This is a genomic window from Hyphomicrobium sp. (genome assembly GCF_047600905.1).
Lineage (GTDB): Bacteria > Pseudomonadota > Alphaproteobacteria > Rhizobiales > Hyphomicrobiaceae > Hyphomicrobium_B.
Genome location: NZ_JASGKD010000001.1, coordinates 3079361 through 3135180 on the forward strand (window position 1 = coordinate 3079361; position 55820 = coordinate 3135180).

At 61.0% G+C, this 55820-nt stretch carries 61 protein-coding genes (2 of these 61 running past the window's edge); 22 read left to right on the forward strand and 39 right to left on the reverse strand.

Features of this window, described 5'->3' with window-relative positions:
• The 3 genes from QM780_RS14770 to QM780_RS14780 form a co-directional block, all read left to right on the forward strand.
• On the forward strand, positions 1–113 hold the 3' portion of the coding sequence (locus tag QM780_RS14770; protein WP_415071203.1) for an aminotransferase class I/II-fold pyridoxal phosphate-dependent enzyme. 1102 nt of this gene lie to the left of the window's left edge; 113 of the gene's 1215 nt are visible here — the last part of the coding sequence; its start codon lies beyond the left edge, outside the window; its stop codon occupies positions 111–113.
• Positions 114–130: 17 nt separating this feature from the next.
• Entirely contained in the window at positions 131–2830 is a 2700-nt protein-coding gene (locus QM780_RS14775; protein ID WP_415071204.1) for a DNA translocase FtsK, read from the forward strand.
• Positions 2831–3047: 217 nt separating this feature from the next.
• Complete coding sequence (locus QM780_RS14780) at positions 3048–3782, forward strand: LolA family protein (protein WP_415071205.1); 735 nt, start codon at positions 3048–3050, stop codon at positions 3780–3782.
• A 436-nt stretch (positions 3783–4218) separates the two neighbouring features.
• Here QM780_RS14780 and QM780_RS14785 read toward each other — a convergent pair whose 3' ends face one another.
• Together QM780_RS14785 and QM780_RS14790 are read right to left on the reverse strand one after the other, a co-directional pair.
• The gene (locus QM780_RS14785) at positions 4219–4743 is read right to left on the reverse strand and encodes a cyclic nucleotide-binding domain-containing protein (RefSeq protein WP_415071206.1); all 525 of its coding nucleotides are present in this window, start codon (positions 4741–4743) and stop codon (positions 4219–4221) included.
• 222 nt (positions 4744–4965) lie between these two features.
• A complete protein-coding gene (locus tag QM780_RS14790; protein WP_415071207.1) occupies positions 4966–5652 on the reverse strand; it encodes a response regulator transcription factor in 687 nt (228 codons plus the stop codon).
• 93 nt (positions 5653–5745) lie between these two features.
• On the opposite strand from QM780_RS14790, the gene QM780_RS14795 reads away from it, so the two are divergent.
• Positions 5746–6309 carry a L,D-transpeptidase family protein gene (locus QM780_RS14795; protein ID WP_415071208.1) on the forward strand — a complete coding sequence of 188 codons (564 nt, stop codon included), beginning with the start codon at positions 5746–5748 and terminating at the stop codon, positions 6307–6309.
• A 129-nt stretch (positions 6310–6438) separates the two neighbouring features.
• Here QM780_RS14795 and QM780_RS14800 read toward each other — a convergent pair whose 3' ends face one another.
• The 3 genes from QM780_RS14800 to tesB all read right to left on the reverse strand — a co-directional run bounded on the left by QM780_RS14800 (position 6439) and on the right by tesB (position 9442).
• A complete protein-coding gene (locus QM780_RS14800) occupies positions 6439–7929 on the reverse strand; it encodes an ammonium transporter (protein WP_415071209.1) in 1491 nt (496 codons plus the stop codon).
• Positions 7930–7975: 46 nt separating this feature from the next.
• On the reverse strand, positions 7976–8314 hold the full coding sequence (locus QM780_RS14805) for a P-II family nitrogen regulator (RefSeq protein ID WP_013950212.1): 339 nt from the start codon (positions 8312–8314) through the stop codon (positions 7976–7978).
• A 231-nt stretch (positions 8315–8545) separates the two neighbouring features.
• Positions 8546–9442 carry an acyl-CoA thioesterase II gene (gene tesB, locus QM780_RS14810; protein WP_415071210.1) on the reverse strand — a complete coding sequence of 299 codons (897 nt, stop codon included), beginning with the start codon at positions 9440–9442 and terminating at the stop codon, positions 8546–8548.
• Between the two features lie 116 nt (positions 9443–9558).
• Here tesB and QM780_RS14815 point away from each other — a divergent pair, with 116 nt between their 5' ends.
• Positions 9559–10791 carry an FAD-dependent monooxygenase gene (locus QM780_RS14815; protein ID WP_415071211.1) on the forward strand — a complete coding sequence of 411 codons (1233 nt, stop codon included), beginning with the start codon at positions 9559–9561 and terminating at the stop codon, positions 10789–10791.
• On the opposite strand, the gene rimM is transcribed toward QM780_RS14815, so the two are convergent.
• The 4 genes from rimM to ffh form a co-directional block, all read right to left on the reverse strand.
• Entirely contained in the window at positions 10788–11375 is a 588-nt protein-coding gene (rimM, locus tag QM780_RS14820; protein ID WP_415071212.1) for a ribosome maturation factor RimM, read from the reverse strand. The two genes, QM780_RS14815 and rimM, sit on opposite strands and share 4 nt — an antisense overlap.
• Positions 11376–11399: 24 nt before the next feature.
• Entirely contained in the window at positions 11400–11759 is a 360-nt protein-coding gene (locus tag QM780_RS14825; protein ID WP_415071213.1) for a hypothetical protein, read from the reverse strand.
• Positions 11760–11906: 147 nt separating this feature from the next.
• The gene (gene rpsP / locus QM780_RS14830) at positions 11907–12278 is read right to left on the reverse strand and encodes a 30S ribosomal protein S16 (protein WP_415071214.1); all 372 of its coding nucleotides are present in this window, start codon (positions 12276–12278) and stop codon (positions 11907–11909) included.
• A gap of 43 nt (positions 12279–12321) precedes the next feature.
• Positions 12322–13920, reverse strand: a complete 1599-nt coding sequence (gene ffh / locus QM780_RS14835) for a signal recognition particle protein (RefSeq protein ID WP_415071215.1) — start codon at positions 13918–13920, stop codon at positions 12322–12324.
• Positions 13921–14528: 608 nt separating this feature from the next.
• On the opposite strand from ffh, the gene QM780_RS14840 reads away from it, so the two are divergent.
• Positions 14529–15824, forward strand: a complete 1296-nt coding sequence (locus QM780_RS14840; RefSeq protein ID WP_415071216.1) for a DUF2130 domain-containing protein — start codon at positions 14529–14531, stop codon at positions 15822–15824.
• Positions 15825–15851: 27 nt separating this feature from the next.
• Here the strand turns inward: QM780_RS14840 and QM780_RS14845 are convergent, their stop codons facing one another.
• Positions 15852–16415 carry an acyloxyacyl hydrolase gene (locus QM780_RS14845; protein WP_415071217.1) on the reverse strand — a complete coding sequence of 188 codons (564 nt, stop codon included), beginning with the start codon at positions 16413–16415 and terminating at the stop codon, positions 15852–15854.
• Positions 16416–16909: 494 nt separating this feature from the next.
• Here QM780_RS14845 and dapF point away from each other — a divergent pair, with 494 nt between their 5' ends.
• From dapF to QM780_RS14875, 6 genes are all read left to right on the forward strand, one after another.
• The gene (dapF, locus tag QM780_RS14850; protein WP_415071218.1) at positions 16910–17779 is read left to right on the forward strand and encodes a diaminopimelate epimerase; all 870 of its coding nucleotides are present in this window, start codon (positions 16910–16912) and stop codon (positions 17777–17779) included.
• A 54-nt stretch (positions 17780–17833) separates the two neighbouring features.
• A complete protein-coding gene (gene mtaB / locus QM780_RS14855; protein ID WP_415071219.1) occupies positions 17834–19099 on the forward strand; it encodes a tRNA (N(6)-L-threonylcarbamoyladenosine(37)-C(2))-methylthiotransferase MtaB in 1266 nt (421 codons plus the stop codon).
• The gene (gene ftsY / locus QM780_RS14860) at positions 19096–20181 is read left to right on the forward strand and encodes a signal recognition particle-docking protein FtsY (protein WP_415071220.1); all 1086 of its coding nucleotides are present in this window, start codon (positions 19096–19098) and stop codon (positions 20179–20181) included. Before mtaB ends, ftsY begins: the two co-directional genes overlap by 4 nt.
• 23 nt (positions 20182–20204) lie before the next feature.
• The gene (locus tag QM780_RS14865; RefSeq protein WP_415071221.1) at positions 20205–20867 is read left to right on the forward strand and encodes an inner membrane-spanning protein YciB; all 663 of its coding nucleotides are present in this window, start codon (positions 20205–20207) and stop codon (positions 20865–20867) included.
• A gap of 11 nt (positions 20868–20878) precedes the next feature.
• Positions 20879–21502: a septation protein A gene (locus tag QM780_RS14870; RefSeq protein ID WP_415071222.1), complete on the forward strand. Its 624-nt coding sequence runs from the start codon at positions 20879–20881 to the stop codon at positions 21500–21502.
• Between the two features lie 191 nt (positions 21503–21693).
• A complete protein-coding gene (locus QM780_RS14875) occupies positions 21694–22158 on the forward strand; it encodes a MarR family winged helix-turn-helix transcriptional regulator (RefSeq protein ID WP_415071223.1) in 465 nt (154 codons plus the stop codon).
• Positions 22159–22200: 42 nt separating this feature from the next.
• Here the strand turns inward: QM780_RS14875 and QM780_RS14880 are convergent, their stop codons facing one another.
• The gene (locus tag QM780_RS14880) at positions 22201–23232 is read right to left on the reverse strand and encodes an aspartate-semialdehyde dehydrogenase (RefSeq protein ID WP_415071224.1); all 1032 of its coding nucleotides are present in this window, start codon (positions 23230–23232) and stop codon (positions 22201–22203) included.
• 283 nt (positions 23233–23515) lie between these two features.
• On the opposite strand from QM780_RS14880, the gene QM780_RS14885 reads away from it, so the two are divergent.
• Positions 23516–23968 carry a hypothetical protein gene (locus QM780_RS14885; protein ID WP_415071225.1) on the forward strand — a complete coding sequence of 151 codons (453 nt, stop codon included), beginning with the start codon at positions 23516–23518 and terminating at the stop codon, positions 23966–23968.
• Positions 23969–24111: 143 nt separating this feature from the next.
• On the opposite strand, the gene leuB is transcribed toward QM780_RS14885, so the two are convergent.
• Positions 24112–25227 carry a 3-isopropylmalate dehydrogenase gene (gene leuB, locus QM780_RS14890; RefSeq protein ID WP_415071226.1) on the reverse strand — a complete coding sequence of 372 codons (1116 nt, stop codon included), beginning with the start codon at positions 25225–25227 and terminating at the stop codon, positions 24112–24114.
• Positions 25228–25343: 116 nt separating this feature from the next.
• On the opposite strand from leuB, the gene QM780_RS14895 reads away from it, so the two are divergent.
• Complete coding sequence (locus QM780_RS14895) at positions 25344–26360, forward strand: M23 family metallopeptidase (RefSeq protein WP_415071227.1); 1017 nt, start codon at positions 25344–25346, stop codon at positions 26358–26360.
• A 3-nt stretch (positions 26361–26363) separates the two neighbouring features.
• Here the strand turns inward: QM780_RS14895 and QM780_RS14900 are convergent, their stop codons facing one another.
• The 18 genes from QM780_RS14900 to QM780_RS14985 all read right to left on the reverse strand — a co-directional run bounded on the left by QM780_RS14900 (position 26364) and on the right by QM780_RS14985 (position 43125).
• Positions 26364–26957, reverse strand: a complete 594-nt coding sequence (locus QM780_RS14900; RefSeq protein ID WP_415071228.1) for a DUF4337 domain-containing protein — start codon at positions 26955–26957, stop codon at positions 26364–26366.
• 32 nt (positions 26958–26989) lie between these two features.
• Positions 26990–27652 (reverse strand): 2,3-bisphosphoglycerate-dependent phosphoglycerate mutase, encoded by a 663-nt coding sequence (locus tag QM780_RS14905; protein WP_415072058.1) that lies wholly within the window; start codon positions 27650–27652, stop codon positions 26990–26992.
• Positions 27653–27705: 53 nt separating this feature from the next.
• A complete protein-coding gene (dapB, locus tag QM780_RS14910) occupies positions 27706–28509 on the reverse strand; it encodes a 4-hydroxy-tetrahydrodipicolinate reductase (RefSeq protein WP_415071229.1) in 804 nt (267 codons plus the stop codon).
• A 148-nt stretch (positions 28510–28657) separates the two neighbouring features.
• Positions 28658–29191 (reverse strand): inorganic diphosphatase, encoded by a 534-nt coding sequence (gene ppa / locus QM780_RS14915; protein ID WP_415071230.1) that lies wholly within the window; start codon positions 29189–29191, stop codon positions 28658–28660.
• Between the two features lie 147 nt (positions 29192–29338).
• Positions 29339–29845 carry a GNAT family N-acetyltransferase gene (locus tag QM780_RS14920; RefSeq protein WP_415071231.1) on the reverse strand — a complete coding sequence of 169 codons (507 nt, stop codon included), beginning with the start codon at positions 29843–29845 and terminating at the stop codon, positions 29339–29341.
• 156 nt (positions 29846–30001) lie between these two features.
• Positions 30002–30478 (reverse strand): phasin family protein, encoded by a 477-nt coding sequence (locus QM780_RS14925; RefSeq protein WP_415071232.1) that lies wholly within the window; start codon positions 30476–30478, stop codon positions 30002–30004.
• Between the two features lie 270 nt (positions 30479–30748).
• Positions 30749–32044 (reverse strand): ATP-dependent DNA helicase, encoded by a 1296-nt coding sequence (locus QM780_RS14930; RefSeq protein ID WP_415071233.1) that lies wholly within the window; start codon positions 32042–32044, stop codon positions 30749–30751.
• Positions 32045–32335: 291 nt separating this feature from the next.
• The gene (locus QM780_RS14935) at positions 32336–32590 is read right to left on the reverse strand and encodes a hypothetical protein (RefSeq protein WP_415071234.1); all 255 of its coding nucleotides are present in this window, start codon (positions 32588–32590) and stop codon (positions 32336–32338) included.
• 116 nt (positions 32591–32706) lie between these two features.
• The gene (gene typA, locus QM780_RS14940) at positions 32707–34545 is read right to left on the reverse strand and encodes a translational GTPase TypA (protein ID WP_415071235.1); all 1839 of its coding nucleotides are present in this window, start codon (positions 34543–34545) and stop codon (positions 32707–32709) included.
• A 161-nt stretch (positions 34546–34706) separates the two neighbouring features.
• Positions 34707–35498: a hypothetical protein gene (locus QM780_RS14945; RefSeq protein WP_415071236.1), complete on the reverse strand. Its 792-nt coding sequence runs from the start codon at positions 35496–35498 to the stop codon at positions 34707–34709.
• Between the two features lie 75 nt (positions 35499–35573).
• Positions 35574–36302, reverse strand: a complete 729-nt coding sequence (locus QM780_RS14950; protein WP_415071237.1) for a site-2 protease family protein — start codon at positions 36300–36302, stop codon at positions 35574–35576.
• A gap of 37 nt (positions 36303–36339) precedes the next feature.
• The gene (locus tag QM780_RS14955) at positions 36340–36867 is read right to left on the reverse strand and encodes a hypothetical protein (RefSeq protein ID WP_415071238.1); all 528 of its coding nucleotides are present in this window, start codon (positions 36865–36867) and stop codon (positions 36340–36342) included.
• A gap of 1 nt (position 36868) precedes the next feature.
• Positions 36869–37075 (reverse strand): TOBE domain-containing protein, encoded by a 207-nt coding sequence (locus QM780_RS14960; protein ID WP_415071239.1) that lies wholly within the window; start codon positions 37073–37075, stop codon positions 36869–36871.
• Between the two features lie 15 nt (positions 37076–37090).
• Entirely contained in the window at positions 37091–39526 is a 2436-nt protein-coding gene (locus tag QM780_RS14965) for a TonB-dependent receptor plug domain-containing protein (protein ID WP_415071240.1), read from the reverse strand.
• A 197-nt stretch (positions 39527–39723) separates the two neighbouring features.
• The gene (gene aguB / locus QM780_RS14970; RefSeq protein ID WP_415071241.1) at positions 39724–40584 is read right to left on the reverse strand and encodes an N-carbamoylputrescine amidase; all 861 of its coding nucleotides are present in this window, start codon (positions 40582–40584) and stop codon (positions 39724–39726) included.
• Positions 40585–41610, reverse strand: a complete 1026-nt coding sequence (locus QM780_RS14975) for an agmatine deiminase family protein (protein ID WP_415071242.1) — start codon at positions 41608–41610, stop codon at positions 40585–40587.
• Between the two features lie 33 nt (positions 41611–41643).
• The gene (locus QM780_RS14980; protein WP_415071243.1) at positions 41644–41862 is read right to left on the reverse strand and encodes a hypothetical protein; all 219 of its coding nucleotides are present in this window, start codon (positions 41860–41862) and stop codon (positions 41644–41646) included.
• A gap of 27 nt (positions 41863–41889) precedes the next feature.
• Positions 41890–43125 carry an argininosuccinate synthase gene (locus QM780_RS14985; protein ID WP_415071244.1) on the reverse strand — a complete coding sequence of 412 codons (1236 nt, stop codon included), beginning with the start codon at positions 43123–43125 and terminating at the stop codon, positions 41890–41892.
• A gap of 152 nt (positions 43126–43277) precedes the next feature.
• Between QM780_RS14985 and QM780_RS14990 the strand changes: the two genes are divergently transcribed.
• A complete protein-coding gene (locus tag QM780_RS14990) occupies positions 43278–43892 on the forward strand; it encodes a 2-hydroxychromene-2-carboxylate isomerase (RefSeq protein ID WP_415071245.1) in 615 nt (204 codons plus the stop codon).
• Between the two features lie 186 nt (positions 43893–44078).
• Positions 44079–44942 carry a hypothetical protein gene (locus QM780_RS14995; RefSeq protein WP_415071246.1) on the forward strand — a complete coding sequence of 288 codons (864 nt, stop codon included), beginning with the start codon at positions 44079–44081 and terminating at the stop codon, positions 44940–44942.
• Between the two features lie 35 nt (positions 44943–44977).
• Here the strand turns inward: QM780_RS14995 and QM780_RS15000 are convergent, their stop codons facing one another.
• The 6 genes from QM780_RS15000 to hslV all read right to left on the reverse strand — a co-directional run bounded on the left by QM780_RS15000 (position 44978) and on the right by hslV (position 50721).
• A complete protein-coding gene (locus QM780_RS15000; protein ID WP_415071247.1) occupies positions 44978–45550 on the reverse strand; it encodes a hypothetical protein in 573 nt (190 codons plus the stop codon).
• A 119-nt stretch (positions 45551–45669) separates the two neighbouring features.
• A complete protein-coding gene (locus tag QM780_RS15005; protein WP_415071248.1) occupies positions 45670–46341 on the reverse strand; it encodes a hypothetical protein in 672 nt (223 codons plus the stop codon).
• Between the two features lie 78 nt (positions 46342–46419).
• Entirely contained in the window at positions 46420–47613 is a 1194-nt protein-coding gene (gene rlmN, locus QM780_RS15010; protein WP_415071249.1) for a 23S rRNA (adenine(2503)-C(2))-methyltransferase RlmN, read from the reverse strand.
• A gap of 123 nt (positions 47614–47736) precedes the next feature.
• Positions 47737–49041, reverse strand: a complete 1305-nt coding sequence (hslU, locus tag QM780_RS15015) for an ATP-dependent protease ATPase subunit HslU (RefSeq protein ID WP_415071250.1) — start codon at positions 49039–49041, stop codon at positions 47737–47739.
• Positions 49038–50129: a hypothetical protein gene (locus QM780_RS15020; RefSeq protein WP_415071251.1), complete on the reverse strand. Its 1092-nt coding sequence runs from the start codon at positions 50127–50129 to the stop codon at positions 49038–49040. The genes hslU and QM780_RS15020 overlap by 4 nt, the downstream gene beginning before the upstream one ends.
• Before the next feature lie 19 nt (positions 50130–50148).
• A complete protein-coding gene (gene hslV / locus QM780_RS15025) occupies positions 50149–50721 on the reverse strand; it encodes an ATP-dependent protease subunit HslV (protein ID WP_415071252.1) in 573 nt (190 codons plus the stop codon).
• Between the two features lie 135 nt (positions 50722–50856).
• Here hslV and hisB point away from each other — a divergent pair, with 135 nt between their 5' ends.
• The 3 genes from hisB to hisH all read left to right on the forward strand — a co-directional run bounded on the left by hisB (position 50857) and on the right by hisH (position 52656).
• The gene (hisB, locus tag QM780_RS15030) at positions 50857–51447 is read left to right on the forward strand and encodes an imidazoleglycerol-phosphate dehydratase HisB (protein WP_415071253.1); all 591 of its coding nucleotides are present in this window, start codon (positions 50857–50859) and stop codon (positions 51445–51447) included.
• Positions 51448–51510: 63 nt separating this feature from the next.
• A complete protein-coding gene (locus QM780_RS15035; RefSeq protein ID WP_415071254.1) occupies positions 51511–51990 on the forward strand; it encodes a DUF2628 domain-containing protein in 480 nt (159 codons plus the stop codon).
• Positions 51991–52002: 12 nt separating this feature from the next.
• Positions 52003–52656: an imidazole glycerol phosphate synthase subunit HisH gene (gene hisH / locus QM780_RS15040; RefSeq protein WP_415071255.1), complete on the forward strand. Its 654-nt coding sequence runs from the start codon at positions 52003–52005 to the stop codon at positions 52654–52656.
• Positions 52657–52768: 112 nt separating this feature from the next.
• On the opposite strand, the gene QM780_RS15045 is transcribed toward hisH, so the two are convergent.
• The 3 genes from QM780_RS15045 to QM780_RS15055 all read right to left on the reverse strand — a co-directional run bounded on the left by QM780_RS15045 (position 52769) and on the right by QM780_RS15055 (position 54236).
• Complete coding sequence (locus tag QM780_RS15045) at positions 52769–53116, reverse strand: hypothetical protein (RefSeq protein ID WP_415071256.1); 348 nt, start codon at positions 53114–53116, stop codon at positions 52769–52771.
• Between the two features lie 201 nt (positions 53117–53317).
• Complete coding sequence (locus QM780_RS15050) at positions 53318–53686, reverse strand: hypothetical protein (RefSeq protein WP_415071257.1); 369 nt, start codon at positions 53684–53686, stop codon at positions 53318–53320.
• A 235-nt stretch (positions 53687–53921) separates the two neighbouring features.
• The gene (locus QM780_RS15055) at positions 53922–54236 is read right to left on the reverse strand and encodes a hypothetical protein (protein WP_415071258.1); all 315 of its coding nucleotides are present in this window, start codon (positions 54234–54236) and stop codon (positions 53922–53924) included.
• A gap of 238 nt (positions 54237–54474) precedes the next feature.
• Between QM780_RS15055 and hisA the strand changes: the two genes are divergently transcribed.
• The 3 genes in view from hisA to QM780_RS15070 are tightly spaced (at most 3 nt apart) and all read left to right on the forward strand, a layout consistent with a single transcriptional unit that may run on beyond the window.
• On the forward strand, positions 54475–55203 hold the full coding sequence (hisA, locus tag QM780_RS15060) for a 1-(5-phosphoribosyl)-5-[(5-phosphoribosylamino)methylideneamino]imidazole-4-carboxamide isomerase (RefSeq protein WP_415071259.1): 729 nt from the start codon (positions 54475–54477) through the stop codon (positions 55201–55203).
• A complete protein-coding gene (locus QM780_RS15065) occupies positions 55200–55424 on the forward strand; it encodes a hypothetical protein (protein ID WP_415071260.1) in 225 nt (74 codons plus the stop codon). The genes hisA and QM780_RS15065 overlap by 4 nt, the downstream gene beginning before the upstream one ends.
• Positions 55425–55427: 3 nt before the next feature.
• Positions 55428–55820: the beginning of a peptide chain release factor 3 gene (locus tag QM780_RS15070; protein WP_415071261.1), read on the forward strand. The gene runs 1227 nt beyond the window's last position; 393 of the gene's 1620 nt are visible here — the first part of the coding sequence; it begins with the start codon at positions 55428–55430; the stop codon falls past the right edge of the window.

Consider the following 55820-nt stretch of genomic DNA (forward strand, 5'->3'; position numbering starts at 1 on the left):
AGACGGGAAGGGACGGGACCAATCCCGGCGCGGACTATGTTCGCGTCGCCATGGTGCAGGACTCCGCGACGATCCAGGAAGCGCTCGAACGCACGATTTCCGTGCTGCGTTAAAGAGTACGTTCGCGCCGATGTCACTGGATACGCGAGGAATCGATCCTCAGCGGCTATTGCCGCAGTCCATGGAGGACCGTCTGCTGAGCTGGCTAGGCCGTTTGAGCGGCATGGTTCTGCTCGGCCTGGCGCTGCTCATCTGGACGAGCCTCGTGTCCTGGTCGGCGCTAGACCCAAGCCTGACGCACACGACGACGACGCCCGCCCATAATTTCGGCGGTCCGGTCGGTGCGATCATTTCGGATCTTCTGTTTCAGATGTTCGGCTTCGGTGCGGCGCTTGGGCTGATCGCACCGGTGGTCTGGGGCATCGAGATGCTGAGGTCGGAGCGCGTCGCCGACGGCCGCGTCAAGCTCGGCTTCTATCCGCTTTCCATTCTGGCGCTGACGGGTGCGATCTCGGCGCTTCCGGTTTTGAGCGGATGGCCGCTGCGTCACGGATACGGCGGACTGCTCGGCGACGGCGTCTACCACCTGATTCTCAAGCTGTTCTCGATGCTCAACGAAGAGCGGGCGCCGCTGGCGGCGGGGATCGTACTGCTTGCCGCGGCCGTTCATACGAGCGGCAAAGCGATTGGCTTCGAATTCGAGACCGTGATGAAAGCGTTCCTGCGCTCGCTCGGCTCGGGCATGCGTTATGCGTCGAGCAAACGACGGCTCGACGACATGGCGGCGGTCGGATCGTCGTTTGCGGCCGGGGCGCAGCGCGTACGCAAGGGCTGGTTTGGGCGGACGCCGGAACCTGCTGAAGCGCAAACCGGATATCGTTCGCTCGATGCATTTGCCGGTGCGGAGCCAACGCCCACCCTCGATCTCAATCCAGAGCGCACCGCTCGTCCACGTCACGTCGAAGCTGACAGGCCGTCGGCGGCCATCCGGCACACGGAGATGCACGACGATCGGCCGATGGCGCAAGATTACGTGACGCAGGTGCCGCACACTGCACATGACGACGCTATCGATGGCGGCGCGGTCGATGCCGCCGATCGCGGATTCGATTTCGACGATACGACCGAGGATTCGAGCCGGGCGATCGCCAAGCGCTTTGCGCCGGCATCCGCGGCTGCGGGCGCTGCGCGTGAGGCGGAGCCCGATCTCATGATGCCGCCACCGCCACCGGTGTCGCGGGACGTCCTTCCGAAAACCTCAACCACGAAGCCGAGTGCGGCCGCCAACGCGCTGCTCTCCGGCATCGCGAGAACCCGCACGCAGCCGATCTGGAAGCGTCCGTCGCTCAACATGCTGAAGCGGCCGGGCGCGCAGAAGCCGCGGCCGGAACTTTCACAAACCGTGATGCGCGGCAATGCTCGGCTGCTTGAAGACGTGCTCGCCGATTTCGGGGTCAAGGGCGAAGTGAAGGATATTCGGCCCGGCCCGGTCGTGACGCTCTACGAACTCGAACCCTCGCGTGGAACCAAGTCGTCGCGCGTGATCGGCCTTGCAGAAGATATTGCGCGCTCGATGAGCGTTGCGAGCGTCCGCGCCGCCGTCGTGCCGGGCCGCAACGCCATTGGCCTTGAATTGCCGAACGCGCGGCGCGAAACGGTGCTGCTGCGTGAAATTCTCGAAGCCGACACTTTCAAATCGGATGCGGCGACGCTGCCGCTCGGGCTCGGCAAATCGATCAGCGGTGATCCGGTTGTCGCCGATCTCGCGCGCATGCCGCATCTTCTGGTCGCCGGTACCACCGGATCGGGCAAGTCGGTCGGCATCAACGCCATGGTGCTGTCGCTGCTCTACCGGCATTCGCCGGACGATTGCCGCGTGCTGATGATCGATCCGAAGATGCTCGAGCTGTCGGTCTATAACGATATTCCGCACCTGCTGACGCCGGTTATCACCGATCCGCACAAAGCGGTCGCCGCGCTCGATTGGGCCGTGCGCGAGATGGAAGAGCGCTATAAGCGGATGGCGGCGCTGTCGGTTCGCAATATCGACGTCTTCAACAACCGCGTGCGCAATGCCAAGAAGCGCGGCGAGATGCTGTCGCGCACGGTGCAGACGGGCTTCGACAAGACAGGAGCGGCGCGCTTCGAGACGCAGACGATGGATCTCGAGCCGCTGCCGCGCATCGTCATCATCGTCGATGAATTCGCGGACCTGATGATCGTCGCCGGGCGCGAGGTCGAAGCCTCGGTGCAGCGCCTTGCGCAAATGGCGCGCGCCGCGGGCATCCACCTGATCATGGCGACGCAGCGCCCATCGGTCGACATCATCACCGGCACGATCAAGGCGAATTTCCCGACGCGCATCTCATTCAAGGTGACGTCGAAGATCGACAGCCGAACCATTCTGAATGAACAAGGCGCGGAGCAGCTGCTCGGCCAGGGCGACATGCTTTATTCGACAGGCGCGGGGCAGCTGGTGCGCGTCCACGGTGCGTTCGTGTCTGATGAAGAAGTCGTGGCGTTCGCCGACGCGCTGAGGCGCGAAGCATCACCGAAGTATGTCGACGGCATCACAGACGCGCCCGAGTCATTGGAGGTCGCGACGGGGCTTCGCGAGGCGAGCGATGATGATCTTTATGATCGCGCCGTAGCTATCGTCCTCAGAGACGGCAAAGCCTCGACGAGCTACCTGCAACGCAGGCTTTCGATCGGTTACAATAGAGCCGCGGATCTGATCGAGCGTATGGAACGGGAAGGTCTGATTTCCGCTGCCAACTCGGTCGGAAAGCGGGAAATTCTGATGTCCCGCCGTGGCGCGGATGCCGCCTGACTGTCGTGATCGACTGACGATCCGGGTCAAACTGAGGATAAGTGGCGAGGTGTCGCCGCCGGTTGCTTGCCTCTTGTAATCAATTGGCTTTACCCAAAAGCGAGGCAATGTCCGGTCCGCCTAGTTCTGGACGCATTCTTCGTTGAAACGATAGCTCGTGCGATTGGCCCGCAAATTCGGGCTTCGGGGCTGTGGGGGGCCGCGAATGGGACAAATCATGAGGCAATTTCTGCGCGGAGCCGCCGTTGCGACGGCGATGACTTTCGCGTTTGCAGGCGTTGCGACGGCGCAAGATCCGGATGGGCCGACGAACACCATCGTCAATGCGCCTGCGAAGAAGCCGGCGGTCAACGGATGGACCGGGGAAGTCGCGCCCGCCAACAGCGATGAAGGCATCACGCTCGACGCCCACCAAAAGACCTTGGTCGACAAGGTCAGCGCCTATTTCCAATCTCTGCAGAGCCTCAAGGGCTCGTTCACGCAGGTCGATGCCGACAACAAGAAGATGAAGGGCAAGTTCTTCGTCAAACGCCCCGGCCGCTTCCGCTTCGATTACGCGCTGCCGTCGCGCCAGATCATCGTTTCCGATGGCCAGAACCTCGCGATCCAGGATCTCGATCTCAACAACGAGGATCGCGTTTCTCTCGATCAAACGCCGTTCAGGCTGCTGCTGCGCGAGGACGTCAATCTTCAGCGTGATGCCAAGATCCTGGAAGTGCAGGAATCGGAAGACCTCATCGTGCTTACGCTCGAGGACAAGGATCCCAATTCTCCGGGTCGCATAAAGCTGTTCCTGGCAGCGAAGCCGGTGATGGAGCTGAAAGAATGGGTAACAACGGACGCCCAGGGTCAGGACACCAGAATCCAGCTTTCTCAATTGGTTAAGACCGACGATCTGGACGGAAATTTATTTAAAATTCAATCGCTTTGGCCGAAAAGCGCAACGCCGTAGGGAGTTTTCGAAGCAAATCAGTCTGTTGCGCAATTGACGCGATGCAATACCCATCCTGTGGATAAGTTTGGGTAACTGATCACATTTTCGTGATGCGCCCGTTCGGGGCCTATTGAATTTTCCTGGCTTGGGCTTAACTCAGAGACATGCAGGCGGCGTCACCCTGTATTCGGTAGTGCCCCCCGTCTAGCCGAAGACGCTGCCTCTGGTACCGGCTTCCCTCCCGGTGCCGAGCGCGACAAGCGCATAGCGCCCAGTTCCTCCCCCCGGAACTGGGCGCCCTCGTTTTCAGGCCCCTCAATTCCAAAAGTTTCTGGTCCCACAGTTTCCGGTCGCAAAGCTTCCGTTTCTAAAGCTTCTGCTTGCGCATCTAAAATTCTGTTCTCCAGAATTCGTGGCTGGCCTCAGGAGCGACAGCTATCGAGCGAATTCTACGTCAGGTGGCTTGCGAAACGACCGTCTGTTCAACCTTCGGACGTTGCAATCGCGGCGAGATCGTAGCGTCATCGCCGCCGGTAGCAATAGCTTTCAGATCATTCGCCAACAGTTTTAGACGAGCGGTGATTATCGCGCAAAAGTGTTCGGCGAGGTCGGGTTCCTCTTGCATAAATTCGAGCGTTTTCTCTCTCGTGAGACGAAGCGCTTTCACTGCGCCTTGCGCAATGATCGTCGATGTGTGGGGAAAGTCGATCAGCATCGCGAGCTCGGCGATCATTGCGCCTTCGGGCACGATTTCACCGCGCGATTTCTGCGAAGGATCGCCGCTATCATCAACGCGAAGGCAGCTTCCCGAAATGATGATGATGGCGGCATCGCTCATTTCGTTCTCGGTCGTCAGCGCGTCGCCGGGCCGATAGATGATGCGTTCGGCGCGGCGGACGATTTCCGTCAATTGCAGCGGCGTCAGGCCGCGAAAAATCGGCAGCGCCAGCAGTGGTTGTACGAGGGCATCAATCGCCATCGTTGAGAGGACTCCAGCTTGTTCAAAACACGGCGACACGCGAACCTGCGCAATGGCAGGCAACGCGACGCGACTATGATTTTCGTATCTGAATCGGCGTTGCCGACGAAACGCTGTTAGTACGCGCAGCGGCGCCAGGCTGTGGAAGCCGGTTGAACAACGCTCAAAAGCAAAAGATTCACGTGAAAACGACCGCGAATTCGTCAGCGCATGCTTTGCCGGTCACGGTGCGAGCTTGTAGCCGCCACTTTCGGTGATCAGGAGCTCGGCGTTCGAGGGATCTTTTTCAATCTTCTGGCGCAGGCGGTAGATGTGGGTTTCGAGCGTGTGGGTGGTGACGCCGGCGTTGTAGCCCCAGACCTCATGCAAGAGAACGTCGCGGGAGACGACCTTGTCGCCGGAACGATAGAGATACTTGAGAATGGATGTTTCTTTTTCCGTCAGGCGGATCTTGCTTCCTGCCTCGTCGATCAGAAGTTTCGAAGCCGGTTTGAAGGTGTAGTTGCCGATAGCAAATACGGCATCCTCGCTTTGTTCGTGCTGGCGGAGCTGCGCCCGGATGCGCGCGAGAAGAACGGCGAACTTGAACGGCTTCAGCACATAATCGTTGGCGCCCGCATCGAGGCCCAAGATCTGATCGGCATCGGAGGTATTGCCCGTCAACATGACGATCGGCGTCTTGAAACCCGATTTGCGAAGCAGCTTCACGGCCTCGCGGCCATCCATGTCGGGCAAGCCGACGTCGAAAACGACCAAGTCGAAACGACCGGTTTTGGCGGCTTCGATGCCCTTGCTCGCGGTCCCGGCTTCGGAAACCTCGAATTCGTCGTGCAGGACGAGTTGGTCTTTCAACGACGTACGCAAATCTTCATCGTCGTCGACGAGGAGGACCTTACGGGCCGTGCTCATGGACGGGGGCTCCAGTTTCTTGCCTTCTTTTCAAGGAACACTAGCATCGTGTGCGCGGGCAACATAGGGTCTCGCAGCAAACACGCAAGGGGAATGGCGGTTCCTTGGATGAAGCGGTCGACGAACCGGCGCCGAAAGCCCGCAGCGCTTATCTTCGTCAGGGCTCTCTCTCAGTCGGCACGGCGCGGATACCTGGAATTCGGTGCGCTGAAGGTGCCTTGCGCACTGGGGCGCGCGGGCGTCAAAGCGCTGAAGCGCGAAGGCGACAGCGCGACGCCGCGCGGTGAATTCAAGCTCAGTTATCTGCTTTACCGGCAGGGGCGGCCACGGCCAAGGTCGGCCATTCGGCTAAAGCCGATCCGGCGAGATGATGGATGGTGCGATTGCCCGGGCGATCGCAACTACAATCGGCCCGTCAGCCTGCCTTATCCCGCCAGCGCGGAGCACCTGTGGCGACGCGATGGTCTTTACGACGTCGTGGTCGTGCTCGATTACAATATCGTTCCGCGCGTGCGCAATCGCGGCAGCGCCATCTTCATGCATATCGCGCGCAAGAATTTCGAGCCGACCGAAGGGTGCGTGGCGCTGCGCGACAATGATTTGCGCCGGCTCGTTTCACGGCTGCCGCGAAACAGCAAAATCGCCATTCGTCTCTGACGAAATAAAAAGGGCCCAACGCTTAAACGCGCTAGGCCCAAGTGGAGCACGTCTAGGTGGAGACGCGTGCTCGGGAGAGGATAAGAGGTCCGTGGCCCCGATTACGTTGAGGCCACGGAAAATCGAGTCTTAGTAGTGGTAGGCGCTCTCGCCGTGATCGGTGATGTCGAGGCCTTCGCGCTCTTTCTCTTCCGACGGGCGGAGACCGATGATGATGTCCACCAGTTTGAAGAGGATGGCCGAACCGATGCCGCTCCAGAGGAGCGTCGTGCCGACCATCTTCGCTTGCGACGTGATCTGGGCGACCATGTCGTAGGTGCCAGCGACCATCTCGCCCGGCTTGGAGGTGTAGTCGGCGATGCCGGCTCCGCCCCATTCCGGATTGACGAGAAGACCGGTGCCGAGTGCGCCGATGATGCCGCCGACGCAGTGGACGCCGAAGACGTCGAGGCTGTCGTCGTAGCCCAGGGCGCTCTTGATCGCCGAGCAGAAGAAGAAGCAGATCGGGCTGACGACGAGGCCAAGCACGATCGAGCCCATAACACCTGCGAAACCGCAAGCCGGCGTGATAGCGACAAGGCCGGCAACAACACCCGACGCGAGGCCGAGAGCCGACGGCTTGCCCTTCACGATCCACTCAACGATCATCCACGACAGGGCCGCAGCGCAGGTCGCGATGAAGGTGTTGATGAAGACCTGACCAGAGAACTGGTTGGCTTCGAGGCCGGAGCCGACGTTGAAGCCGAACCAGCCCACCCACAGAAGGGCAGCGCCGATCATGCAGTTGACGAGCGAGTGCGGCGGCATCGCTTCTTTGCCATAGCCGATGCGCGGTCCGAGGATCAGCGCGCCGACGAGGCCAGCGATACCGGCGTTGATGTGAACGACGGTGCCGCCAGCGAAGTCGAGTGCACCCCATTTGAAGCCGATGCCGGCATCAGCCATGACAGCATCGTATGCAGCCTGGGCCTGAGCCTTGGCGTCGCCGGTTGCAGCAGCGAGAGCCTTCGCAGCGCTTGCGAATGCATCGGGGCCGCCCCAGTACCACACCATGTGCGCGATCGGGAAGTAGATGAACGTGACCCACAGGGCCATGAACACCAGCATCGCCGAGAACTTCAGTCGCTCGGCAACGGCGCCGAGAATGAGGCCTGGCGTGATGCAGGCGAACGTCATCTGGAAGACGATGTACACGTACTCAGGAATGTACACGCCGTTTGAGAACGTGGCCGCAAGGGTCGTGGAGTCGACGCCCTTGAGGAACGCCTTCGAGAAGCCGCCGACGAAGTCGTTCAGCGCGCCGCCGTTGGTGAAGGCCATCGAGTAGCCGTAGAGAACCCAGATGATGCCGACGAGGCAGAGGGTTGCGAAAACCTGCATGAACATCGACAGCATGTTCTTGGTGCGGACAAGACCGCCGTAGAACAGTGCGAGGCCCGGAACCGTCATCAGAAGGACGAGAACCGCGGCGATGTACATAAATGCGGTGTCGGCCTTGTTCGGGACCGGCGGCGGAGGTGCAGCGGCCGCTTCCTGGGCGAACGCAGGCTCCACCAAGAGCGCAATGGCGCCGAGGGCCCCCAAGACCCCTGCGTACCGCGCTATCTTTCGAAACTCCATGTTGAGTGCTCCCTGATTGACTTATGAAACAGTGAAAATTGCGAGCTTAGAGGGCGTCGTCGTCCGACTCGCCGGTGCGGATGCGGACGGTGTGCTCGATCGGCGAAACGAAGATCTTTCCGTCGCCGATCTGGCCGGTCTTTGCGGCGCGCTGGATCGCGGCGAGGGCTTTGTCGACCTGGGCGCCGGGAACGACGACTTCGATCTTGATCTTGGGGAGAAAGCTCACGGCGTATTCGGCGCCGCGGTAGATCTCCGTATGGCCCTTCTGACGGCCATAGCCTTTGACTTCCGTAACGGTCATGCCTTGAAGGCCGAGGTCAGTCAGCGCTGAGCGGACCTCCTCGAGCTTGAAAGGCTTGATTACCGCAGTAATGAGCTTCATAGGGCCCCCTTTTCTCTTTGTGTCCGGTGTGACCGGGTGCTCAATCAAAACAGTCTCCATCCCCACGCTGGGACGCAGACTTCCCGTAGAGGGAGTCAAGACGCGTGCCAGTTCGTGACGGATGGCTCAACGCATTGATGGGACAATAAAAAATTTACAAGTGAACGAAATTCGTTTGGTCGTAGCCTACAAAATAAGCACGAAAAATGGGCAATTTAATGAATTTGCTTATTATTTGAGCAGGAATGCGGTTTCTCTGGGGCGCATCAGACCTTCCTGAACGGTCGAGGCGACCAGCCGGCCCTGTCGATCGAAGACGGCGCCGCGGCAGTAGGCGCGGGCTCCAAAGGCGCTGGGGCTATCCTGGACGTAGAGAAGCCAGTCGTCGGCGCGGAATGGCCGGTGAAACCACATGGCGTGGTCGAGGCTCGCCAGCTGGATGTCATGGTCGAATAGAAGCTTGCCGTGCGCCACCAAGGCGGTGTCGAGCAGGGTAAAGTCCGAAGCATAGGCCAGCACGGCCTGGTGGATGTAGGAATTGTCATGCAACCGGCCGTTGGCCTTCAGCCAGATTGCCTGCTTGGCGGGTCTCGGCTCGCGGCTCATGTAGCGGGATGCGTCGACGATACGGACGTCGATTGGGCGTTCGCGGCGCCAGTAGTCGTGCATGCCGCCCGGAAGATCGGCCGCGGCGGCGCTGAGGAGCTCCGTGACGCTCGGCAATGCCTCGGGCGGTGGAACCTCCGGCATCGACGACTGGTGCTCATAGCCCGCCTCCGGCTTATGGAACGAGGCGCTCATGGCGAAGATCGTGTTGCCGTGTTGGACGGCGCGGACACGGCGCGTGGTGAAGCTGCCGCCGTCGCGAATGCGCTCAACCTCGTAGATGATCTCGTGCTCGGGATCGCCAGCGAGCAGGAAATAGGCGTGCAGGGAATGGATCGCGCGGGTGGCGTCGACCGTTAACGCAGCAGCAACCACGGCCTGACTGAGAACAAGTCCGCCATAAACACGTTGCCAGCCTTCTCTTGCGCGCGGACCGCGAAAGAGGTTGTCCTCGATGGGCTCCAGCGTCAGGGTCTGCAGAAGCTCGGCGAGGGCCACGTGCGACTGGGGCGGAGATGTCATGGCGGACTTTCGGGTCTATAGTCGGGTGGGTCTTCGAGACGGTGAAATTCTGCACCTTTTAGGCTGCCGGGATGAGGCGGCAAAGTGAAACTCCGAAGGCGATGGTGGATCTAGGGATGTCCAGGGTGAGTTTCGATGTCGCGATCGTCGGAGGCAGCTTCGCGGGTCTGGCGGTCGCGCGCGGGTTGGCGCAGACGTTCGGCTCCGACATCAGGATCGCGGTCATCGACCGCGCAATGCCGGCAATGGAACACGCCGACGACGGGCGAGCGTTCGCGCTTTGGGGCGGGACGCAGAAAATTCTCGACGGACTCGGTATCTGGGACTCGGTTGCCGGCGACGCCGAGACTGTCACATCGATCGAGATAACGGATTTAAAGCTCACGGACGCGTTTCGCCCGGCGCTCGTGACGTATGATGCGCATACGGATGATGGCGCGCCCGCGGCCTATATTGTTCCGGCGGACTTACTTGCGAACGCGCTCTATCGATCGGTCGCGTCCGATCCCGCGGTGACGTGGTTTGCCCCTGCCGAGATCGAAAGCGCGCGCTGGGACGAAGCGGCCGGTGAAATCACATTGAATGACGGAACGATCATCGCCGCAGCACTGACGATCGCCGCCGATGGACGGCAGTCCAAGCTCAGGGAGAAAGCCGGAATCAAGACGATCGGCTGGCCCTATCCGCAGACCGGCATCGTTGCGCGCGTCAAGTTCGAACTGCCGCACGGCGGCGTCGCCATCCAGCATTTTCTCCCGGGTGGCCCGTTCGCTATCCTGCCGCTCAAAGGAAACCGCGCCTGCATCACGTGGAGTGCCGACAAGAAAGAAGCGGCGCGCGTCATCGGGCTCGATGATGAGAGCTTCCTGCAAGAACTCGACCAGCGGATCGGCGGGCGGTTCGGCGCGATCTCGCTCGATGGACCGCGGCGGTCGTGGCCGCTCGATCTGCGGCTGCCGCGACGGCTGATCTCGCCGAGATTCGCGCTTGTCGGCGACGCAGCGCACGGCGTGCACCCGATCGCGGGACAGGGCGTCAACCTGGCGCTGCGTGATGCGGCGGCGCTGATCGAAATTCTCGCCGATGCCGGACGGATCGGGCTCGACTTTGGCAACGGCACGCATCTGGAAAAATATCAGCGCTGGCGGCGGTTCGATTCGACGATGTCGGCGTCGCTGTATGACGGACTTAATCGCGCGTTCGCAATCGACAGTATGGTTCTGCGCGCCGGACGTGGCGCGGCGCTGGGCGTGCTCGATCGAATCCCGAGCCTGAAAAATCTGATCATCGCGGAAGCGGCGGGCATTACCGGAGACTTGCCGAAGCTTGCGCGCGGCGTCACCGTCTAAGGGGTGGCTTCGCCATCATCTTCAGGACCATCGCCATCGTCGTCCTCGGTCAGCGTCGGGCGGTTGATGATGACGAACCCGGCGTCGAGATCGACGCTCGGCACCCAGCGATCTTCAAACGGGATGAATTCGGTCTCGCCTTCGAGAGGCTTCAACTCAAGGAGATCGCCGGCGCCGAAATTCTGGACGGCGATGATCTTGCCGAGAACGCTTCCATCGGGAGCGATGGCGCGAAGGCCGATGAGGTCGGCGTGGTAGAATTCCTTTTCGCTCGTTGCGGGGAGCTTAGCGCGATCAATATAGAGCTTGGTTCCCCGTAACCGCTCGGCGGCGGTACGATCAGGAATACCATCGATGCGTGCGACAATGCCTTTGTCCGTCACCCGCACAACGCGGAGCGAAAAGCTTTTGCTGCCGTTCAAATCGGTCAACGGTCCATAGGCGGCGATGGCGTCCGGCGTTTCGGTGAAGCTGCGTATCAGCACGTCGCCGCGGATGCCGTGCGCGCTACCGATTTCACCGACGAGAATGCGATGCGGCTTTTCAGCGGAAGACTTTTCAGAGGTCGGGCGGGATGAGGACATGAAGCCCTTGATGGCGTGCGTTGCTCAGGACGGCAAGGGGCCGAGATAGGTTATCTCGATGTCGATCTTGCGGGTGCCGACGAAGACCGTGGCGTTCTGCGACTTCGCCGAGGGGTCGATTTCACCTGCGACCGGAACCCGAATGCTCGATCGAGGCCATGGATCATGCCGCGCCGAAAGCCGCTTGAGCGGAATTTCGTACGTTGCACGCAGCGCGAAGCGACGATCGATGCGCTTGGGCTGCAATAATAGTTTTCCGGTGCAAACGCGACCTTTGGGGTCGGCACCGAACAGACGGCCACCACGGCAGACCAAAATGAATCGGCTGGTCGCCGCCGCCTGCCGGTTGGGCGCCCTAATGATTTCGAAAAAACCGTCAACCAAGGCTGGTTGCTCCAAATTCGAACTTTAAGAACCAATTTACTATCTAAAGTCGAATACGGTCCAAAACTCGGGCCAGTGCGATGTGCAACAAAAAAGCCTTCCGGGACGAGCCGGAAGGCTTTTGATTTTGCAACGATGGAAGCGCTTTTAGGCCTGTTCGCCCTGAGCGCCTTCGGCGGCCTTGGCAGCCTTTTCGGCAGCGGCGGCGGCGCGCTCCTGGGCCTTCTTCTTCGGCTTTGCCTTCTCAGGATTGTTGCGGGCATCACGCTTGGCGAAGCCGTTGGCATCGAGCAGGCGAAGGACGCGATCGGTCGGCTGCGCACCGACGCCGAGCCAATGCTTGACGCGATCTTCGACGAGCTTCACGCGGTTCGGGTCGTCTTTCTTGAGCATCGGATCGAAGGTGCCGATCTGCTCGATGTAGCGGCCATCGCGCGGGCTCGTGCCGTGGGCGACGACGACGTAATAGTAAGGACGCTTCTTCGCGCCACCGCGCGACAGACGAATTTTTACCGACATGCTTTTCTTCTCCTGTTCAAATCGAATGTGTTCGTGATCGGGGTTATCTTTTCTTTCCGGGGATCCCGGGGAATTTCGGCATTCCGCCTCCCAAACCTGGAAAACCTTTGGGAAGTCCGCCGCCGAGGCCGGGAAGGCCGCGGCCCAATCCAGGTGGCAGGCCTGGCATTCCACCGCCTGAGCCGGGCGACGGCGCCATGCCCTTGGCGAGCTGCTCTTTCAGATCGTCGGGCAACTGTTCCAGCGCTTTCGGATCGAGTTTCGCGAGTTCGGCCTGCATCGATTGCAGTTCGGCTTCGGATGGACCGGCGCCCGTGCGACCGAGGAACTTGTTCAGCATGCCGCCGTTGCGGCCCATGGTCTTCATCATGTCCGCCATCTGGCGGTGCATTTTGATGAGCTTGTTGATGTCTTCCGGCTTGGTGCCCGAACCCGCTGCGATACGCCGCTTTCTCTTGGCGTCGAGAATCTTCGGGTTGCGCCGTTCCTTCGGCGTCATCGATGAGATGATGGCGCGCTGATGGACGAGGCTCTTGTCGAGGCCGGCTTCGTTGATCTGGCCTTTGATCTTGGCGACGCCCGGCAGCATACCGAGCACGCCGCCCATGCCGCCAAGTTTCTGCATTTGCGCCAGCTGATCGGACAAGTCTTCGAGGTCGAACGACCCCTTCTTCATCTTCTCGGCGATCTTCGTCGCCTTTTCGACGTCGATCGTTTGAGCCGCCTTCTCGACGAGCGAGACGACGTCGCCCATGCCGAGGATGCGCGAGGCGATGCGACCGGGATGGAAATCTTCCAGCGCGTCCCACTTTTCGCCGACGCCGATGAGCTTGATCGGCTTGCCGGTGACGGCGCGCATCGACAGCGCGGCGCCGCCGCGGCCATCGCCGTCGGCGCGCGTCAGCACGATACCGGTGATGCCGATATGGCCATCGAAGGCTTTGGCTGTGTTGACGGCGTCCTGGCCGGTTAAGGCGTCGGCGACGAGAAGAACTTCGTGCGGATGGATCGCGGTTTTGACGTCGCGAGCTTCATCCATCAATTCTTCGTCGACGGTAACGCGACCGGCGGTGTCGTAGATGATGACGTCATAGCCGCCGAGCTTGGCGGCATCTTCGGCACGGCGCGCGATCTGCAGCGGCGTCTGCCCGGCGATGATCGGCAGCGTCGTGACGCCCGTCTGCTCGCCCAAGACGCGGAGCTGTTCCTGTGCTGCGGGGCGGCGGGTGTCGAGGGACGCCATTAAAACTTTTTTGCGATCGCGGTTCGTCAGGCGATAGGCGATCTTGGCGGTCGTCGTGGTTTTTCCCGAGCCCTGAAGGCCGACCATCAGGATGCCGACGGGCGGAGCGGCGTGCAGATCGATCGGCTGTGCGTCGGAGCCGAGCATCGCAACAAGTTCGTCGTTGACGATCTTGACGACCATCTGGCCGGGCGTGACCGAGCGCAGCACTTCGGCGCCGACGGCCTTGGCTTTGACCTTCTCGGTGAAGTCCTTGACGACATCGAGCGCAACGTCGGCTTCGAGCAGGGCGCGGCGGACCTCGCGCATCGCCTCGACGACGTCGCTCTCGGTCAGAGCGCCGCGGCGGGTGAGCTTATCGAGGACGCCCGAGAGGCGTTCTGTGAGCGATTGAAACATATTATACGCTCGCGGCGAGGTCGCTTCGCTCCCCGCCTCCGCGGGGGCGGCGCAACGCGCCGGCGGCCCTTGGCCGCTCGCCTCGCTGCGCTCGTCGAAGTGACGTCGTCGCCGTCCTCCTTAAAAGATCATCTTTCGTTACGTCACCCCGGCGCAGGCCGGGGCCCAGTCAAAACTGCGTCGGGTTGGATTTGTCTGGATCCCGGCTCATCGCCCTGATGACGAAGAGATGGGATCGGCAGCGCAAAGCACAAACGCACCCGGGAGCGCAACGCGCTGCCGGATGTTGACCCCCCTGCCTCCCGGACACTTTCGCGAAAAAGGCCATGTGCAGGGCGGCGGCTCTGAGGTTCAGGGCCGTCGGAATGGCGTGGGTATGAGGGAAACGGGGGGCGAAGTCAATGTTGCTAATCCCCAGCGAATTGGGGCTCGCCGGGGCAAATGCCCTCAAATTTGCTGAGCGAGTCGGTTTGGATGGGTGCCGTCAGGGTGATTCACGTGAATTCTTAGCTTTAATAGAACAATATGAGAAATAAACGTGTACAATAAAGAAACATCGGCTTAGCTTTGGCCGATTGTTGGAGCCATTGTCGAGAAGGATGCTCGCGTTGACGGACACCATCATTGCTTGCCCGAAGTGCAAACACGAATTCCCTCTGACGGAGTCGTTGGCGGCGCCATTGATCGCGCAGACCAAGCAGCAATTTGAAGCCGAGGCGGCTCAGAAAAATCGCGAGATCGCGGCCAAAGAAGCAGCGATCCGGGAGCAAGCGAAAGCCTTGGAGACTGCGCGTACCGAGGTCGAGGCGACGGTCGCGGAGAAATTGGGGGTCGAGCGCAAACGCATTGCCGGAGAAGAGGCGGCGAAGGCGAAGCAGCTTTTGGCCGGAGACCTTGAAGAGAAAAACAAGGCGCTGACCGAGCTGCAGAGTGTTTTGAAGGCGCGCGATGAAAAGCTCGCCGAAGCGCAGAAGGCGCAGGCGGATTTCGAGAAAAAAGCGCGCGAACTCGACGACGCCAAGCGCGAGATGGAATTGAATGTCCAGAAGGGGATCAATGCAGGTCTCGAGAGCGAGCGCGCGAAAGCGAAGCTCGAAGCGGAAGAGGCGTTCGGGCTTCGTGTGAAGGAAAGAGAAGAGCAGATCGCTTCGATGGCGAAGCAGATCGAGGACTTGAAGCGCAAGGCGGAGCAGGGCTCGCAGCAGTTACAGGGCGAAGTTCTGGAGTTGGAGTTCGAGAGCCTGCTGCGTGCGAAATTCCCGTTCGACAGTATCGAGCCAGTGCCAAAGGGCGAATTCGGCGGCGACCTGGTCCAGCGCGTGGCGGGTTTGTCGGGCGCGCCGTGCGGCACGATTTTGTGGGAGACGAAGCGTACGAAGGGCTGGGCAAAGGATTGGATTCCGAAGCTGCGCGAAGATCAGAGGCGTGCCAAGGCTGATGTATCGATCATCGTTTCGACTACGCTACCGAAAGACGTGCAGACTTTCGATCTGGTCGATGGCGTCTGGGTGACAGATTTTCGCTGTGCCGTTCCGGTTGCCTTGGCGCTGCGCCAGTTTCTCGTCGATGTCTCGGCCGCGCGCATCGCCGGTGAAGGCCAGCAAAGCAAGATGGAACTTGTCTATGAGTATCTGACGGGGCCGCATTTCCGCCGGCGCGTCGGGGCCATCGTCGAGAAGTTCACGGAGATGCGTTCCGATCTTGAGAAAGAGCGCAAGGCGATGCAGAAGCTTTGGGCGAAGCGGGAAGCACAGATTACCGTCGTGCTTGATGCGACTGCGGGGATGATGGGCGACCTGCAAGGCATCGCCGGCAGAGAGCTGAAAGAGATCGAAGGCTTCGAGTTTCCGGGTCTTGAAGACAAGCGCGAGGATGATGACGACGAGCCGATTGCGGCTGAGTAAGGTGAGCAGGAGGCGGAAGGCTCGCCGTTAAAACCGGTAGCCGTAGCGCAGACCGATGCGGTCCATGCCCTCGTTGTATTTCTGGGTATAGGCATTCGACATGTGCTCGAAATAGACCGAGATGTCGTTGTGTTCGTCGAGGTGGTAGCCGACTTCCATCGGGATATGGAAGAGGACGCGCGAACCGAGCCATTTGCGATCCGGGTCAGAGCCCGCGCCGCCGATTTCACCGTTGTGGATGGCAGCGCCGAGGCCCAAGCCGAAGAACAGGCCAGACGGGCAATCGCCCTGCCAACGGGCGTCGATGTAGCCGTCGCTCGTCTCCCCCCGGGTGTTGATCGAGCCGCCGATGACGGGGCGGATGGCGCCCCAGGGAAGCGCCCAGGCGGCGTTGAACTGGGCTTCGACGTTGATGTCGACGGCGTTCTTTTCGATCTGGAAGCCGCTCCACAGATCCGGCACGTCATGGGCCAATGCGCCGATCTTGAGGGCGTAGAGCATGTCCTCGGCGGATGCGCCGGAAGGCGCCATGGCAAGTGCCAAACAGGCTCCAAAGCCGGCCAACGCCGCCGCGCGCACGAAACTTGTCATAACGAAAAGCTGCCCCTCGCCTTGCGGCTCAACGTGTGCGCCGATTTCCGGCCTGTCGCAAGACGTTGGCCTCTGAATTTCCGGCAGGATTGCGCTCTCGTCACACCGGCCGTTCGGCCTATCGGAAGCGATTTGCGTCTTTCGTCTGCCGGGCCCAGGCACGGGCGAGGCGAAAGACGCGGCGCTCGTATGTGCGCTCGTCCTCGGTGAGGCAAATGCAACCATAACAATAGCAAGGCCGCTGACGCGCAAAGGCGAGCCGGAAGAGCAATGGATTGCGGTCGGGTTGCGTCATTGAGATCACTTCGCCTCTAAAACGATGCCCAAAAGACGAGAGCGGAGCATTTTGGGCTTCTTAATGGTCGGATGCGAAAGATTGTTCCGTCCGAGAGCCACTTGAAGAAATGTTCTGCAGCGACGCAAGTCCCCATGCGGTAGCCTCGGAATGGCGTTCGGAATTGTCATTCTGCTCGGTTCTCGCCATATAGGCGGCCATGAACACGGCGACGACCCTTCCCTTCCTGAAGATGAACGGCATCGGCAACGAGATCGTTGTTGTCGATTTGCGGAACAGTGCCAAGACGTTCACGCCGGAAGAGGTGGCAGCCGTGGCGGCGGATCGGAGATCCCGGTTTGACCAGATGATGGTGCTGCACGCGCCGCGGACCAAAGGCACGGAATCGTACGTGCGAATCTATAATGCCGACGGTTCGGAAGCCGGGGCGTGCGGCAACGGCATGCGCTGCGTCGGCTGGTTTCTGTCGGAAGGTGGGGTGCGCCGGCGCTTTCTGGTCGAGACGCGCGCCGGCGTGCTCGATACGGTCGTCAGGGACCAGACCTCGATCACGGTCGACATGGGCGAACCGAAGTTCGGATGGCAGGACATTCCGCTCGCCGAAGAGTTTCGCGACACGCGGGCGATCGAATTACAGGTCGGGCCGATCGACGACCCGGTGTTGCATTCGCCGTCCGTCGTCAACGTCGGCAATCCGCACGCGATTTTTTGGGTCGATGACGTCGAAGCCTACGATCTCGAACGGTTCGGGCCGCTGCTCGAAAACCATCCAATCTTTCCTGAACGCGCCAACATCTCGCTGGCGCAGGTGACTTCCGAGTCATCGCTTCTGCTCAGAACATGGGAGCGGGGCGCAGGGCTTACTCTGGCGTGCGGCTCTGCGGCGTGCGCGGCGGCGGTTTCCGCGGCCCGCAAGAAGCTCACCGGGCGCAAGGTGGACGTGACTTTGCCGGGCGGCGTTCTCGGGATCGAATGGGGCGCCGACAATCACATCCTGATGACAGGTCCGGTCGCGTTCGAATACGAGGGCGTGATTGATTTTTCGAAACTGACGAAAGTGTCCGTGTAGTTCGCGGCCCGCGCGCCGATGCGGACGCCAGCCAGAAAGAAGACAACCGCGTTCATGTCCGAACCACAAGTGATCACGCTCGGCTGCCGGCTCAATACATATGAGTCCGAGGTCATGCGCCGCCACGCGCGTGAGGCCGGGCTCGATGATGCCGTCATCATCAATACGTGCGCGGTGACGGGCGAAGCGGTGCGCCAGGCGGCGCAGACCATCCGGCGGCTGAGGCGCGAGAGGCCCAACGCGCGAATCATCGTGACGGGGTGCGCAGCGCAGACGGAACCGGAGCGTTTCGCCGAGATGGCCGAGGTCGATCACGTCATCGGCAACGCAGAGAAAATGAAGGCGGAAACATTCGCCGGATTGTCGATTGCCGACGGCGAGCGCGTTCAGGTCAACGATATCATGGGCGTTCGCGAAACCGCGTTGCACATGATCGACGGCTTCGGATCGCGCACGCGTGCTTATGTCCAGATCCAGAACGGTTGCGATCATCGCTGCACGTTCTGCATCATTCCGTTCGGGCGCGGACCATCGCGCTCGGTGGCTGCGGGCGAGGTGGTCGCACAAGCGCGGGCGCTGATCGAGAAAGGTTACGCCGAGATCGTGCTGACCGGCGTCGATATCACGTCGTATGGACGCGACCTGCCGGGAACAGCGACGCTCGGGAAACTGGTGCGACAAGTGCTGAAGCTCGTTCCTGAGCTCAAGCGTTTGCGCTTGTCGTCGATCGATCAGGTGGAGGCGGATGAGGATCTGATGATCGCCTTGCGCGACGAGGAACGTCTGATGCCGCATCTGCATTTGTCGTTGCAGGCAGGAGACGATCTGACGTTGAAGCGCATGAAGCGGCGGCATTTGCGCGCCGATGCGATTGCGTTTTGCGAAAAGGCGCGCGCGCTCCGGCCCGATGTCGTGTTCGGTGCCGATCTGATCGCCGGCTTTCCGACCGAAACCGATCAGATGTTTCAGAATTCCTATCGCATCGTGGACGAGTGCGGGCTGACATACCTGCACGTTTTCCCGTTCTCGGCGCGGCGGGGTACGCCGGCGGCGCGAATGCCGCAAGTCAACGGCGCAATCGTCAAGGAGCGCGCGGCCAAGCTGCGCGATAAAGGAAACATAGTGCTCGCTTCATATCTTCAATCTCAGCGCGGCCGTGTGGTCGACGTGCTCATCGAAAGCGACGGCAAGGGCCGGACGCCGCAATTCGCCGAAGTTTCATTTGCCAAGGACGATCGCCGCGGCGAAGCCGGAGCGATCGTCCGGACCGAGATCACAGGGGCCAATGCGCAGCAGCTCGTCGGCGAGGCGCGGGCGTGAGCGAACCCAAGGAAAAAAGCAAAGGCGGTCTTTTCGGCCGGCTGTTCAAGGGCGGCAGCCCGGCGGCCGCGCCCGCCGCGGACGAGCCGCAGACCGCAGTGGCAGCTGTTGTTGAGGCTGAGGCGCCTGCGGGCGAGCAGCCAGTTCCAGCGAAAGCCGAACCGGCCAAGCAGAGCTGGTTCCAGCGGCTCAAATCGGGCCTTGGCAAAACTTCGTCCAAGCTGACGACGGGCATCAGCGATCTCTTTTCCAAGCGCAAGCTCGACGCCGGGACGATCGACGATCTTGAAGATCTGCTGATCCAATCCGATCTCGGACTGGAGACGACCAACCGCATCACGGCTGCGATCGGCAAGGGTCGGTTTGAAAAAGGCATATCGGCCGACGAAGTGCGCGAGGTGCTCGCGACCGAGGTCGAGCGGGTTTTGGTTCCCGTCGCCAAGCCGCTCGTCATCGAGCCGTCGCACAAGCCGCATGTGATCATGATGGTCGGTGTCAATGGAACGGGAAAGACGACCACCATCGGCAAGCTGGCGACGAAATTCAAAGCCGAAGGAAAATCGGTTCTGCTCGCGGCGGGTGACACATTCCGCGCTGCGGCGATCGATCAGCTGAAAGTCTGGGGTGAGCGCACGGCGTGTCCGGTTGTCGCGCGTGATGTCGGCGGCGATTCCGCGGGATTGGCGTTCGATGCCTTAAAACAGGCACAAGCATCAGGTGCGGATGTGCTTTTGCTCGACACGGCCGGCCGGTTGCAGAACAAGCAAGTGTTGATGGAAGAACTCGAAAAAGTTACACGCGTTTTAAAGAAATTGGATCCAAGTGCGCCGCACGACGTCCTTCTTGTGCTGGACGCCACAACCGGTCAGAACGCGTTGCAGCAGGTCGAGATCTTTCGCGATCGTGCCGGAGTGACGGGATTGGTTATGACGAAACTCGACGGGACGGCGCGCGGCGGCATCCTGGTTGCGATTGCAGCCAAGTTCGGTTTGCCTGTCCATGCCATCGGTGTCGGAGAAAGCGCGGACGATCTGCAGCCGTTTTCGGCGCAGGATTTTGCGCGCGCCATCGCCGGAACTTGAAGCCTGGGGGAACGGAATTCGAAATGACGCAGGACGTGAACATTCGCAATGCCACCGTACCGCCGGCACGCAAGAGCTGGTTTCCGTTCAATGCCGAACAGACGATCAACATCCTGAGCGAGTTCGGTCCCCTGGTGACGATGTTCGTCGTCAACGCCATGGCGGGTATCGAAGCGGGAACGTGGGCGCTGATCATCACCACGCTGATGGCGATCGGCGTGATGTTCTACATGTTTCACCGGCCGCCGATTTTCCCATTGATCGCATCGAGCGTGACGGTTGTCTTCGCAGGTCTGACGCTGGTCACAGGCGACCCGATGTGGGTGCAGATCAAGGTTACGATCTTCAATGCGTTGTTCGCCGTGTTTCTGATCGGCGGCCTGTTCGTGAAGCACAACTTTTTCCAATACGTGTTCGAGAAGACCTTCCGCTATACCGATGAAGGCTGGAACAAGTTCACCTGGAGCTTCGCGCTGTTCTTCTTCCTGACGGCCATTGCCAACGAATACGTTCGCAGGGTTTACGTCGAAGATCACCTGTATGAAATTCTAGGCCACGAGATGAGCGGCGTGAACGTCTGGATTCTCTTCAAGGTCGCGATCGTGCTGCCGGTGTCGGGCATCTACGCCTGGGTGCTGACGCGACTGATGCAGAAGTACCGCTTGCCCGATCCGGCCCACGAATAAGGACGAAGACAATGTCGGAGCAGGATAAAATTACGGACGCGAATGCGGCTCCGCAATTCGATCGCAGGCAGCTCATCAAGCTCGTGGTCGAGCTCGGACCGCTCTTGGTGTTCTTTTTCGCGAACAGCCACTACGGCATCTTCGTCGGCACCGCCGTGTTCATGGTGACGACGATTGTCGCGCTGGCGGCGTCTCGCATCTTCCTTGGCCGCATCGCGACGATGCCGCTCGTCACCGGTATTTTCGTCGTCGTATTCGGTGGGCTGACGCTTTATCTTCAAGACGATCATTTCATAAAAATGAAGCCGACGATTGTGAACGGCTTGTTCGCGGCCATTCTTTTCGGCGGGCTGGTATTCGACCGGCTGTTTCTCAAGATCGTATTCGGCGACGTCATGCGCCTGACGCGCGAAGGCTGGCGGATACTGACGATCCGATGGGCGTTGTTCTTCATTGTCCTTGCGGTTCTCAACGAAGTGATGTGGCGATTTTTCTCGACCGACACGTGGGTGGCGTTCAAAGTCTTCGGCATCATGCCGCTGACGTTCGTGTTCGCGATGGCGCAGATCGGCGTGTTAAAAAAATACGAAGACACAACGCCCGTCACTGCCTCGAGCGTGACGGAAGATATTTAGCTTGCCTCGAATAAAAGCGGCAATTTGCCGTTGAAGAATTCATTCGATTTCTTCAACGCCGTTCATTTTTATTCTGGACGCGCGGGCGCCGCTCGTGTTCCTTGTCGGGGTCAACAACTAAATTATCTGGTCTTGTCTGTTGGTCCGATCCTAAGGTGGCGGCCGGTCTGGCAAGATCGCTGGGGCACGGAATGGCAAGAGACTCCGCAGGCAACCGTCTTGAGCGGTCGCCTTTGCATTTGCTGCACAGAGCCGGACAGTGCGCGTCCGACGTCTTCCAAACAGAACTGGGCAACGACGAGCTAACGCCTCGTCAGTACGCCATTTTGCTCACCGTCTCGCAAAACGAGGGACTGAGCCAGACGCAGCTCGTCGAGCGAACCGGCATCGACCGGTCGACGCTTGCCGATGTCGTGCGCCGCATGCTGCGGAAGGGCCTTTTGCAACGGCGCCGCACGCGGGACGATGCTCGGGCGTATGCCGTGAAGCTGACCGAAGAAGGCGCGCGCGTTCTGAAGACGCACGATCCGATGGCACGCAAGGTCGACGAGCGCATCCTGTCGAGCCTGCCAGCGCCGCAGCGCGAGCGCTTCCTGCAGGATCTGCACGCCATCGTGCAGACGCTCAACAAGCTCAAAGAAAACGCCGACAAGTAGGCTGCCGGCGTTTCGCTTTTCTTCGATTTTTGAGCGCCGGACTCAGGCGGCCTTTTTTGGCAGAAGGCGCTGGTTGAGGATCGTTTCGGCGATCTGCACGGCGTTGAGCGCGGCGCCCTTCAGAAGGTTGTCGGAGACGATCCACATCGACAGGCCATTTTCGACGGTGGCGTCTTCGCGAATGCGGGAGACGAACGTCGAATATTCGCCGGCGGCTTCGACGGGCGTGATGTAGCCGCCCGGCTCGCGCTTATCGATCACCTGGATGCCGGGCGAGGCACGCAGGATGTCGCGCGCCTCGTCAGGGCTGATCGGCTTTTCGAACTCGATGTTGACGGATTCCGAATGGCCGACGAACACGGGAACGCGAACGCAGGTCGCCGTCAGCTTGATCTTGGGATCCAAGATCTTCTTGGTCTCGGCGAGCATCTTCCATTCCTCTTTGGTGTAGCCGTCCTCCATGAAGACGTCGATGTGAGGAATGCAGTTGAAGGCGATCTGCTTCGGAAACTTCTTCGGATCGACTTCCTGGCCCGGAACGTACTTGCCCTTCGTCTGCTGCCAGAGCTCATCCATCGCGTCCTTGCCGGCGCCGGATACCGACTGGTAGGTCGAGACGATGACGCGCGTGATCGTTGCGGCATCGTGCAGCGGCTTCAGCGCGACGACGAGCTGGGCGGTCGAGCAGTTCGGGTTGGCGATGATGTTCTTTTTGGTGAACCCGCGGACGGCGTCGCCGTTCACTTCGGGCACGATCAGCGGTACGTCCTGGTCGTAGCGCCAGCAGGACGAGTTATCGATGACGATGGCGCCTTGCGCGCCGATGCGCGGCGACCATTCCTTCGAAACCGTCGATCCGGCCGACATCAGGCAGAAATCGACGCCGGAGAAATCGAAGGTCTCGAGGTCACGGCATTTGATGACCGAATCGCCGAACGAAACCTCGGTTCCGATGGAGCGGCGCGAGGCCAAGGCGTAAAGCTCGCTGATCGGAAACTTCCGCTCGGCGAGCACATTCAGCATCTCGCGGCCTACGTTGCCGGTGGCGCCGACGATGGCGACCTTGTAGCCCATTTTATTTATGTCCTTGAAATCCCAGAATTTTGCGTCTCGGCCTGAAAGCGGTCGCGGCGCATATTTGCTGGCCGTTCACATACGCGGCTCGGGCCCGACTTTCAAGGACTGTCAAGACCTTCGTTTCGGGCTGCCGGAGGCCGCATATTCTCACCGGATGTTCATCAGATTCGGGTTACCGAATTTGATCGTCGAAATGGCGTCGCGCTTCGCGTGGCCGCGAAGGCGACACGTTATTCCGCGATAAGCAGGCAGCAGCCTAACGAAGCAGATGGGGGCATCGGTGAACCTGTTGCGCAATTTGACAGGCCTGGCGATGGGCGCGGCGCTGCTGTGCGCGCCAGAGCTGGCATCGCGATCGGACGCCATTTCGGCGTGGCTCAACGATGCGGAACTGCAGCGCTTCTCGAACGCGACGATCGATGGGCGCTATGCCAACGGCAAGCCGTTCACCGAGCATTACGCCAGCAACGGCCGCCTCAACTATGTCGAGCGCGACATGACGCTTGGAGGCCACTGGTCGATCACGCAGGGCACGCTGTGCACGATCTACGATTACGATGAAACGGGCGGCTGCTACCGCGTCATGCGCGTCGATACGAACTGCTATGAGTTCTATTTCGTTTCCCGCACCGAGCAGGCGGCGCCAGGCCCGAGCGACGGCAAGCCGCGCTGGACGGCGCGTGGGGCCATACAAGGCCAATCAAGCGCTTGCCGCGACGAGCCCGCAGTTTAATCCCAAGTGAAGATTTCGTCTCCTGAGTCCCGGCTCTCCGCTTCGCGTCGGCCGGGATGACAAGGAGCGTGGTGGCAAAAATTGTCATCCCGGGCGAGCACCCTTGCGAGACCCGGGACCCAGACTTTCGTCGCGAGACGTGATTAAACAGCGAGCGCTTTCAGCTCCGCTTCGATGGCGCGGCCCATTTCGGAAGTGCCGATCTTGGTCATGCCGGGCTGCATGATATCGCCCGTTCGCAGGCCCTTATCGAGCACCTTGGCAATTGCTTGATCGACGAGATCAGCCTCCTTGCCGAGGTCGAAGGAATAGCGCAGGGCCATTCCGAACGACGCGATCGTCGCAATCGGATTGGCAAGGCCTTGGCCGGCGATATCGGGCGCGGAACCATGCACCGGTTCGTAAAGCGCCTTGCGATGGCCGGTTTTCGCATCGGGCGCACCGAGCGAGGCCGACGGCAGCATGCCGAGCGATCCTGCCGCCATCGAGGCTTCGTCGGACAGCACGTCGCCGAAAAGGTTATCGGTGACGATGACGTCGAACTGCTTCGGATTGCGGATGAGCTGCATGGCGCAGTTGTCGGCCAGGATGTGCTCGAGCTTGACGTCAGGCGCATAGGATTTGTGGACCGCAGTCGTGACTTCCTTCCACAACACGCCCGTGCGCATGACGTTGTGCTTTTCCGCCGAGTGGACGAGGTTGCGGCGTTTGCGAGCGAGATCGAAGGCAACCTTGGTGATGCGCTCGATCTCATGCGTCGTATAGACTTGCGTATCGACGGCGCGCTTTTCACCGTTTTCAAGCGTGACGATTTCCTTCGGCTCGCCGAAGTAGACGCCGCCGGTCAGCTCGCGCACGATCATGATGTCGAGACCTTCCACCAACTCGCGCTTCAGGCTCGAAGCGTCGGCGAGGGCCGGATAGCAAATGGCGGGGCGAAGGTTGGCGAACAGCTCGAGGTCCTTGCGCAACCTGAGAAGGCCCGCTTCGGGACGATGCTGATAGGGAACATTCGCCCATTTCGGTCCGCCGACCGCGCCGAAGATGACGGCGTCGGCTTTCTTGGCCTTGGCCATGGCTTCGTCGGTGATGGCGACGCCGTGGGCGTCGTAGGCCGCGCCGCCGACGAGATCGTGCTCGACGTCGAAGCGGACGGTGTTGCTCTTGGAATTGAAGAACGCAATGAGCCGCTCGACTTCCGCGATCGTCTCGACACCGATGCCATCGCCGGGAAGGAGCAGAAGGGTGTGCGTCGTCATCGGTTAACAATCCTCGATCAATCAAAAGGGAATTCAGCCGGTGGGAGTGCTAGCGTTTGGGCCGCCGCCGGGCAAGATCCCGGCAGGCAAAAACGCACTTTGGCGCAGAGGACGGTATGCAACCGGGATGGCGCGGCCCTTTATTTCTGATTTTGCTGGGTATCATCGGGCTGTTCGGCGCGGGGCCCGGCCGTGCCGGCGAGGCTCCCGTGCTGTCGCTGCCGATTGCCTGCCAACCGCACAAGACTTGCTTCATCCAGACCTACGTCGATGACGATCCGGGGCCAGGCGCCAAGGACTACACGTGCGGTACGGCGACCTACGACCGGCACAGCGGCGTCGATTTCCGGCTGCTGTCGGCAGCGGCGGCGACCAAGACGCCGTTTCCGGTACTGGCTTCGGCCGATGGCACAGTGAAGGGCGTGCGGGACGGCGTCGAGGATGTCTTCTTCAAGCAGGCGAAGCGGCAGGACGTGGCGGGTCGCGAGTGCGGCAATGGCATCATCCTGGACCACGGAAACGGCTGGGAGACCCAGTACTGCCACATGCGAAAAGGTAGCGTGCGCGTCGCCAAAGGGCAGACGGTGAAGCGCGGCGATCAGCTGGGTGAAGCCGGTTATTCGGGCATGGCGGATTTCGCGCAGGTGCATCTGAGCGTTCGCCACAACGGCAAGATCATCGATCCGTTTCTGTCCGACGGAACTGGCTCGTGCGATCCCAATGCGCGGGGGCCGGGGCTTTGGGAGCCATCGGCGGCAGCGGCATTTCCATACAAGAATGGCGAGATGATCGGGTCGGGGTTTGCGGGCGATGATCCGAACGCCACCGCGCTCGAGCTTGATGATCAGCACGTCGCGCCGCTGACCTCGACGTCGAAAGCCTTCGTGCTCTACGGCTGGTTCATCAATCTCAAGAAGGGCGATCGCATCAATTTCACCGCGCTCGGGCCGCCCGGTGAATTGTTCGATGAAAGCAGTGCGCCGCTCGATCGCGACAAGGCGACGTTTCTGGCGTTCATCGGCAAGAAGCGCGAAGGCGATCTCTGGCCCGCCGGGCATTACGATGGACGCGTCGCGCTCATTCGAGACGGCGGCATCATCGCGACGAACGTCGTGACGTTCGAGATGAAATGAGTTTCAGGACAGAAATCCTGGAAGCGGGAAGGCCAGCGTGAAGCCGCCAAATGTTGAGACGGCGCCGAGCAATCCGAGTCCGAAACTCACGAACAGCAGCATGTTGCCGCCGGAGATGAGCGCGACGGAGGCAAGCACGATCGCGATCTGCAGCAGCGCCTGCCCGTAATCGAAATAGGGATTTTTATTCAGCGCCTCATCGCGTGTGGCTTCCAGTGCCTTTCCCTTGGCGAAAAGTTCGTCAAGGCCTTCGCCGCTTTTCGGATCGGATGTCAGCTGCTTGTCCTGGGCTTTGTATTCGGCGATTTTTGCTTCGATCGCTTTCTTCGCATCGTCGGGCATCGATGGCTGCGTCAGCAGCAGCGTTTCGAAATTTTCGGTATGCAGCCGCAAGGCCTGACGGCGTGCGTTCTTGGCCTGGAAAAATGCCCAATCGTTTGACGCGGCGATGTTTTGTTGAAGGGCGTCCTGCTGGGCGTTGCTGCCGCCGAGGCTGCATATGGCGAGGATGACAGCGAGTATTCCGACGTAGACGCCGATAAGCTTGTCGCGGGTTTTGGAATGATCAGCTTCGATTCCGAGTTCTTCCAACGCCATACGACAGTCCCCCCGGGCTGATGCGTGTGCGATCACATGATACGATCTTCAGGCGGCGCCGCCAGCGAGCGGGCAGGTAAAAGGTCCTTGCGATCGATGGCGCGGCCGTCCGCGCCGAGGCGATACAAAATGGGAGCGCCGGTGGCAAGCTCGCGCTCCAGGATTTCGTCCTTGTCGAGGTTTTCAAGGATCATCACCAGCGAGCGCAACGAGTTGCCATGCGCGACGATGATGACGTTCTTGCTCGCCGTGATCTGCGGCCAAATCATTTTATCGTAATAGGGGCGCACGCGGGCGAGGGTGTCTTTCAGGCTTTCGCCGTCGGGCGGGGCGATATCGTAGGACCGGCGCCATGTCTGCACCTGGGCTTCACCCCATCGCTTGCGCGCCTCATCCTTGTTGAGGCCGGACAAGGCGCCATAGTCGCGCTCGTTCAAGGCGGCGTCCTTGATGATCGGCACGTCGGGCTGATTGAGTTCGGCCAAGATGATGTCGAGGGTATGCTGGGCGCGTTTCAATGCGCTGGTGAAGGCAATGTCGAATTTCACGCTGTGGTCGCGGATCATGCGGCCGGCGACGCGCGCTTCGATCACGCCTTTCTCGGTCAGGTCGGGATTGCGCCAGCCGGTAAAGAGATTGAGCTTATTCCACTCACTCTCGCCATGCCGCACCAGAACAAGGATGTTGTCGGTCAGAGCGTCTGTCATGTCTGCGTCTAGGCGTCTCCAGTCGCGCTTCCGGCAAGCCTTTAAAGCGAAATTCCTAACACATCGGCCATATTGTAAAGACCTGGCGCACGGCCGTTTGTCCAAAGCGCGGCCTTGACGGCGCCGCGGGCAAAAATACCGCGATCGGTGGCGCGGTGGGTCAGTTCGATCTGTTCGCCGTCGCCGGCGAAAATCACGGTGTGTTCGCCAACCACAGTGCCGCCACGTAACGCCGCAAAGCCAATATCACCACGGCGACGCTGACCGGTAAGGCCGTCGCGGCCGCGCACCGAACGGTCGTCGAGCTTGACGCCGCGGCCCGATGCGGCCGCTTCGCCCAGCATCAAGGCCGTGCCTGACGGCGCATCGACCTTCATGCGATGATGCATTTCAACGATCTCGATGTCGAAGTCGTTCCCCAGGGCAGCGGCGGCCTGACGTGCGAGCGCCACAAGCAAATTGACGCCGAGGCTCATGTTTCCGGCCTTGACGATCGCCGTAGTCTTGGCGGCGTCGGCGATTGCAGCGTCGGAGGCGGCATCGAAACCGGTGGTGCCGATGACGGCGGCGGTTTTGGATTTTGCCGCCAGGCGCGCGAATTCGACGCTGGCTTTTGGAACCGTGAAGTCGATGATGACGTCGGAGCCGGTGATAACGGCGGCGGCGTCGCTGCTGATGGTTGTTCCGATCGGCTCCAGGCCGGCGAGCGTGCCGATGTCCTGGCCCAACAGGGAGGATCCGGCCGCTTCGGTCGCGCCGCTGATCGTGCAGCCCGGCTCCGCTGCGATCACCCGTATCAGTTCGCGGCCCATCCGGCCGGCCGCGCCCATGACGGCGATCTTCATGTCAACTCCGGTCGGCTCGACGATTGCCCTTCGGCGGGCCGATATAGCAACGCCGTCGGGCGAGCGTAAAGAGGAAGGCCGGCAAAATCGCCGACCGGGGACGGTAAACGGTGTGTTCGTTGATGCCGGTCAAACGGCAGGCGCAAAATCAGGCGTGCGTCTTCGCCCGTTCCAGAGATTTGATGATGAGGTCGCGCGCTTCGTCGGCATGGCCCCAATGGTCGATCTTCACCCATTTGCCGGGTTCGAGATCCTTATAGTGAGCGAAAAAGTGCTCGATCTGCTCGACCGAGATCTTGGGCAGATCGGTGTACGTCTTCACCGCTTCATAACGCTTGGTGAGCTTGCTCGAGGGGACTGCGATGATCTTTTCATCGCCGCCGCCGTCATCCTCCATCACCAGGACCCCGACGGGGCGGCAGTTGATAACGGCGCCGGGAAAAATCGCACGGGTATTGCAAACGAGAACGTCGATCGGATCACCGTCCGACGACAGCGTGTGCGGAACGAAGCCATAGTTCCCGGGATAGCGCATCGGGGTGTAGAGGAAGCGATCGACGATCAACGCTCCGGACGCCTTGTCCATTTCGTATTTGATCGGTTCGCCCCCGACGGGGACTTCGATAACGACGTTGATATCGTCGGGCGGGTTTTTGCCGGGAAGGATGGCGTCGAGACGCATCGGAATTGACCTCGAAATGAAAGCATTTTTGCGCGCCACACTTGCCGGGAAAGCGGGCCGCGCACAACAGTTCATAGGTCGCACGCCGGGGCCATGAAAGTAAATAACGCGGACGCGATTAAAGCCGCTGCGGACGAACCGCGGGCATCACCATTCGAACGCGATTCGCGTGCTCAGCTCTTTGCCGAAGCGGACACAGGAGCGGCGCGCCGGGCGACCGCCGCAACGCAGATAAAAGGCATGCGCCTTTTCGTTGCCCTCAAGCGCCCAAACGATCATTCGCTCGAGATCCAAGGCATCGAGCGTGGCGCGGCAGGCCTCGAACAGATGGGCGCCCATACCGAGCCCCTGATAGACGGGGGCAAGATAAAGCTCGTAGATTTCGCCGATATCGCGGCCTCCCCCGCGCGCGCGGCCGCAGGTGGCGTAGCCGGCCAGCGTTTCACCATGCAGGACGACGAGAAGATTTCGTTCGGCGACGACGGCGCGGCGCCACCAACTGGCGTCGCGACGTAAGACCTCGCGTTCGAGATGGAGCGCCGGAATAATGCCCGTATACGCGAGACGCCAGGAATCGCGGAAAATCGTGGCGAGCGCTGCGGCATCGGCAGTGCGCGCGTTGCGGACAGAAACCGTGAGGCCCTGGTTCAGCATGAAGACACTCTAACCCCTAGTCGGGGAAAAGGCATCATGACGGAAGGGCGAACTTGAAAAAATAAATGACGCGGAGACTGTGCTCCGCGTCAGGTTCGTGAAGTGCCCCACTTACAATTGCTTTATGCAATTCACGCCGCGTGACGCGGCGCGTTTTCAGCCGACGCTCTTGAACTGCTCGAACGACTTCGTCGTCGCTGCGCCAACGGTCTCGAGCGCCTGCTTCGTCACCTTGCTCGAAAGCTCGAAGAGCTCTTTCGACTGCGAGCCGGCAACGGCGAACTGCTGCTGCCAGTAGTTGGCCTGCAGGCGAGCGATTTCGGGGAAGGTGCGAGCGCGTGCGATCGCCTGGGCAGCTTCGAATGCAGCTTCCGTGTTGGCGAGCGTATTGGCGACGATCTTCTCACCGATCGACTTGGCGCCGGCCTGGGTCGTCAACAGCACTTCCTCGGCGACCTTGGCGTTGTCCTTCGCGAGCGTGGTGAGCTTGTGATAGGCGTCGCGCGACTTGGCGATGGCATCTTCTGCGAAAGCCGAGATGTTCTCGGGAACCTTCGCGTCCTTGCCGGCCGTAAACATTTCTTGGGCTTGCTTGGTGAAGTCTTGGACTTGACGGGTAAAAGCGTCTGTCATTGGGGTCACTCCTGAAGCGAATATCGGCTTTGGTTATTTTCGAAATGCTGCTGTCTGGTGCACGACGGCGAAACCAGTGGTGAATATATATGCAGACTGATTGTGCAATGCAACAAGTTTTTGCCGTGCACCCGTGAAATCGGCATTTCGGACTCTCAAATCGCGTCCTTATGCCCCAAATATGTCAGTACACTGACCCAGGCGGGCAGGCATTCCCTATCCTGTTGTTCGCATTTGCGAAATGAAATTTTAGGCAGGTTTCGTTGCCTGTCAAAGTCGGGAGAAAACATCGCGATACCCGATCGCGCTCGGATCGAACATTATGTCGCGGCGAGTGAGGGGACGGGCGAGGGCCAAGCCTTCAAGCGTGCGGCAGCGGGACAGAGCAACGTAAGTTTGGCCGTGAGCGAACGTGCCCGAGCCCAGGTCGATATAGACCTTATCCAAGGTCAGGCCTTGCGCTTTGTGGATCGTGAGCGCCCAAGCGAGACGAAGAGGAAACTGTTTGAACGTGCCGGCAACCGTCTCGACGATCTTTTCTTCCGATTGATCGAAGGCGTAGCGGCGGTGTTCCCACGCCACCTGCTCGACCTCGTACTCCTTGCCCGAGACTTCGACGAAAACCTGTCTTTCGGTCAGGCGCGAGACGCGCGCGATCGTGCCGTTGACCCATCGCCGATCCGGGTCGTTTCGCAGCATCATGACCTTTGCACCGGGCTTCAGTTCGAGTGCGGTTTCGGCCGGCTGAACGTTGGCGGCAAAGTCGCCGGTGACGTTGGCATCGAAGCGCTGCGCGCGACCGGGAAGGGCGTCGAGATAGGCGGTGTTGATGCGCTTGGCGGCGGCATTCGTCGTCGTCAGAATGACGTAGGGCTCGCCTTCCGACAACGTGCGGATCGGGCTGACGCGCTTGTTGATGAAGGCCAAATCTTCGTCGCTGACGTTGCCGTCACGGACGGCGTTGAGGACGTGAATGAGCGCGTCGTCGGTCTGGCGGAAGATCTGCTCGAGTTCGAGCAACGCGGTGCCACTGCCCTCGCGCAATGCCGGAATGGAGAAGAAAAACGGGCTGCCGTGCTCTTCGGTGAGGTGAGCTAAAACTTCCCGCTCCTGAACGACGGGCGGCAGCTGATGCAAGTCGGCGAACAGCAGAATCCGCGCGCCGCCGAAGGGTTCGCGCGGCCGACCGCGGTTGATGCGCAGCGACTGATCAATCGCCCACATCAAATCCGAGCGCACCATCGAGGCTTCGTCGATGACGACGAATTCGAGCTTGCGCATGACGCGGCCGTTGCGGCTGCGCTTGATATCGTTCTGCTGAATGAGGCGCGGGGGGAAGCCAAAAAAGGAATGGATGGTCTGGCCGCCGATGTTGATCGCCGCAAGGCCGGTCGGCGCGAGCACGACCATGCGATCCTCGTAGGCATCGCGGAGAGCTTTGAGCAGCGTCGACTTGCCGGTTCCGGCGCGGCCGGTGACGAAGAGATTGCCGGTGTCTTCGGCGAGGAAGGCTGCCGCTCTCTCGAAGGCGGGCGTCGGCGTGATGCCGTCGGGCCACGTGATCACGGACGCCCCCGCAGATCGTGGAGGCCAGTGCTTTGTATGAAGTCCTGAAGCATTCTTGAGCGCATTTCGCCAGCGGCCCGCGCGCACAATGGGATCAGGCCTTCGGGCAAACACAAACCAAAGCCCGTTGGTGAAGTCAAATCGTTGCCGGCAGGTTTGACGGATGGGGTCCGATCGGCGGATCTGCACGGGGCCAAATGGATGCTCGGGATGAACTCAAGCACGGCTATTCCCGCAATAAAAAGCGGACGGCCGTGAAGCCGTCCGCTGAAACGATCAAATTCGGGGAGATCAGTCGGCGTCCATGTCGAGGAGTTTGAAGTCCTTGTCGAACTTCAAGTCATACTGGCCACCCTTGCACTTGGCGTCATCGAGTTCGTAGACGCCGCTGCCTTCGGTTTCCTTTTCCCACTTGCCGCCTTCACAGCCCAAGCCGGACGCAGCGGCCGTCGCGCTTTTCATTTCGTCCTCGGTGAGCGGCGTATCGGCGAACGCGGGAACGGACATCGCGAGCATGGCGCCCGCAACGATGGCGAAACGTTTCATTTGGTCTCTCCTATGACATGGTTCTCACCGGACTGACGTGGGTGGGAAATCTGTCATTGCAACCCGGGAATTTTTCCCGGGCCATTGAAATCGCGGGGAAATGACCGTCCGTGATGTTACGCTGCGCCGCTGGCGCGCTCCGTTTCGCTCTTCCGGCTTTGGCGCTTGCGCTCATTCGGGTCGAGCCAGCGCTTGCGGAGACGGATCGATTTCGGCGTGACTTCAACCAGCTCTTCGTCGGTGATGTAGCTCATCGCCTTTTCAAGGGTGAGCCGCATCGGCGGCGTCAGCAACACCGCGTCGTCCTTGCCCGAAGCTCTGACGTTGGTCAGCTTTTTGCCTTTGAGGACGTTCACCTCGAGGTCGTTGTCGCGGGAGTGCTCGCCGACGATCATGCCTTCGTAGACGCGGTCCTGCGGGTTGATCATGAAGGGACCGCGATCCTGAAGATTGAAGATCGCGTAGGCGACGGCTTCGCCGGTGCCGTTCGAAATCAGCACGCCGGTGCGGCGTCCGGCGATCTCGCCCTTATACGGCTTATAGGAATGAAACAGCTTGTTCATGATGCCGGTGCCACGCGTGTCGGACAAAAGCTCCGACTGGTAGCCGAGAAGTCCGCGCGTCGGGACGTGGAACACCATGCGCGTGCGTCCGCCGCCAGAGGGACGCATTTCCAAAAGATCGCCTTTGCGCTCGGACAGCTTCTGCACGACGACGCCGGTGTAGCCGTCGTCAACGTCGATGATGACTTCCTCGATCGGCTCCATTCGCTGGCCGGTTTCGGCGTCCGTTTCGTAGACCACCTTCGGGCGCGATACCGTCAGCTCGAAGCCTTCGCGGCGCATGTTTTCGATCAAAATCGCAAGCTGAAGCTCGCCGCGACCTGAGACGGAGAAGCTGTCGCGGTCTTCGTTTTCGGCGACGCGGATGGCGATGTTGCGCTCGGCTTCTTTCAGCAGGCGGTCGCGGATGACGCGGCTTTGAACCTTGTCGCCTTCCTGACCAGCGAACGGCCCGTCGTTGATGCGGAACGTCATCGACAGCGTTGGCGGATCGACCGGCTGTGCCGGTAATGGCTCTTCAACCGAAGGGTCGGCCAGCGTATCGGCAACGTTGGCTTCGCTCATGCCGGCGAGCGCGATGATATCGCCGGCGCCGGCGGCGTCGACCGGAACGCGCTCCAAGCCGCGGAATGCCAAAACTTTCTGGACACGGAAATTCTCGATCACCTTGCCTTCGCGATCGAGCGCCCTCAGCGCCTGGTTGGGCTTGACGGTACCCGATGTGACGCGTCCGGTCAGGATACGGCCGAGGAACGGATCGGCATCGAGGGTCGTCGCCAGCATGCGGAACGGACCATCGTCGACGGCGGGTGCGGGCACGTGCTCAAGGATCAGATCGAACATCGGCGCCAGGTTTTCCGGCGGACCAGAAGGATCGCGCGCCATCCAGCCGTTGCGGCCTGAGCCGTATAGAACGGGGAAATCGAGCTGCTCGTCGGTCGCATCGAGATTGGCGAAGAGATCGAAGACCTCGTTCAAAACTTCGATGTGGCGTTCGTCGGGGCGGTCGATCTTGTTGATCGCGACAATCGGGCGGAGACCACGCTTCAAGGCTTTCGAGACGACGAATTTCGTCTGCGGCAGCGGACCCTCGGAAGCGTCGACCAGCACGACGACGCCATCGACCATGTTCAAGATGCGCTCGACTTCGCCGCCGAAGTCGGCATGGCCAGGCGTATCGACGATGTTGATGCGCGTGCCCTTCCACTCGACGCTGGTGCATTTCGCCAGAATGGTGATGCCGCGCTCGCGTTCCAGATCGTTCGAGTCCATGGCGCGCTCGGCGACCTTCTGGTTTTCCCGGAACGATCCGGACTGCTTCAGAAGTTCGTCGACGAGAGTCGTCTTGCCATGGTCGACGTGCGCGATGATCGCTATGTTACGGATATCCATAGGTTTCCCGAAAATTCAGGGCGCCACGCTCGAGTTCAGGTCTGTCCGGAATGTGTGCGCCGCAAAAAGCTGGCCGGGAGGTAGCACAAGCCCGCGCTGATCGCCAGTCACCCGCGACAGATGGGCCACCAAGATCGTAAAGGCTTGCCCGCTTGGCGCGTTTACGGGGCCTTTTCTGCGCGGTTAGATTCCGGTGCGCGTTCGAGGCGCTGCTCGGCCTCATAGAGACGGGAAAGCAGCGCATCGACGTCCGGCCGGGAGGCTGCGGACTTGTCCTGACGTTTTCTTTGCCGGTCCTGCAGGTCGCGGGCAGTGCGGGCGGCGCCCGGCTGCTTGATGCGCCGTCCGCCGGAAATGAGGATCGGGTGCTGAGGTTCCTCAAGGTCGAGTTCTTCAAGGAACGTCTCGCGCAGGGCAAAGAACGATTGCAGGATCGCATCGCGAACGAGGGCTTTCTTTTCGCTGGTGATCTCGGGTTCGATGCGCGGATCGAGCGTCTGTAAGGCGCGGCGCATATCGTGCAAAGGCGCGTAGGGATAGAGCCCGACGAGATCCTCGGTTTCGCCGGCGTTGCGGTAGACGATGCGCATGGTATCGATCGTTTCGCTGACTTTGTAATAGGCGGCGAGGTAGTCGTCGGTCGCGAGGTAGGGCTTTTCGCAGGTCGAAAGCAGCACGGATTTGGTGCGCACGATGTTGCGCCATTCTTCTTCCAGGCTTTCGACGAAGTTGGAACGCTTCTGATAGATGTTGGAAATGTAGGCGACGCCGCCGGTCGCGATCAACAACGACATATCGCGCATGAAGTCATAGAAATTGTTGGCGGCCGAGATCACCAGCGGCGGCATGCCTGGGACATCGTTGGCGAACTTCGATGCCAGCAGCAGAAGCAGCACGATGCCCAGGAACCAGTAAAGCCGCGCTAGCGTGCGATTGACGGAGGCGCGGGTCATCTCGGGCTCCAAGCAAGGGCGTTGGTGTGGGGCGCCAGATATGCACGGAGAAGCGGCGAATTTGCAATCCGTCGGCTAGCGGTCTTCGGCGTCCCTGGGCCGCTTCAAGATCGCCCAATTGATGATCGCGATTTGGGCGCCGATCAGAAGCAAAACCAAGTTGTGATTGAAACTGGCATAGGCGGTGTAAGCGCTCCACAAACCGACGGCGACGCCGAGCACGGCAATCAGCCGGATGGCGAGCACGCGCGGCGCGACCGATCCAAGCACGTCGCGATAGATGCGGCCACCGTCGAGCGGAAACGCCGGGAGCAGGTTGAACACCAGCATTGCCAGGTTGATGCGCGCCAGCATGAAGGCGGCGTAGACGCCCCACGGACTATCGGCCAGCCACGGCAGCGGATCGATCGGGCCGAACTGCCCAGTGACGCTGACCGTCGGCTGACCGAGGGCATAACGGCATACCAGGAATAGCAAGCCGTTCGTCAGCGGGCCTGCGAACAAGATCAGAATATTTGCGAACGTCGATGGCGGCGCCTGAAGCATGCGGGCGTAGCCGTAAAAACCGCCGACCAGAATTTCGCCGACCGGCACGCGGAAAAGCCGGGCGAGGGTGGCGTGGCCGAGCTCGTGCAGCAGAATTGAAAGGAAAACGCCGAACAGCAGGATGATGAAGGTGTTCGGCGAACTCTGGAAAACACCGAAGAGAAAGATCGGCACCAGGATGAAGGTGATGTCGAGCTTGATCGGGATGCCGGCAAGGCGAAAAAGCTCTACTCTCGGCGTATCGGCGATGAAATTCATGAAGGGTCGCCTGATGATCCGGCAGAATTCCGCACGGCTATTCAGCCTGACGGATCGCGAACTTGATCGAATCCTTGGCGATATTGCTGAATTCGACGGTGAAAGGGCCGGGGTCGAGATTGAAGCGGATGGTCTTGCGGACGCCGTCGCAATCGGACTTGCCGCTGTGGGCCGTCGGCTTCAGGGCTTTGCCGTCTTGGATGACGTCGACCCAGCCTCCGGTTTGCATCGTCACTTGATACGAGCCGGGCGCGCTGCTCGGGCTGTCGAAGTTGACGATGCCGCCGTAGACATCGCCTTGCGGCTTGAGCTTGCCGGTCGGGGCGACGGGGAAGGACACCGCGCCCATCGGTTCCAGCGTCAGCGTCATTGCCTTTTCCGGCGGCGACGGGAGCTTGGCGCCGGAGGCGACCGCCTGACTGTCGGTGGCCTTCATCCATTTCAGTTCGGTCGCGACCGACCAGGCGAAGCTGTTGCAGCCGCCGGTCTCGGCGGAGAACGCTTGGGAAGAAAGAGCGAGCGCGGCCGCGCCCACGGCAAGCGAGAAAAATAGGCAGCGTTTCATTTCAGTCGACCGCCACCATGACGTCGGATGCCTTAATGACTGCCGAAGCCGCCATACCCTTTACGAGCCCCAAATCATCAATGGCTTCGTTGGTGATCGACGCCGTGACGATCGTGCCGCCGACGTCGATCCGCACGTGCGCCGTCGTTGCTCCCTTGGTGACCTCGACGATCTTGCCTTTGAGGACGTTTCTCGCGCTGATCTTCATTCAGGTTCCTTCCTTTCAGAAGCGAGCCCTCAAGTTAGCAAAGAATTGGCGTCCTGGCTCGGGAAAGCCCTCGGCGAGTGAATAATTTTGATCGAGCAGGTTGGTGCCGCCTAGCGCTAAAGTTGTGTTGGGATTGAAGGCATATTCGGCCTGGATGTTCACCAGGGTGTAAGCGCCGATGTTGACGTAGCTCGGCAATTGCTTGGCGCCCGAAGATGCCTTTGCGCAGTTGCCGTTGGATGAGCTGATCGGTGTCGCATTGTTGCCGCCGCTCGAAACAAGCGTCGAGGAGCAACTCGTGACGAGCGCGATGCGATCGGCTGCAAGTTCGACGTTCGGCGTAAAGGTCAATTTATCGGTCGCCTTCCAGGCAAGATAAATGAAACCCTTGTGGCGCGGCACAGCTTCAAGCTCGCTCGCGGCAACCGCATCGCGCACCGCCTGCGTCGTTCCCGCCGGCAAGTCGGCCGCAGCGCCGGCGAAGTCGAGTTCGCGTTCCATGTAGGTGTAGTTGCCGCCAATGCGCACCGTGGGCGTCACGTCCCAATCGATGGAAATCTCGGCGCCGTAGTAATGGCCATCGGGGCTGATGCCGACGATCGACGTTTTTGAGTTGGCAGCCGTATAGGCGTTTTGGATGCTGTTGTAGATGTCGGAATAGAAAACGGCAGGCGACACCTTAACTTTTCCAAAGACGACGTCGCTGAAGCCGATCTCGTAGTTTGTCGCGCGTTCGGGATCGACATTGGGGTCGGGATCCTTGGCGTCAAAGCGCGTGCTGTAGCGATCGAACAGCGTCGGGAAGCGGGTGCGGCTCGAAACGTCGGCGTGCACGGTTCCGGTCTGGCTGTAGCGATAGATGGCGGCGGTTTGCCAGTTCCACGCATCGCTATACGGTTTAACCGAACCGGCGTCCTTGCCGCTTACGCTGTTTTCCAAAATCTGGTCGGTATCGAAGCTGACACCGGCGACGAGGTCCAACCGGCTGGTGGCGTGGAAGGTGTTTTCGGCGGCAAATGACCAGACTTCTTCGGCCTGGCGCTTGAACCCGCTGGTCGTGACGATCGTCGTCGCGCCCGAGTAATCGTAGTTGACGCTGTGTTCGGAGTGGGCGTCCTTGCGATAGTGGATCGAGCCCTTCAGCGTGTTCATCGGGATGAGGTCGGTGCCCATCTCGACGAAGCCGCCGTAAGAATAGTCCTCGTATGGGCTGTCTGCCGTCTGGTTGGTGTAGGTCGCGTTCGGATAGAACGAGATCGTGTTGTCGAAGGTATTATAATAGGCATTGGTCTTGATATAGGACGCGTCGCCAAGCTTGGTCTTCGACAACCAAGAAAGGCTCGATGTGTTCCATTCGGGCCATTGCCAATAGCGGACGTTGCTGCCGTTGAAATAGCCCTGGACGATCTGGCGATCGACGTGGAGCGGCGAGTCCTTCTCGCTTTGCTGGTTGGTGTAGTTGATGCTGTATTCGTCGGTGGCGTTGGGCGTGATGCCGACCTTGGTATTGATGCGCCAGTCGCGGAATGCCGAGTGGTCGCGGTCGCCGCCGTCTTCGTAGGAGAAACCTTCGGCGACGCCGTTGGCGTAGCCCTGCGTGCTTGAGTTGGCCGGCGTGAAATCGTGCGACAGGTTGAAGTGATCCTGGTCGACGATGGTGCCGGACAGTTGGGCGTAATAGCCTTTTTGGCGGGTGCCTGCGTAGGCGTAGGCATTCCAGGAGTTGAGGTCATCGACGTCGCCGTTGACGATCACGCCGGCGCGGCCTTCGAGTTCGACCTCTTTCGTCGGCTTGCGCGAGACGAGGTTGATGGCGCCGCCTTCGCCGCCGGGTCCGTTCAGAACCGAAACATAGCCTTTGGCGACCTGCACCTCGGCGAGATCGGGCGTTAGGAAGCGATTCATGTCGATGCGGTTGTCGGCCGGCAGATAGACGCGCACGCCGTCGATCGAAAGCGGCACCTGGAAGCGGTTGAAGCCGCGCACGAAAATATCGCCTTCGTTGCGCGATCCGCTCGAGTTGGCTGAGGGCGCGCCAGTGCTGGCCCAGGAGACGCCGGGCAGAAGGTTTACGGCCTCGCCGAGCGACTGCTTGTTGAACGTCCACATGGCTTCGTTTGTGATCGTCGAGCCGCCGATCATATCGATCTGGCCCAATGTGAATGCGCCGGTCGCAATTCCGGGTGCTGAGCCTTCGCCGCCGACCTCTGCGGTCGATTGCTGACCGCTGCCGCCCGGCGTTCCGGACTTGTTTTGCGTTACCGGCTTTTGCTTGGCTGGACGGATGAGGGGCTGATCGGGAGCGCTGACGACGACCGGCGGCAGGACGCTCGCCTGATCAGCGGTGACATTTCCTCCAGGCGTCGGTGCTTCCTGCGCACTCACAATTTTCGTTTCGATCGGAAATACGCATGCGACTGCAATCGCAGCGGCGACCCGCTTACGCAACATACCCACACCCCAAATTTTTCTGACACCCCCCGGTGTCCCTTCACGTTATATTCATGCGGCTATAACGGAGGGCAAGCAAAAAATCATGATGCGGCGAGATTTTCGTCGCGATGAAGACATATTTGCGGAAACGCGCCGGAAGCGCGAAATGCCAATGAATTTGCGCTTTTTTCGCCGTGCTGGCGTGAGGGATGCGCCTAGATAATACTTTGGGCGTAAAGGTCGGTGCGGCGATCGCGGAAGAAGCCCCAATCGGCGCGATAGCTTTCGATCAGGTCGAGATCGAACGTGTGGACGAGCACGCCTTCGTCATCGGCGCCGAACGATTGCACAAGTTCGCCACGGTGATCGGTGATGAACGAGTGACCGTAGAATTTCTGCTTCACGCCGTTGTTGTCTTCGAGGCCGATGCGATTGGCAGCGACAATCGGCACGGCGTTCGACACGGCGTGACCCTGCATGGCGCGCTGCCACTGGAGATGCGTATCGAGGCTCGCGTCGTAGGGCTCCGATCCGATCGCGGTCGGATAGAACAACACCTCGGCACCTTGAAGAACCATCGCGCGCGCGGTTTCCGGATACCACTGGTCCCAACAGATGCCGACGCCGATCTTTCCGTGCTTGGTATTCCAAGCCTTGAAGCCGGTGTCGCCCGGCCGGAAATAATACTTCTCCTGATAGCCGGGGCCATCGGGAATGTGGCTCTTGCGATAGACGCCAAGAATTTCGCCGTCGGCATCGGCGATGGCGACGCTGTTGTAATAGCGGGGCCCGTCCTTTTCGAAAAACGAGATCGGGATGACGACGTTCAGCGACTTGGCCAATTCGCGCAGCAAGACGACGGCGGGATGCTCCGTTACGGGCTTTGCTGTCTCGAACCATTTCGGGTCCTGGCGCGTGCAGAAATAGATGCCTTCGAAAAGCTCGGACGGCAAAATGACTTCGGCGCCGCGCCCGGCCGCTTCGCGGACGAACGCTTCGGTCTTGGCGATATTGGTTTCGAGATCGGGACCGTAGGAGGTTTGGATGCTTCCGACGGTGATCGAACGCCGCGCCATTTACAGAGGCTCCTGTTGGGTGATGCAGTGGAAGGATCCGCCGCCGGCTTCGCCGCACCCGAGAAGGCCGCGTGACGACACGCCGACAACGGCTCGGGTGGGAAAGACGGTCTGGAGCGCTTGCAGCGCGTCGGACTCGGTAGCAGTTCCATAAATCGGGACGACGACAACATCGTTCGCGATCAGGAAGTTCATATGGGAGGCGGGTGAGATTTCGCCAAGAGCGTTGCGGTAAAGGCCGACGCCGGGGATGCGGACGACATCGAGCTTGCGGCCGACCGCATCGGTTGCCTTTTCGAGCGATGCCGCGATGGCATTCAGTATTTCGCCGTTGGGATCGTCGGGGCCGGCTGGTGCCTGGCAGACGACGCGAGCGGGCGCGACGAAGCGGGCGATGTTGTCGATGTGGCCGTCGGTGTGATCGTTCTTCAGGCCCTCGTCGATCCAGATCACCTTCTTCGCGCCGAAAGCCTGCGCCAATGCCTTCTCGGCGGCTTCCTTCGTCCAGCCGTTGCGATTGGGATTGAGCAGCGTCTGCTCCGTGGCGAGGATGGTGCCTTCGCCGTCGTGATCGACGGCGCCACCTTCGAGCACGAAATCAAATTGGCGAACGGGGGTGTCGGCCAGACGCGCGACGTCGTCGCCGACAGTCGCGTCGTCGGGAAGATCGTATTTGCCGCCCCAACTGTTCGTTTTGAAGCGAAGCGCGACGCGGCTGTTGCCGGTGTGTGCGAAGATCGGGCCGGTATCGCGCAGCCAGATGTCTCCGTATTTCGCCGGGATCAATTCGGCGACGCCTTCGAGAGCGGCGGCTGCAGAGGCTTTGGCCTCGTCTCCGTTGACGAGCAGGCGAACCTTGTTGCCGGCGATGCTCAAGGCGCGAACGAGGGCGGCGATGTCACGGCGCGGACTTTCAAGGTCGCCGTTCCATTCGTCGGGGTCAGCCGGCCACGCCGTCCAGATGGCTTTTTGAGGCGCCCATTCGGCGGGAGTTACCACCGGCAGGCCGTCCGCCGCGACTGTCATTCTCTCGATCCTCATGAATTTGTGGTGAGGGTGCTATGGGCGACTGCCGAACAGAGTTCCCAGCAGCCCTACGATGATCAAGGCCGGAATGACGACGAGCGCGATTGCGCCGATCGTCACCGCGAGGCCGAACATCACGAAGGCGATGACGCCGAAGAGCAGAACCGCGGCCAGGAAAACGATGATCTTGAACAGCCATTCGCGCCAGCCCGTGAGGACCGTGGTCTCGCCGTTTCTCGTGATGATGATCATGTTCGCCTCCTTGCGGAATGGTACCGATCAGGTCTTGGTCTGGTTCCTTTTACCCAGCGTGCGCAAGCGCAGGGCGTTGAGCTTGATGAAGCCTTCGGCGTCTTTCTGATCGTAAGCGCCTTTGTCGTCCTCGAAGGTGACGAGGGTCGGCGAATAGAGCGACTTCCGGCTTTCGCGGCCGACGGGAATGACATTGCCCTTATAGAGTTCGAGCGTCACTTCGCCTTCGACGTTGTCCTGGCTCTTGTCGATCAGGGCCTGCAGCATCTCGCGCTCGGGCGAGAACCAGAAGCCGTTATAGATCAACTCGGCGTAGCGCGGCATGATCTCGTCTTTCAGATGCGCAGCGCCGCGATCGAGCGTGATGCTTTCGATGGCGCGGTGAGCAGCGAGCAGGATCGTGCCGCCCGGCGTTTCGTAGACGCCGCGCGATTTCATGCCGACAAATCGATTTTCGACGAGGTCGATGCGGCCGATGCCGTTGTCGCGGCCGAGATCGTTGAGCGCCTTCAGAAGCGTGGCGGGCGACAGCTTCTTGCCATCGAGCGAGACGGCGTCGCCCTTCTCGAAACCGATCTTGATCGTCGTCACCTTATCGGGTGCCGTCATCGGAGAGATCGTGCGCTGATAGACCATCTCGGGTGGCTTCTTGGCCGGATCTTCGAGCACCTTGCCTTCGGACGACGAGTGCAGAAGATTGGCGTCGACCGAGAACGGCGACTCGCCCTCTTTATCCTTGGCGACGGGAATCTGGTGCTCGCGGGCGAACTTCAAAAGCTCTTCGCGGCCCTTGAATTGCCATTCGCGCCACGGGGCGATGATCTTGATGCCGGGCTCGAGCGCGTAATAGCCAAGCTCGAAGCGGACCTGATCGTTACCCTTGCCGGTGGCGCCATGGCAGACCGCATCGGCGCCGACCTTGCGCGCGATCTCGATCTGTTTTTTCGCGATCAGAGGACGGGCGATCGAGGTGCCGAGCAGATAAACGCCTTCGTAAACCGTGTTGGCGCGGAACATCGGGAAGACGTAGTCGCGGACGAATTCCTCGCGCAGGTCCTCGACGAAGATGTTCTCCGGCTTGATGCCGAGCATCAGCGCTTTCTGGCGGGCGGGCTCGAGCTCTTCGCCCTGGCCAAGATCGGCCGTGAACGTCACGACTTCGGCGCCATAAGTCTCCTGCAGCCATTTCAGGATGATCGAGGTGTCGAGACCGCCCGAATAGGCGAGGACGACTTTCTTCACGGACTTGGGCGCGGCGCTCATGGACGGTCTGGCTCTTCTGGCTTTTCAAGATTGCGGGTCAGGCGGAAACGCGCGGCACTATAGGGTTGGCGGCGCTGCCTGCAAGTGCGGTAGACACGCGAACACGACTTGTCGCAACTACTTTGAGTGTTTGGTGAAAGCGGGCGGAGGCTATGAAACCGAACGTCGTCTTTTGGTACGAATTCGCATCGAGCTATTCCTACCTCAGCGCGATGCGGATTTCAGAGGTGGCTTCGCGGGCCGGCGTCACGGTCGAGTGGCGGCCATTTCTGCTCGGACCCATTTTCAAATCCCAGGGCTGGGAGACGTCGCCTTTCAATCTTTATCCGGCGAAGGGCCGCTACATGGTTCGCGACATCGCGCGCACGGCGTCGGCACACGGCATTCCGTTTAAGATGCCGACGGCGTTTCCGGGCAACGGCCTAAAGGCGGCCCGTCTCGCAATCGCTGCCGGCGGCCAGGGTGCGGTCGCAGGGTTTAGTCAAGCGGTCTACGCGGCGGCCTTCGGCAAGGGTTTGGACATCTTCGATGACGCTGTGTTGACGGAATGTCTTTTGGCCGCCGGGCTCGACCCTGAGACCACGCGGACGCTAGCCGGAGATCCGGCGGTCAAGGCCGCGCTCAGGACGAACAGCGACGAGGCGATGGCGTTCGGAATTTTCGGTGCGCCGAGCTTCACGACGAGCGACGGCGAACTGTTCTGGGGCGATGACAGACTTGAGCAGGCGCTCGCGTGGGAAATCGATTCGACGAAGGAAAAATCGTGAGGGTTTTTGCGCCGTATTACAGCAGCGCGATGAATATCTTACGAGAAAGTATTGATAGCGAATGCTGCTACTGCGTTGCACTCGATTCGTGAACATAAAAAAGGCCGTTCAAGGGTGTTTGCGGTGTTTCTGACCGGCGGAAGCTGGTAGAAGCGCCGGAACAATTCTTGGTGGGGGAGAGCGGTCGTGGCCAGATCGATTCGCATTGTCGGAAGGCTCATTTGGCTCGGGCTTTTGAGCGTTGTGCTCGCCGTTCCGCTTTGGGCGGAAGAGGTGACTGTGACGGTGCCCCCGGACGATACACCGAGCCAGGCGCAGGCTGCGGGATCGGAACAGAGCGATCCCACTGCGCACCCGACCGACGCGGTATCAAGTCCGGCACCCGCCGAGCCGACGCCGACCGCCGATGCCACTCCCGCGCCTGCCGCTGCGCCCGCGAACGCGGAACCGCCATCGACTGCGGAAGCGACGCCTGCTCCGCCTGTAAAGAAGCATAAGAAAACAAAGAAAACGGCGGCTACGACGCCTGCCGGTGCGCCGGCGACCGAGACGTCGGCTGCAGCTCCGGCGGCAGGCGCTTCGGCAACGGCAGCAACGCCGCCAGCAAAAGCCAAAACCAAGACAGCGAAAGCATCGTGCCTCAATCTCAGCGAAGACAAGTGCGGGGCCAACACGGCTTGCATTTGGGTTTCAGCCGGCACGAACGACGCCGGTCAGCAGACGAAAGCGCGCTGCCGCTCGCTCGCCATCCTCAAGAGAGAAGAAGACAAGGCGAAAAAGACGGCGGCTGCAAAGCCCGGCGAACCGGAAGTTCTGCCATGGGCGACGAAAGGTGCGGCGACTGGCTCGACGGCCGCATCGACGGCGACGACTGCTTCGGTCGATACCAAGCCCGCTAAAAAGAAGACTAAGACCGCGTCAGCAAAGAAACCCAAGCCGAAGCCGGCTGAAGAAGCTCCAGCCGCGGCGGCGCCTGCCGACAGCGGAGGCGATTCCGGCGCGGCGGCGGCAGCGCCTGCCGCTCCTGCGGATGCTGGCGGCGCCGACTAGATCGGCGTCTGCTCGCTCAGCCAATTCTTTTGGATCTAGTGCAGGTAGCCCGTCCAATAGCGGGAAGCCGAAACATTGCGTTCCAGGCTCTTCTGGCCCTCGTCGCTGCCGAAGACCGAGCGCCACTGCGCGCATGCCGCGTCCGCCGCATCCATCGCCGACGTGCTGGCGCGCGCTGTCGGCGCGGCAACCGCATATGGGACGCCGTACGACAGCATCATCGCGACCATCGGGCCCTGATAGAACGTCCAGGGGGTTACGCCCCAGAAGGTCTGGACGGAAGGCGGGAACGCCGTGGGCGAAAGCGTTTGCGCCTGAAACGCCGATGGCTGTTGCGCCGACCAATAAGCGGAGCAAGCATTGGCCATCGTCAGCCAAGTTTGCATGAGGTCAGGCTGAGCCGGTGCGGGCGCTCGTGCCACGGGTGTCCAGCCGCCAAACCACGCCGGCCAAACAGCCGGCTCAGACGGACGGAGTTTTTCCGGCGTCATTTCCTCGTAGAAGCGCTTTTGACAGGCGAGCGCGGCGGCGACAGACGCCTGGCCCATTTCGAACATGGCTTCGGTCGCTTTCTGCAGAAAGCGAAAATGCAGGGCGCAATCGAACAAGGCTTATCCCTCCAACACTGCGACAACATAGCACTGCTGTTGCAGTGCAGCAACCGCGAAGCGTCGAGCGGACAAGTTTGGTTAATCACGTCTGCGAGAGGTCTGCCGCCCAAAGAGCGTCAGGCCGAGGAGGAATTGTCGTCGCTCTGAGGCGATTGCGGAGCATCGTTTTGGCTGGGGCTGGCCCCATCGCGTTTGGCAAATTTGAGCCGTTCGAGTTTCGGCATGCGCCAGCGCGGCTGGCGATCAGCATCGGGAGGACGGGTAATGACGACGCTGACATTGTCGTCGCTCGACTCCGCCCGTTGCACGACCAGCGTCTCAGCCGTCGCCGTCTCGGCAGGCACGAGCTGCGGTTCCGGCCGGCGGCCGGCGAATTGGCCAGCGGCCACCCAGTACACGAAGCCGCCGAAAAAGCCGACGGTCAGAAAGGCCTTGATCGCATAGTTATTGAAAATCGTGGGTTGGCCCGTGACTTCGCTGGCGTATTGCGCGCTAAAGCCCAGGAGGGCGATCACGATGCCGACGAGCAAATAGAACGAAAGTGCGCGGATCGAAAACCATTCGCCGATCGCGGCAGTGATCAAAACGAAGATCGACGCGAAGATGGCGATGTGGGTGGCGGCCAGCAGGGCAAGATCGATCGTTTCGGCGACCGTCTTGGGAAGGCGATCGAATTTGCCTGCGAGGACGTCGATATCGACGAACAGCACGGTGATGAGACCCGCTGCCAGACTGGCGAGTATCAGCCCGAGAAAAATCCGTCCCAATGTGCCGAAAAATCTGAGCACAGATTTACGCCCCAAAACCCACCCTGGCGGGAAGTCTACATAGCCCGGGGCCGTGCGCTCAAGCGATTAGGCAGGCGATCAGGGATTTGACGACGGGGTGTTGCGTTCTTTGGCCGAAAGGCGCTGGCTTTCGGACCTCAGCTGCCCGCAGGCCGCGAGGATGTCGCGTCCGCGCGGGGTGCGGACGGGGCTCGCATAGCCTGCCCGGTTGACGACGTCGGCGAAGCGCTCGATCGTTTCCCAGTCGGAGCATTCGTAGCGCGTGCCGGGCCATGGATTGAACGGGATCAGGTTGATTTTAGCGGGAATTCCAGCGAGCAGCTTCACCAGGGCGCGGGCCTCGGCAAGGCTATCGTTCACGCCCTTCAGCATCACGTATTCGAAGGTGATGCGGCGCGCATTCGACAGGCCCGGGTAGTTGCGGCAGGCCTCCATCAGCTCGGCGATCGGATATTTTTTGTTGATCGGCACCAACTCGTCGCGCAGCGCGTCGTTGGTGGCGTGCAGCGAGATCGCCAGCATGGTGTCGGCTTCTTCGCCCCAACGCGGAATTTCCGGCACGATGCCAGACGTCGACAGGGTGATGCGGCGCTTCGACAACGACAGGCCGTCACCGTCGGAGGCGACATCCATCGCGGCTTTGACGTTGTCGAAATTATAGAGCGGCTCGCCCATGCCCATCAGCACGACGTTGGTGATCTTGCGTTCGGCGCTGGGAAGCAGGCGGCCATCGTCGGGACCTTTGGCGCCGGGCCAATCGCCGATGCGATCGCGGGCAAGCATGATCTGCGCGACGATTTCCTCGGCTTCGAGATTGCGCACCAAGCGCTGCGTGCCGGTGTGGCAGAACGAGCAGTTCAGCGTGCAGCCGACCTGGCTCGAGATGCAAAGCGTGCCGCGGTCGCTTTCCGGAATGTAGACGGTTTCGATTTCCGGCGGGCGGGCTTCGTGGCTGCGCTTCGCGAGACGAAGGAGCCATTTGCGCGTGCCGTCGACCGAGATCTGTTCCGAGACGATCTCGGGGCGATCAAGAGTGTAAAGCTCGGCGAGTTGGCGGCGCAGGTCTTTCGAGACGTCCGTCATGTCGTCGAATGAGGTGGCGCCGCGGACGTAGAGCCAGCTCCAGAGCTGGCCGACGCGCATGCGAAGCTGCTTCTCGGGCACGCCGGCGGCGGCGAGCGCGAGCTTCAGGCGATCGCGAGTCATTCCTGCCAGCGACAGCTTGGCTGTCTGCGGTTCGGAATCGATCTTAACTAAGGGCGCGGCGGTCATAGTCAGAAATGGCTTTGAGCTTCAGGAATGGGCACTTCTACAGGCGTTTGCGGACGATTGATAGCTGCGGCTTGCCGCGCCAGCTCTTCCCCCTCTCCCCGCTTGCGGGGAGAGGAAATCGAATTACAAAATAAACCGGCTAAGGTCGGCGTTTTTGGACAGCTGTCCGACACGCTCTGTGACGTATGGGCCGTCGATGACGACGGTGGCGCCGCTCTTGTCGGAGGCTTCGAAAGAAACATCGTCGAGCACACGTTCAAGCACCGTCTGCAGACGACGGGCTCCGATGTTTTCGACGGTCGAATTCACTTCGACGGCGGCATCCGCCAGCGCATCAATGGCATCGGGTTTGAATTCGAGCGTCAGGCCCTCGGTCTGCATCAGGGCGACGTACTGCTTGATGAGGCTCGCTTGCGGCTCGGTCAGGATGCGTTTCATGTCGTCGCGTGTCAGCGCATTGAGTTCGACGCGGATCGGCAGGCGGCCCTGCAGCTCCGGAAGTAAGTCCGACGGCTTGGAGACGTGGAACGCGCCGGAGGCAATGAACAGGATGTGATCGGTTTTGACCGGGCCGTACTTCGTCGCGACCGTCGTGCCTTCGATCAGCGGCAGGAGATCGCGCTGCACGCCTTCGCGGGAAACGTCGGCGCCGCCGCGTGTTCCGTCGCCGCGCGAGGAAATCTTGTCGATTTCATCGAGGAAGACGATGCCGTTGTTTTCGACCGCCGCGATCGCTTCGCCCGAAATCTGGTCGGTGTCGATCAGCTTGTCGCTTTCTTCCGCGATCAGAATGTCGAAGCTGTCGCGAACGCTGACGCGGCGCGACTTGGTACGCTGGCCGAGCGCCTTGCCGAGCATTTCGCCGATGTTGATCGTCGCCATCGAGCCGCCGGGCATATCGAACGTCGGAATGGGCGACGAGGTATCGGCGACGAGGACGTCGATTTCCTTGTCGTTCAACTCATTGTTGCGCAGCTTCTTGCGGAAGCTGTCGCGTGTCGACGGCGAGGCGCCGGCGCCGACGAGGGCATCGAGCACGCGTTCTTCGGCGGCTTTCTCGGCCTTCGCGCGCACGCCCTGGCGCTTGCTTTCCTTGACGAGGGCCATGCCGACTTCGACCAGATCGCGCACGATGCTGTCGACGTCGCGGCCGACATAGCCGACTTCGGTGAACTTGGTCGCTTCGACTTTAAGGAAAGGCGCGCCGGCGAGTTTCGCAAGGCGGCGGGAAATCTCGGTTTTGCCGACTCCGGTCGGGCCGATCATCAGAATGTTTTTCGGCAGGACTTCGTCGCGAAGCTCGCCCGTCAGTTGCTGGCGGCGCCAGCGGTTGCGCAGAGCGATGGCTACGGCGCGTTTGGCGTCGGCCTGGCCGACGATGTAGCGATCGAGTTCGGATACGATTTCACGCGGAGAGAAGTTGGTCATTGTCTCGCTTGGGGAAGGTAGGGGCCGATTGGGGTCGCACTCAGGATCGGCATCAGGCGGTTGCGCAGCGGATGCCAGAAGACGCCGAGAAGCAGCACGAAGCCGCCGACGAGTGCGAGCGTCAGGGTGAAGGTTGATGGAATGCCACCGTTGTTGGGAAGCGCCACGCCGCCGCTCAAGAGTTGGTAGACGGCAACGGTAAAGTACGCGAGCGACGACACGAGCATTGCGCGCCGGTCGATCGCCAGCGCGAACAGGCCGAGCACGAACACGGTTGCAAGCACGGCTGCCGATGTCGCCAGGCCGCCGGTCGATTCCTTTATTATGTTGATGAGCGGCGAGACGATGAGGCAGGCGGCGACGAGATGCAGCCAGAAGGCGCAATCGGAAAAGCGCATGACGCGGGCCGGATCCTTTGCGTCGTAAAACAGCGCCGCCGCCAAAACAAAGAGGCCATATCCGAACGCGACGATCGATGGGCCAAGGCCGATTTGAAGCAATCCTCTGCTGACGACGATGAAGCCGAAGACGGCAATCAGCGCGAGCGCGAACGGCAGCCGGAAGCGAAAGTAATAGGCGAGTGAAGCAATGAGCGCGGGCAAACCGAACACCATCGTCGGATTGCGCCAGAAGGCGAGTTCGGAGCCGACGTCCCAGTTCGAGGCTTTGAGGTTGTCCCAATGAAGCTGGACGACCGCAGCGGATGCCGCAAAGGTGACGAAGAGCACCGACAGCACCATGCCAGGGAGAACGGCGCGCAAGCGGCCGACGAGGATTTCGCTCAAGACCCAGAACGTCGCGGCGGCGACCGCAAGCGTCGCGAACCAGCTGATGCCGAACAGGCCGGTGGTCGTGACGGTCAGGAAGGCTGCCGCGATCAGCAGGACGCCGATCGTCAGGAAGACGTCGTTAAAGCCGTTGAGAAACCGGAAGCGCTCTTCATCGGCGAGGACGGAGGGTTCACCGTCGGGGCCCAGGGGGGCGTTGGATCGGGTGCGCATCGCGCGCATTTTCTCGGCTTGCGCCGCATCGATGACGCCCGCTTCGACGGCTGCCTGGAGATCGTCGGTTGGTCTGCCGTTGGTCATGTTGACGCTCAGGAGCCGCTCAAGGGGTTTTCGAATCGAGGGTTTCGACGACGATGTTGGCGTTGGTATAAACGCAAATCTCGGCGGCAATCGACATGGCCTTGCGGGCAATCGTCTCGGCGTCGAGCGGCTGGTCGATGAGCGCACGGGCGGCGGCGAGCGCGTAGTTGCCACCGGAGCCGATCCCGGCGATGGCATTTTCGGGTTCGAGCACGTCGCCGGTGCCGGTCAGAACCAGCGTGGTCGTGGCGTCGGCGACGATCATCATGGCTTCGAGGCGGCGCAGGAAACGATCGGTGCGCCAATCTTTCGCAAGCTCGACTGCGGCCCGGGTCAACTGGCCGGGATACTGCTCGAGCTTGGCTTCGAGGCGCTCGAACAAGGTGAAGGCGTCGGCGGTGGCGCCCGCAAAGCCGCCGATCACGTCGCCTTTGCCTAGTCGGCGGACCTTCCTGGCGTTCGACTTGATGACCGTCTGGCCGAGGCTGACCTGGCCGTCGCCAGCAACTACAACCTTGCCGCCCTTGCGAACCGTCAGGATGGTGGTGGCGTGCCAGCTCGGAACGCCGGCATTTTGGCTCTGGTGCGTCATATGTATCGCGTCAGTTAAGCTTTTGGCGGCAAGATGCAAGGCTCTTGGGGCCTTGGCCTGCCGGGCGACAAGCTGATAAACGCTCGGCGGGGCGGACGGAAGACTTTAACCATTCGACGGCGGAGCGAGATTCACGTGAAGCGGCAGGCGACGATAACGCGCAAGACCAAGGAGACGGAGATCTCCGCGACCGTCGATCTCGACGGAACGGGCGCCTACGACGTTTCGACCGGCATCGGCTTTCTCGATCATATGCTGGAGCAGCTCGCCCGCCATTCGCTGATCAACATTACGCTGCGCGCGAAGGGTGATCTGCACATCGATTTCCACCATACGGCCGAGGACACCGGCATCGTCATCGGCCAGGCGGTGGCAAAGGCGCTCGGCGACAAGGCCGGGATCGTCCGCTATGCCGACGTACATCTGCCGATGGACGAAACGCTGACGCGGGTGGCGCTCGACGTTTCCGGACGGCCGTTCCTGGTGTGGAAGGTCGATTTTTCCAGACCGAAGCTCGGCGAGATGGACACCGAGCTGTTCCGCGAGTGGTTCCAGGCGTTTGCCCAGAACGCGGGCATTACGCTCCACGTCGAAAACCTTTATGGCGAGAACAATCACCATATCGCCGAGACCTGCTATAAGGGGCTGGCGCGGGCGCTGAAGGCCGCGATCGCCGTCGATCCGCGGCAGGCGGGCCGGGTGCCCTCGACAAAAGGCTCGCTTTGAGGCGCGCTGCGGACACATAAAGTGCATCGGAACGTTGGAATGGAGTGAGGAGCTTTGAGTTCAGTGGCGACCTATACCGTGCATGAACCGCCCCAGTCCGACGCCGACCGCATCGATCGCGGGGTCGAGCTGGAGTTCGTCAAGGACGGGTTTTCGTGGCTGACGGCGATTTGCCCGCCACTCGGATTTATCGCCAACGGAATTTGGCTGATGGCGGTCGCCTATCTCGCGGGTTCGGCGCTGCTTGGCTATCTGCTCAATGCGCTGAAGGTCGATCCGGGCTGGATCGGCATCATCTTCCTGATGATCAACATCTACCTTGGTTTCGAGGTATCGAGCCTGAAGCGCTGGATGCTCGATCAACGGGGATGGCAGATGCTCGGGGTCGTCAATGGCAAAACCATCGCCGAGTGCGAGCGTCGCTTCTTCGAAAGCTGGCTGCCGGAGCAGCCGGTGATCGCAACCGCGGATGGCACGTCGCCGCAGATGGCCGCCGACCGTTCGCGCGGATTGCGCTTCTGGCCGTTCGGCTCGGGGGCTTGAGCCGGGCAGGAAATGCAAAACGTCGTCATTATCGATTACGGGTCGGGCAATCTGCACTCGGCGGCGAAAGCGTTTGAAAGCGCCGCCAAGGGAGCAGGCGCCGACGCCAAGATCATCGTCAGCCCGCGGACGGAAGATGTGCTGGCGGCGGATCGCGTCGTGCTGCCGGGCGTCGGCGCTTACGGCGATTGCAAGCACGGGCTCGAACGGGTTCCGGGATTGATCGATGCGCTGGAAGAAACGGTGCGGCAGAAGGGACGGCCGTTTCTCGGCATCTGCGTCGGCATGCAGCTTTTAGCAGAGCGCGGGCTCGAATTCGTCGAGACGCCGGGGCTCGGATGGATCAGGGGCGAAGTGCGGGCGATCGAGCCCAACGATCCGGAGCTTAAAATTCCGCACATGGGCTGGAATACGCTCAATGTCGTCCACCCGCACGCGCTTCTCGACGGCATTCCGACGGGACCCAACGGCTGGCATGCGTATTTCGTGCATTCGTTCGCGATGGTGCCGGTCGAGCGCCGCGTCGTCGTTGCCGAGACGGATTACGGCGGCCCGATCACGGCGCTGGTCGCTAACGGCAATATCGCCGGCACGCAGTTTCATCCCGAGAAAAGCCAGAAGCTCGGCCTCAAGCTGATCGCGAATTTCTTGAAGTGGACGCCGTAGACACCTCCGTCATGCCGACGGAGGTCGGCACCCCGTCAATGCGACGTGTTTCGTGCAATGATGGTGACTGGATCCCGGCCTTCGCCGGGATGACGTTTGCTCTTTATGCAAGTCAGCGCGCCAAGGTGCCGACGGCCGATTGGATGACGGTCCAGACGCCGCGGGGGACGTGCCACGTGCCGTCGGTGTCGTCGTCTTCGAGGCGGCCCTGAAGCCAGGTCAGACGATTGGCGGATGACGCGGCGGCGCGGCCAAGCTCGTGCACGACCAACTCGTCGGGGGAATCAAAGAGGATCGCGAGGCGGCGCTTGATCTGCTCGGCGCCGAGCCACGTCTTCACGTACCAGACGCCGTTGCCGGCGGGAGCGTATTCGGTCGCGATGTAGGGAAGGGAGAACGTCACCGTCCAGGTATCCTGGTTGGCGGATTTGGGGGCGTGATGGAGAAGGAAGGTCTTCATGGCGTTCATCCGGGGGAGCTTGGGGGAGCGGGGGAGTGCGGGTACGCAGGAACGCGATTTCAAAAAGGGAGCCGGGGATCATGAGGCAGTGGGGGGCATGATCCCCGGGTCTCCAGCATCGGGCTTTGGACGGGACGAGCCGTTGGGAAGGCAGGGGGGAGAAGGGCCCGCCCCGCCCAAAGACCGGAATTGGTTTTGCCTTCAGCCTGCCTTGGCGAACGGAAGCTCAGGCTCCATCGGCTCGGCGGCCGGGGTCGTCGGCAGCGGGAAGGCGATGACGTTGCCGTCGGGGGCGAGGTCGAGACCCGGACGGCGCTGGCGGAACCAACGGAGCGAGGTATTGGTCATGACGGCTTCACGCTTCGTCGCCTGGATCAGAAGGCCGTCGTCCTCGGCGAGCATCGTGCGAAGCTCGGTTTCGAGTTCGACCTCTTCGCGCTCGGACATCACGTACCAAGTGTTGGCGAGGGGCCGGGCCCACTTGTCGCCGATACCCATGATCGTCTGGGCGAGAACGTGCTGGTTGCGGGTCGGATGGGCGAGATCATACGAGATGAGATAGGTGCGCATGGGGGCTCTCCTAAAATTTCGGGGAGGGTCGAACGCACTACTCTGACCCAGTTCGGCGCCTCATTTAGGGCGTCGTGAACATAGGAAGAACATGCCACGAGTCAGTTGGCTTGTCCAGTGTTTGTTCTAAAAATGTTCCGCATAAATTCTTAATATTGTTGCTTATGCAATGTCGTGGAAAATGCCCGGAATACGGGCTGTTTGCGCGGACAATCGGATCGCTGGCGCCGCGGTTTCAGGCTTCCGAGAACAAGTTGAGCTGGTCCGGGTGGGGCGCAGTCGGAACGCGCCGATGGGGACCCGGATCAAAGCGAGCTTCAAGCCCCGGGAAGCGGCGCTGAAACTCGGCGAGCGCCTTGGCGCGGGTGCCCGGAAAGCGCACTTCCTCCCAGATTTCATAGAGGCGGCGGGGGTCGCAGGCGTAGCGGCGCGTGAGGTCGGTCGGCCGGATGCGCAGCCAGCGCGCGATCCAGATGTCGACGGCGTCGTCCTCGGTCAGGGGGCGGCGGGCGACGGCGGGTGGAGGTTCGACGAGAAACGCGGTTGCCATAGAACTCTCTTACTGGCGCATTCCGACTCCCCTACGGGGAGCCGGCCGGAATGCGCGCTTGACGCAGCCTGCGATCCGCGATTGATCGCACGGACCATTTAGGAACCCAAGATAGCAATCTGATGGCCGTTTTCCTTCTCCAGTCGGGAGAAGGTGGCCGAAGGCCGGATGAGAGGGTGTTCGTTCCCCTCACCCCGACCATCTCCCCACGGGGAGAGGGAAACGAGAGACAAAAACGTTGATCCTATTTCCTGCCATTGACTTGAAGGACGGCCAGTGCGTCCGGCTGAAGCTCGGCGAGATGGACGCGGCGACCGTGTTCAACGACGATCCGGCGGCGCAGGCGACCGCGTTCGAGCGCCAGGGCTTCAAGTATCTGCATATCGTCGATCTCAACGGCGCGTTCGCGGGCAAGCCCGTCAACGGCGCGGCGGTCGAGGCCATTCTGAAGGCGATCAGCATGCCGGCGCAGCTCGGCGGCGGCATTCGCGATCTGGCGACGATCGAAGCGTGGCTCGACAAGGGCATCCGGCGCGTGATCCTCGGCACGGTCGCGGTGCGCGATCCGGCGCTTGTGCGCGAGGCGGCGAAAAAGTTTCCGGGGCAGGTTGCTGTCGGCATCGACGCCAAGGGCGGCAAGGTTGCGGTGGAAGGCTGGGCGGAGACGTCGGAGCTGACGGCCGTCGACCTCGCCAAGCAGTTCGAGGACGCGGGTGTCGCGGCGATCATCTATACGGACATCGAGCGCGACGGCGTCTTGAAGGGGCTCAATCTGCCCGCGACCGCCGCGCTGGCGAAGGCGACGCGCATTCCGGTGATAGCATCGGGCGGCCTTGCATCGATCGCGGACATTCGCGAACTGAAAAAGCCTGAATATCGCTTGCTGGAAGGCGCCATCACCGGCCGCGCGCTCTACGATGGCCGCCTCGATGCCCGCGAAGCGCTTGAACTTCTGGAGACGGCATGAAGATCGGTGACAAGGTTCGCGTGCTTGGCGTGCCGGACGGCGTGCCGAAAGACAACAAGCAGCTCATCACGCTGTTCAAGGGCTGCGTCGGCAAGACGTTCCCGATCGTGAAGTTCGACGACGGACTTGTCGAGCTGCATGTCGGCGAAGTTTTCGGCAAGCCCGCCGATTATCACCAAATCTGGCTCGATCCGAGCCAAGTGAAAGTCATCGAGGCCTGAGATTTGAACGTTCTGACCGAAACTGCGGCGTCAAGCGACGCGCTGCCGTCCGAGATCGCGCGGCGTCGCACGTTTGCGATCATCTCGCACCCTGACGCCGGCAAGACGACGCTGACGGAAAAGCTGTTGCTGTTCGGCGGAGCGATCCAGATGGCAGGCGCGGTGAAGGCCCGCGGCGAGCGGCGGCGCACGCGCTCCGACTGGATGCAGATCGAGCAGCAGCGCGGCATCTCGGTGACGTCATCCGTCATGACGTTCGAGCGCAACGGCATCGTCTACAATCTGCTCGACACGCCGGGCCACTCGGATTTCAGCGAGGATACCTATCGCACACTGTCTGCGGTCGACGCGGCGGTGATGGTGATGGATGCGGCGAAGGGCATCGAAAGCCAGACG

Bases quoted from the DNA above. Each gene is read 5' to 3' on its own strand.
- mtaB (WP_415071219.1), top strand. From the start codon at position 17,834: ATGTCCGAACCACAAGTGATCACGCTCGGCTGCCGGCTCAATACATAT.
- hslU (WP_415071250.1), bottom strand. From the start codon at position 49,041: ATGACCAACTTCTCTCCGCGTGAAATCGTATCCGAACTCGATCGCTAC.
- rimM (WP_415071212.1), bottom strand. From the start codon at position 11,375: ATGTCCTCATCCCGCCCGACCTCTGAAAAGTCTTCCGCTGAAAAGCCG.
- typA (WP_415071235.1), bottom strand. From the start codon at position 34,545: ATGGATATCCGTAACATAGCGATCATCGCGCACGTCGACCATGGCAAG.
- QM780_RS14990 (WP_415071245.1), top strand. From the start codon at position 43,278: ATGAAACCGAACGTCGTCTTTTGGTACGAATTCGCATCGAGCTATTCC.
- QM780_RS14945 (WP_415071236.1), bottom strand. From the start codon at position 35,498: ATGACCCGCGCCTCCGTCAATCGCACGCTAGCGCGGCTTTACTGGTTC.
- QM780_RS14875 (WP_415071223.1), top strand. From the start codon at position 21,694: ATGGCAAGAGACTCCGCAGGCAACCGTCTTGAGCGGTCGCCTTTGCAT.
- QM780_RS14895 (WP_415071227.1), top strand. From the start codon at position 25,344: ATGCAACCGGGATGGCGCGGCCCTTTATTTCTGATTTTGCTGGGTATC.
- QM780_RS15020 (WP_415071251.1), bottom strand. From the start codon at position 50,129: ATGACCAACGGCAGACCAACCGACGATCTCCAGGCAGCCGTCGAAGCG.
- QM780_RS14950 (WP_415071237.1), bottom strand. From the start codon at position 36,302: ATGAATTTCATCGCCGATACGCCGAGAGTAGAGCTTTTTCGCCTTGCC.
- QM780_RS14815 (WP_415071211.1), top strand. From the start codon at position 9,559: ATGTCCAGGGTGAGTTTCGATGTCGCGATCGTCGGAGGCAGCTTCGCG.
- QM780_RS14800 (WP_415071209.1), bottom strand. From the start codon at position 7,929: ATGGAGTTTCGAAAGATAGCGCGGTACGCAGGGGTCTTGGGGGCCCTC.
- QM780_RS14790 (WP_415071207.1), bottom strand. From the start codon at position 5,652: ATGAGCACGGCCCGTAAGGTCCTCCTCGTCGACGACGATGAAGATTTG.
- QM780_RS14775 (WP_415071204.1), top strand. From the start codon at position 131: ATGTCACTGGATACGCGAGGAATCGATCCTCAGCGGCTATTGCCGCAG.
- QM780_RS14780 (WP_415071205.1), top strand. From the start codon at position 3,048: ATGAGGCAATTTCTGCGCGGAGCCGCCGTTGCGACGGCGATGACTTTC.
- QM780_RS14880 (WP_415071224.1), bottom strand. From the start codon at position 23,232: ATGGGCTACAAGGTCGCCATCGTCGGCGCCACCGGCAACGTAGGCCGC.
- aguB (WP_415071241.1), bottom strand. From the start codon at position 40,584: ATGGCGCGGCGTTCGATCACCGTCGGAAGCATCCAAACCTCCTACGGT.
- QM780_RS14865 (WP_415071221.1), top strand. From the start codon at position 20,205: ATGACGCAGGACGTGAACATTCGCAATGCCACCGTACCGCCGGCACGC.
- QM780_RS15045 (WP_415071256.1), bottom strand. From the start codon at position 53,116: ATGAAGACCTTCCTTCTCCATCACGCCCCCAAATCCGCCAACCAGGAT.
- QM780_RS14985 (WP_415071244.1), bottom strand. From the start codon at position 43,125: ATGAGCGCCGCGCCCAAGTCCGTGAAGAAAGTCGTCCTCGCCTATTCG.
- dapF (WP_415071218.1), top strand. From the start codon at position 16,910: ATGAACACGGCGACGACCCTTCCCTTCCTGAAGATGAACGGCATCGGC.
- QM780_RS14920 (WP_415071231.1), bottom strand. From the start codon at position 29,845: ATGCTGAACCAGGGCCTCACGGTTTCTGTCCGCAACGCGCGCACTGCC.
- QM780_RS14925 (WP_415071232.1), bottom strand. From the start codon at position 30,478: ATGACAGACGCTTTTACCCGTCAAGTCCAAGACTTCACCAAGCAAGCC.
- QM780_RS14960 (WP_415071239.1), bottom strand. From the start codon at position 37,075: ATGAAGATCAGCGCGAGAAACGTCCTCAAAGGCAAGATCGTCGAGGTC.
- QM780_RS14965 (WP_415071240.1), bottom strand. From the start codon at position 39,526: ATGTTGCGTAAGCGGGTCGCCGCTGCGATTGCAGTCGCATGCGTATTT.
- rpsP (WP_415071214.1), bottom strand. From the start codon at position 12,278: ATGTCGGTAAAAATTCGTCTGTCGCGCGGTGGCGCGAAGAAGCGTCCT.
- leuB (WP_415071226.1), bottom strand. From the start codon at position 25,227: ATGACGACGCACACCCTTCTGCTCCTTCCCGGCGATGGCATCGGTGTC.
- hisH (WP_415071255.1), top strand. From the start codon at position 52,003: ATGCAAAACGTCGTCATTATCGATTACGGGTCGGGCAATCTGCACTCG.
- QM780_RS14935 (WP_415071234.1), bottom strand. From the start codon at position 32,590: ATGAAACGTTTCGCCATCGTTGCGGGCGCCATGCTCGCGATGTCCGTT.
- QM780_RS14845 (WP_415071217.1), bottom strand. From the start codon at position 16,415: ATGACAAGTTTCGTGCGCGCGGCGGCGTTGGCCGGCTTTGGAGCCTGT.
- ffh (WP_415071215.1), bottom strand. From the start codon at position 13,920: ATGTTTCAATCGCTCACAGAACGCCTCTCGGGCGTCCTCGATAAGCTC.
- QM780_RS15065 (WP_415071260.1), top strand. From the start codon at position 55,200: ATGAAGATCGGTGACAAGGTTCGCGTGCTTGGCGTGCCGGACGGCGTG.
- tesB (WP_415071210.1), bottom strand. From the start codon at position 9,442: ATGACATCTCCGCCCCAGTCGCACGTGGCCCTCGCCGAGCTTCTGCAG.
- QM780_RS14955 (WP_415071238.1), bottom strand. From the start codon at position 36,867: ATGAAACGCTGCCTATTTTTCTCGCTTGCCGTGGGCGCGGCCGCGCTC.
- QM780_RS14785 (WP_415071206.1), bottom strand. From the start codon at position 4,743: ATGGCGATTGATGCCCTCGTACAACCACTGCTGGCGCTGCCGATTTTT.
- QM780_RS14805 (WP_013950212.1), bottom strand. From the start codon at position 8,314: ATGAAGCTCATTACTGCGGTAATCAAGCCTTTCAAGCTCGAGGAGGTC.
- dapB (WP_415071229.1), bottom strand. From the start codon at position 28,509: ATGAAGATCGCCGTCATGGGCGCGGCCGGCCGGATGGGCCGCGAACTG.
- rlmN (WP_415071249.1), bottom strand. From the start codon at position 47,613: ATGACCGCCGCGCCCTTAGTTAAGATCGATTCCGAACCGCAGACAGCC.
- QM780_RS14975 (WP_415071242.1), bottom strand. From the start codon at position 41,610: ATGACAGTCGCGGCGGACGGCCTGCCGGTGGTAACTCCCGCCGAATGG.
- QM780_RS14900 (WP_415071228.1), bottom strand. From the start codon at position 26,957: ATGGCGTTGGAAGAACTCGGAATCGAAGCTGATCATTCCAAAACCCGC.
- hslV (WP_415071252.1), bottom strand. From the start codon at position 50,721: ATGACGCACCAGAGCCAAAATGCCGGCGTTCCGAGCTGGCACGCCACC.
- QM780_RS15050 (WP_415071257.1), bottom strand. From the start codon at position 53,686: ATGCGCACCTATCTCATCTCGTATGATCTCGCCCATCCGACCCGCAAC.
- QM780_RS14795 (WP_415071208.1), top strand. From the start codon at position 5,746: ATGGCGGTTCCTTGGATGAAGCGGTCGACGAACCGGCGCCGAAAGCCC.
- QM780_RS15055 (WP_415071258.1), bottom strand. From the start codon at position 54,236: ATGGCAACCGCGTTTCTCGTCGAACCTCCACCCGCCGTCGCCCGCCGC.
- ppa (WP_415071230.1), bottom strand. From the start codon at position 29,191: ATGCGTCTCGACGCCATCCTTCCCGGCAAAAACCCGCCCGACGATATC.
- QM780_RS14870 (WP_415071222.1), top strand. From the start codon at position 20,879: ATGTCGGAGCAGGATAAAATTACGGACGCGAATGCGGCTCCGCAATTC.
- QM780_RS14980 (WP_415071243.1), bottom strand. From the start codon at position 41,862: ATGATCATCATCACGAGAAACGGCGAGACCACGGTCCTCACGGGCTGG.